The sequence below is a fragment of the Anaerotignum faecicola genome (assembly GCF_003865035.1).
GTDB classification, from domain to species: Bacteria; Bacillota; Clostridia; order Lachnospirales; family Anaerotignaceae; genus Anaerotignum_A; species Anaerotignum_A faecicola.
Map to the genome: position 1 here is coordinate 1 of NZ_BHVZ01000002.1, position 56741 is coordinate 56741.

General features: G+C 44.4%; 66 protein-coding genes and 1 pseudogene (1 of these 67 running past the window's edge). 53 read left to right on the forward strand and 14 right to left on the reverse strand.

Annotation, left to right across the window (positions count from 1 at the left end):
- The 5 genes and pseudogenes from EJE48_RS05705 to EJE48_RS05725 all read left to right on the forward strand — a co-directional run.
- A pseudogene (locus EJE48_RS05705) lies at positions 1-180 on the forward strand (hypothetical protein); the annotation flags it as partial.
- A 357-nt stretch (positions 181-537) separates the two neighbouring features.
- A complete protein-coding gene (locus tag EJE48_RS05710; protein WP_124984455.1) occupies positions 538-1677 on the forward strand; it encodes a plasmid recombination protein in 1140 nt (379 codons plus the stop codon).
- Between the two features lie 26 nt (positions 1678-1703).
- A complete protein-coding gene (locus tag EJE48_RS05715; RefSeq protein ID WP_009247523.1) occupies positions 1704-2081 on the forward strand; it encodes a TnpV protein in 378 nt (125 codons plus the stop codon).
- Between the two features lie 453 nt (positions 2082-2534).
- A complete protein-coding gene (locus tag EJE48_RS05720; RefSeq protein ID WP_009247522.1) occupies positions 2535-4079 on the forward strand; it encodes an ATP-binding cassette domain-containing protein in 1545 nt (514 codons plus the stop codon).
- Between the two features lie 84 nt (positions 4080-4163).
- Positions 4164-4661 carry a nucleotidyltransferase domain-containing protein gene (locus EJE48_RS05725; protein ID WP_009247521.1) on the forward strand — a complete coding sequence of 166 codons (498 nt, stop codon included), beginning with the start codon at positions 4164-4166 and terminating at the stop codon, positions 4659-4661.
- A 312-nt stretch (positions 4662-4973) separates the two neighbouring features.
- Here the strand turns inward: EJE48_RS05725 and EJE48_RS05730 are convergent, their stop codons facing one another.
- The 13 genes from EJE48_RS05730 to EJE48_RS05790 form a co-directional block, all read right to left on the reverse strand.
- Positions 4974-5441, reverse strand: a complete 468-nt coding sequence (locus EJE48_RS05730; RefSeq protein ID WP_279221701.1) for a zinc ribbon domain-containing protein — start codon at positions 5439-5441, stop codon at positions 4974-4976.
- 80 nt (positions 5442-5521) lie between these two features.
- Complete coding sequence (locus EJE48_RS05735) at positions 5522-6313, reverse strand: ATP-binding protein (RefSeq protein ID WP_118578888.1); 792 nt, start codon at positions 6311-6313, stop codon at positions 5522-5524.
- On the reverse strand, positions 6255-6965 hold the full coding sequence (locus EJE48_RS05740; protein ID WP_118578890.1) for a DUF6291 domain-containing protein: 711 nt from the start codon (positions 6963-6965) through the stop codon (positions 6255-6257). The genes EJE48_RS05735 and EJE48_RS05740 overlap by 59 nt, the downstream gene beginning before the upstream one ends.
- Positions 6966-7715: 750 nt before the next feature.
- A complete protein-coding gene (locus tag EJE48_RS05745; RefSeq protein WP_118578892.1) occupies positions 7716-8981 on the reverse strand; it encodes a PIN domain-containing protein in 1266 nt (421 codons plus the stop codon).
- A 47-nt stretch (positions 8982-9028) separates the two neighbouring features.
- Positions 9029-10348: a hypothetical protein gene (locus EJE48_RS05750; protein WP_118578894.1), complete on the reverse strand. Its 1320-nt coding sequence runs from the start codon at positions 10346-10348 to the stop codon at positions 9029-9031.
- Positions 10349-10486: 138 nt separating this feature from the next.
- On the reverse strand, positions 10487-11401 hold the full coding sequence (locus EJE48_RS05755; RefSeq protein ID WP_118578896.1) for a DNA methyltransferase: 915 nt from the start codon (positions 11399-11401) through the stop codon (positions 10487-10489).
- Positions 11401-12267: a DNA-methyltransferase gene (locus EJE48_RS05760; protein ID WP_118578898.1), complete on the reverse strand. Its 867-nt coding sequence runs from the start codon at positions 12265-12267 to the stop codon at positions 11401-11403. The genes EJE48_RS05755 and EJE48_RS05760 overlap by 1 nt, the downstream gene beginning before the upstream one ends.
- The gene (locus EJE48_RS05765) at positions 12264-12452 is read right to left on the reverse strand and encodes a sucrose-6-phosphate hydrolase (RefSeq protein WP_118578900.1); all 189 of its coding nucleotides are present in this window, start codon (positions 12450-12452) and stop codon (positions 12264-12266) included. Before EJE48_RS05765 ends, EJE48_RS05760 begins: the two co-directional genes overlap by 4 nt.
- 106 nt (positions 12453-12558) lie before the next feature.
- Positions 12559-13341 carry an MvaI/BcnI family restriction endonuclease gene (locus EJE48_RS05770; RefSeq protein ID WP_124984373.1) on the reverse strand — a complete coding sequence of 261 codons (783 nt, stop codon included), beginning with the start codon at positions 13339-13341 and terminating at the stop codon, positions 12559-12561.
- 11 nt (positions 13342-13352) lie between these two features.
- A complete protein-coding gene (locus EJE48_RS05775) occupies positions 13353-14078 on the reverse strand; it encodes an MvaI/BcnI family restriction endonuclease (protein ID WP_118578904.1) in 726 nt (241 codons plus the stop codon).
- 54 nt (positions 14079-14132) lie between these two features.
- Positions 14133-16739, reverse strand: coding sequence for a DEAD/DEAH box helicase (locus EJE48_RS05780; protein WP_118578906.1), 2607 nt, complete (start codon positions 16737-16739; stop codon positions 14133-14135).
- Positions 16740-18203 carry a HamA C-terminal domain-containing protein gene (locus tag EJE48_RS05785; protein ID WP_160117320.1) on the reverse strand — a complete coding sequence of 488 codons (1464 nt, stop codon included), beginning with the start codon at positions 18201-18203 and terminating at the stop codon, positions 16740-16742.
- A gap of 22 nt (positions 18204-18225) precedes the next feature.
- Positions 18226-18435, reverse strand: coding sequence for a helix-turn-helix domain-containing protein (locus tag EJE48_RS05790; RefSeq protein ID WP_124984375.1), 210 nt, complete (start codon positions 18433-18435; stop codon positions 18226-18228).
- A 329-nt stretch (positions 18436-18764) separates the two neighbouring features.
- On the opposite strand from EJE48_RS05790, the gene EJE48_RS05795 reads away from it, so the two are divergent.
- From EJE48_RS05795 to EJE48_RS06025, 48 genes are all read left to right on the forward strand, one after another.
- Positions 18765-18959 carry a hypothetical protein gene (locus tag EJE48_RS05795; protein ID WP_124984376.1) on the forward strand — a complete coding sequence of 65 codons (195 nt, stop codon included), beginning with the start codon at positions 18765-18767 and terminating at the stop codon, positions 18957-18959.
- A 239-nt stretch (positions 18960-19198) separates the two neighbouring features.
- Entirely contained in the window at positions 19199-19717 is a 519-nt protein-coding gene (locus tag EJE48_RS05800; RefSeq protein ID WP_124984377.1) for a sigma-70 family RNA polymerase sigma factor, read from the forward strand.
- A 155-nt stretch (positions 19718-19872) separates the two neighbouring features.
- Positions 19873-20082 carry a hypothetical protein gene (locus EJE48_RS05805; protein ID WP_148095974.1) on the forward strand — a complete coding sequence of 70 codons (210 nt, stop codon included), beginning with the start codon at positions 19873-19875 and terminating at the stop codon, positions 20080-20082.
- A complete protein-coding gene (locus tag EJE48_RS05810; RefSeq protein ID WP_124984379.1) occupies positions 20018-20332 on the forward strand; it encodes a DNA ligase in 315 nt (104 codons plus the stop codon). Before EJE48_RS05805 ends, EJE48_RS05810 begins: the two co-directional genes overlap by 65 nt.
- 1 nt (position 20333) lies before the next feature.
- Positions 20334-21473 carry a DUF2800 domain-containing protein gene (locus EJE48_RS05815; RefSeq protein WP_124984380.1) on the forward strand — a complete coding sequence of 380 codons (1140 nt, stop codon included), beginning with the start codon at positions 20334-20336 and terminating at the stop codon, positions 21471-21473.
- Positions 21466-22038 carry a DUF2815 family protein gene (locus EJE48_RS05820; protein ID WP_124984381.1) on the forward strand — a complete coding sequence of 191 codons (573 nt, stop codon included), beginning with the start codon at positions 21466-21468 and terminating at the stop codon, positions 22036-22038. The genes EJE48_RS05815 and EJE48_RS05820 overlap by 8 nt, the downstream gene beginning before the upstream one ends.
- A gap of 15 nt (positions 22039-22053) precedes the next feature.
- On the forward strand, positions 22054-22242 hold the full coding sequence (locus EJE48_RS05825; RefSeq protein WP_124984382.1) for a hypothetical protein: 189 nt from the start codon (positions 22054-22056) through the stop codon (positions 22240-22242).
- Between the two features lie 67 nt (positions 22243-22309).
- On the forward strand, positions 22310-22495 hold the full coding sequence (locus EJE48_RS05830) for a hypothetical protein (RefSeq protein WP_109771078.1): 186 nt from the start codon (positions 22310-22312) through the stop codon (positions 22493-22495).
- Between the two features lie 54 nt (positions 22496-22549).
- Positions 22550-24490: a DNA polymerase gene (locus tag EJE48_RS05835; RefSeq protein ID WP_124984383.1), complete on the forward strand. Its 1941-nt coding sequence runs from the start codon at positions 22550-22552 to the stop codon at positions 24488-24490.
- A 150-nt stretch (positions 24491-24640) separates the two neighbouring features.
- Positions 24641-25060 carry a DUF7768 domain-containing protein gene (locus tag EJE48_RS05840; RefSeq protein WP_124984384.1) on the forward strand — a complete coding sequence of 140 codons (420 nt, stop codon included), beginning with the start codon at positions 24641-24643 and terminating at the stop codon, positions 25058-25060.
- 3 nt (positions 25061-25063) lie between these two features.
- Positions 25064-25393, forward strand: a complete 330-nt coding sequence (locus EJE48_RS05845; protein ID WP_124984385.1) for a hypothetical protein — start codon at positions 25064-25066, stop codon at positions 25391-25393.
- Positions 25393-27666: a phage/plasmid primase, P4 family gene (locus tag EJE48_RS05850; protein ID WP_124984386.1), complete on the forward strand. Its 2274-nt coding sequence runs from the start codon at positions 25393-25395 to the stop codon at positions 27664-27666. The genes EJE48_RS05845 and EJE48_RS05850 overlap by 1 nt, the downstream gene beginning before the upstream one ends.
- 139 nt (positions 27667-27805) lie before the next feature.
- Positions 27806-28087 carry a VRR-NUC domain-containing protein gene (locus EJE48_RS05855; protein WP_074748517.1) on the forward strand — a complete coding sequence of 94 codons (282 nt, stop codon included), beginning with the start codon at positions 27806-27808 and terminating at the stop codon, positions 28085-28087.
- On the forward strand, positions 28068-29411 hold the full coding sequence (locus tag EJE48_RS05860; protein WP_124984387.1) for a DEAD/DEAH box helicase: 1344 nt from the start codon (positions 28068-28070) through the stop codon (positions 29409-29411). Before EJE48_RS05855 ends, EJE48_RS05860 begins: the two co-directional genes overlap by 20 nt.
- 222 nt (positions 29412-29633) lie before the next feature.
- Positions 29634-29915, forward strand: coding sequence for a DUF1492 domain-containing protein (locus tag EJE48_RS12755; RefSeq protein ID WP_330548479.1), 282 nt, complete (start codon positions 29634-29636; stop codon positions 29913-29915).
- A gap of 114 nt (positions 29916-30029) precedes the next feature.
- Positions 30030-30389 (forward strand): HNH endonuclease, encoded by a 360-nt coding sequence (locus EJE48_RS05870; protein WP_124984389.1) that lies wholly within the window; start codon positions 30030-30032, stop codon positions 30387-30389.
- Between the two features lie 111 nt (positions 30390-30500).
- Complete coding sequence (locus EJE48_RS05875) at positions 30501-31055, forward strand: P27 family phage terminase small subunit (protein ID WP_109771071.1); 555 nt, start codon at positions 30501-30503, stop codon at positions 31053-31055.
- Between the two features lie 2 nt (positions 31056-31057).
- Positions 31058-31840 (forward strand): S-adenosylmethionine synthetase N-terminal domain-containing protein, encoded by a 783-nt coding sequence (locus tag EJE48_RS05880; protein WP_124984390.1) that lies wholly within the window; start codon positions 31058-31060, stop codon positions 31838-31840.
- A gap of 11 nt (positions 31841-31851) precedes the next feature.
- On the forward strand, positions 31852-33102 hold the full coding sequence (locus EJE48_RS05885) for a site-specific DNA-methyltransferase (RefSeq protein WP_124984391.1): 1251 nt from the start codon (positions 31852-31854) through the stop codon (positions 33100-33102).
- A gap of 118 nt (positions 33103-33220) precedes the next feature.
- Positions 33221-33901: a virulence gene (locus EJE48_RS05890; protein WP_124984392.1), complete on the forward strand. Its 681-nt coding sequence runs from the start codon at positions 33221-33223 to the stop codon at positions 33899-33901.
- The gene (locus EJE48_RS05895) at positions 33885-34115 is read left to right on the forward strand and encodes a DUF4314 domain-containing protein (RefSeq protein WP_124984393.1); all 231 of its coding nucleotides are present in this window, start codon (positions 33885-33887) and stop codon (positions 34113-34115) included. The genes EJE48_RS05890 and EJE48_RS05895 overlap by 17 nt, the downstream gene beginning before the upstream one ends.
- 124 nt (positions 34116-34239) lie before the next feature.
- Positions 34240-34602 (forward strand): DUF7698 family protein, encoded by a 363-nt coding sequence (locus tag EJE48_RS05900; protein WP_118578908.1) that lies wholly within the window; start codon positions 34240-34242, stop codon positions 34600-34602.
- A gap of 176 nt (positions 34603-34778) precedes the next feature.
- Complete coding sequence (locus EJE48_RS05905) at positions 34779-35021, forward strand: DUF7678 domain-containing protein (protein WP_118578910.1); 243 nt, start codon at positions 34779-34781, stop codon at positions 35019-35021.
- A 102-nt stretch (positions 35022-35123) separates the two neighbouring features.
- On the forward strand, positions 35124-36731 hold the full coding sequence (locus tag EJE48_RS05910; RefSeq protein WP_118578912.1) for a terminase large subunit: 1608 nt from the start codon (positions 35124-35126) through the stop codon (positions 36729-36731).
- 115 nt (positions 36732-36846) lie between these two features.
- Positions 36847-37893 (forward strand): Fic family protein, encoded by a 1047-nt coding sequence (locus tag EJE48_RS05915; protein WP_118578914.1) that lies wholly within the window; start codon positions 36847-36849, stop codon positions 37891-37893.
- Between the two features lie 130 nt (positions 37894-38023).
- Positions 38024-39394 carry a phage portal protein gene (locus EJE48_RS05920; protein WP_118578916.1) on the forward strand — a complete coding sequence of 457 codons (1371 nt, stop codon included), beginning with the start codon at positions 38024-38026 and terminating at the stop codon, positions 39392-39394.
- A complete protein-coding gene (locus tag EJE48_RS05925) occupies positions 39279-40022 on the forward strand; it encodes a head maturation protease, ClpP-related (RefSeq protein WP_118578918.1) in 744 nt (247 codons plus the stop codon). Before EJE48_RS05920 ends, EJE48_RS05925 begins: the two co-directional genes overlap by 116 nt.
- Positions 40023-40037: 15 nt before the next feature.
- Positions 40038-41228, forward strand: coding sequence for a phage major capsid protein (locus tag EJE48_RS05930; protein WP_118578920.1), 1191 nt, complete (start codon positions 40038-40040; stop codon positions 41226-41228).
- 130 nt (positions 41229-41358) lie between these two features.
- Positions 41359-41631 carry a head-tail connector protein gene (locus EJE48_RS05935; protein ID WP_118578922.1) on the forward strand — a complete coding sequence of 91 codons (273 nt, stop codon included), beginning with the start codon at positions 41359-41361 and terminating at the stop codon, positions 41629-41631.
- Positions 41631-41990, forward strand: coding sequence for a phage head closure protein (locus EJE48_RS05940; RefSeq protein WP_118578924.1), 360 nt, complete (start codon positions 41631-41633; stop codon positions 41988-41990). The genes EJE48_RS05935 and EJE48_RS05940 overlap by 1 nt, the downstream gene beginning before the upstream one ends.
- Positions 41959-42381: an HK97 gp10 family phage protein gene (locus EJE48_RS05945; protein WP_118578927.1), complete on the forward strand. Its 423-nt coding sequence runs from the start codon at positions 41959-41961 to the stop codon at positions 42379-42381. Before EJE48_RS05940 ends, EJE48_RS05945 begins: the two co-directional genes overlap by 32 nt.
- Positions 42374-42700, forward strand: a complete 327-nt coding sequence (locus tag EJE48_RS05950) for a hypothetical protein (protein ID WP_118578930.1) — start codon at positions 42374-42376, stop codon at positions 42698-42700. Before EJE48_RS05945 ends, EJE48_RS05950 begins: the two co-directional genes overlap by 8 nt.
- Positions 42701-42705: 5 nt before the next feature.
- Entirely contained in the window at positions 42706-43284 is a 579-nt protein-coding gene (locus EJE48_RS05955) for a hypothetical protein (protein ID WP_118578933.1), read from the forward strand.
- A gap of 12 nt (positions 43285-43296) precedes the next feature.
- A complete protein-coding gene (locus tag EJE48_RS05960) occupies positions 43297-43599 on the forward strand; it encodes a hypothetical protein (protein WP_118578936.1) in 303 nt (100 codons plus the stop codon).
- Entirely contained in the window at positions 43599-43862 is a 264-nt protein-coding gene (locus tag EJE48_RS12260; protein ID WP_118578939.1) for a hypothetical protein, read from the forward strand. Before EJE48_RS05960 ends, EJE48_RS12260 begins: the two co-directional genes overlap by 1 nt.
- 63 nt (positions 43863-43925) lie before the next feature.
- On the forward strand, positions 43926-46415 hold the full coding sequence (locus EJE48_RS05970; protein WP_118578942.1) for a phage tail tape measure protein: 2490 nt from the start codon (positions 43926-43928) through the stop codon (positions 46413-46415).
- 4 nt (positions 46416-46419) lie between these two features.
- Complete coding sequence (locus EJE48_RS05975; protein WP_118578945.1) at positions 46420-47265, forward strand: phage distal tail protein; 846 nt, start codon at positions 46420-46422, stop codon at positions 47263-47265.
- A gap of 9 nt (positions 47266-47274) precedes the next feature.
- Complete coding sequence (locus EJE48_RS05980) at positions 47275-48276, forward strand: Gp37-like protein (RefSeq protein ID WP_118578948.1); 1002 nt, start codon at positions 47275-47277, stop codon at positions 48274-48276.
- A 9-nt stretch (positions 48277-48285) separates the two neighbouring features.
- Positions 48286-49239: a hypothetical protein gene (locus tag EJE48_RS05985; protein WP_118578951.1), complete on the forward strand. Its 954-nt coding sequence runs from the start codon at positions 48286-48288 to the stop codon at positions 49237-49239.
- 13 nt (positions 49240-49252) lie between these two features.
- Positions 49253-50155, forward strand: coding sequence for a hypothetical protein (locus EJE48_RS05990; RefSeq protein WP_118578954.1), 903 nt, complete (start codon positions 49253-49255; stop codon positions 50153-50155).
- A 4-nt stretch (positions 50156-50159) separates the two neighbouring features.
- On the forward strand, positions 50160-50540 hold the full coding sequence (locus EJE48_RS05995; protein WP_118578957.1) for a hypothetical protein: 381 nt from the start codon (positions 50160-50162) through the stop codon (positions 50538-50540).
- 1 nt (position 50541) lies between these two features.
- The gene (locus tag EJE48_RS12265; RefSeq protein WP_160117321.1) at positions 50542-50697 is read left to right on the forward strand and encodes a hypothetical protein; all 156 of its coding nucleotides are present in this window, start codon (positions 50542-50544) and stop codon (positions 50695-50697) included.
- Positions 50698-50725: 28 nt separating this feature from the next.
- Entirely contained in the window at positions 50726-51139 is a 414-nt protein-coding gene (locus EJE48_RS06000) for a phage holin family protein (RefSeq protein WP_118578960.1), read from the forward strand.
- A 1-nt stretch (position 51140) separates the two neighbouring features.
- Positions 51141-52097, forward strand: a complete 957-nt coding sequence (locus EJE48_RS06005; protein WP_118578963.1) for an N-acetylmuramoyl-L-alanine amidase — start codon at positions 51141-51143, stop codon at positions 52095-52097.
- Between the two features lie 185 nt (positions 52098-52282).
- A complete protein-coding gene (locus EJE48_RS06010) occupies positions 52283-52504 on the forward strand; it encodes an SHOCT domain-containing protein (protein ID WP_118578966.1) in 222 nt (73 codons plus the stop codon).
- A gap of 54 nt (positions 52505-52558) precedes the next feature.
- On the forward strand, positions 52559-54124 hold the full coding sequence (locus tag EJE48_RS06015) for a recombinase family protein (protein ID WP_118578969.1): 1566 nt from the start codon (positions 52559-52561) through the stop codon (positions 54122-54124).
- Positions 54125-54541, forward strand: coding sequence for a serine integrase family protein (locus tag EJE48_RS06020; protein ID WP_118578972.1), 417 nt, complete (start codon positions 54125-54127; stop codon positions 54539-54541).
- Positions 54541-56109, forward strand: a complete 1569-nt coding sequence (locus EJE48_RS06025) for a recombinase family protein (protein ID WP_118578975.1) — start codon at positions 54541-54543, stop codon at positions 56107-56109. Before EJE48_RS06020 ends, EJE48_RS06025 begins: the two co-directional genes overlap by 1 nt.
- A gap of 53 nt (positions 56110-56162) precedes the next feature.
- Here EJE48_RS06025 and EJE48_RS06030 read toward each other — a convergent pair whose 3' ends face one another.
- Positions 56163-56741: the 3' portion of a DUF4238 domain-containing protein gene (locus tag EJE48_RS06030; RefSeq protein ID WP_118578978.1), read on the reverse strand. 432 nt of this gene lie beyond the right edge of the window; 579 of the gene's 1011 nt are visible here — the last part of the coding sequence; its start codon lies beyond the right edge, outside the window; its stop codon occupies positions 56163-56165.

The following is a 56741-nucleotide window of genomic DNA, read 5'->3' on the forward strand; positions in this document are numbered from 1 at the left end:
GGAACTGCTTCGGAACTTTGCGAAAGGCTTGCGGTGGATATAAAGCCGAATGTACTTTCTTTAAGGCTCAGTATCAACGCAAGCAGGCTGTTTCGTGATTACGGTATCCGTTATCAGAACAGCCGCACACACGACGGAAGAAAGGTTTCACTTTGGAAAGAAACCGAGCAGACGGCGTGACAAACGGTGTCAAAGGTGTCAATGTTTTTGAGAGCAGCACGCGCTGTGAAAAACATTGTCACCATCGTCACACTTTGACACCGGATAAAGTTTAGGGGAGTGTGCAGAGAGTGCCTTTTCAAAGGCGGCTCTTTGGTCTCGCCTGCTGGCTCGGTCGGTTCGCAGGCGTGTGTGCCACCGGCACACGCTCACCCCTCGGAGAGCCTTCGGAGAACGCAAAACCTGTTTACAGGTCGCATTTTTGATGGGTGTACCCGTCAAAAGTGCTTTTGCGTTACTTTTGACAAAAGTAACAAAACCTGAGAATGTTGAAATTTACAGATGGGAGATGAAAAAATGCAGAGAACGATAAGTGCAATGGTCGGTAAAGGCTCGGTCAATCACAATAGCCGAAAGTTCCGAGCAGAAAATGTAGACGGAACTCGTACTCATCTCAATATCGACTACTGCAATGAAAATATAAAGACAGTTTATCACGAATTGTTTGATGAAGCATTGGAAAGATACAATGCCAAGCAGATAAGGTCAGACCGAAAGATAAAAGATTATTATGAAAAAATCCGAAGTTCCAAGCAGGAAAAACCGTTCCACGAAATCATTTTACAGGTGGGCGGTAAGGGAAATATGAACGCCGATACGGAAAACGGAGAACTGGCAAAGCAGATTTTAGATGAATACTATCAGGGTTTTCAGGAGCGAAATCCACAGCTTCGGGTGTTCTCGGCTCATCTGCATATGGATGAAGCTACACCACATCTGCACATAGATTTTGTACCTTTTACCACAGGCAGCAAGCGTGGACTTGATACAAGAGTGTCACTAAAGCAGGCTCTTGCAACGCAAGGTTTTAAGGGCGGCAGTCGTGGCGATACGGAGTGGTCGCAATGGATACAGTCCGAAAAAGAACAGCTTGCGGCGGTGATGGAACGTTATGGGATTGAGTGGGAACATTTAGGCACACACGAAAAACATCTTTCTGTTTTGGATTATAAAAAGCAGGAAAGAAAAAAAGAAGTGGCGGCATTAGGTGCGAAAATCGAGCAGAAACAGATTGAATTTGATGTGTTGTCGGAACGAGTATTGAACTATGATAAGGCAAAAGACGAGCTGTCAAATCTTGAAATAGAGCTTGATACTGCACCGAAATATCAGTTGCCAGAACCAGAGAAATTTATGACTGCAAAGGCATATAAAACCAAAATGGCAGAGCCGGTTGTAAGGAAATTGAAGCAACTTGTCAAAACGGTGCTTGCCCGCTGCTTTGAGGGGTGGGACAACTATCATAGGCTGAATACAGCGAATGCACAGTTATACCGCACCAATCAGCGTTTGGAGAAAGTCAATGAAAGATTGACCGAAGAAAACAAAATCCTAAAAGCAGAAAATAAAGATTACAGCCTGCTCCGTAAGGTTTTTGGTCGCAAACAGATAGATGATTTGTTGGAGCAGGCAAGAACAGTTAAAGGTCGCAAGCGTGATAATACACGATCACGATAGACAAAAATCACAGGAGGAAAAGGAAAATGACAAAGACAATTTTTGAAGAAATGGGCGGAACTTATAGACAGGTGGGTGATTATTTATTGCCGAACATCACAGTACCAGCCGAAGAAGAAATAGAGCCGATTGGTTTATGGGGGAAACGACATGCAAGGCATTTAAAGGAACACTATAAAGTGTTATATATGAACCTGCTGACAAGCGGAAAGCTGCATAGTTATCTTGCAGAAGTCGATAAGCAAGCAGAGGATATGTTTCTTCGACTGGTAAAGGAATATGCCGACAGACAAGATGTGACGGAACAATTAAAGAAAGATAATCCCTACGAATGGATTGGAAGAATGAATAATATTCAGGCTTGTGTGAGGGAAGTTGTAGGAACGGAGTTGATTTACACATAAGCGTTTTACGGTATGGTGCTCCTGCGTTTGCTGGAGTGCTGTGGTTGTGGTTGTAAAGAGGTTGTGAAAGATTGAATTTCGTAATGGTTGGATGTATAATTAGGAAGTGAAAATTTTAATTTGCACTTCCATAAGGTGAAATGTATTGACACAAAAAATACAGTATGATAGTATTGCCATTAGAAGAAAGAAAGGCACATTTTGTGTAAGGTGAGGAAATGATTAATAGATAATTTGATTTAAGTAAGACACATATAGTTATTGAGCCTGTAGAGAATAGGTTTGTTTTGTGTACGCTTAAGTTGGATTATCGCAAGAGGCATTTCCTTTGTTTTCCTTTTGGAAAAGAAATAAGGGTCTATTTAGCGAGTCTATTTTTGCGTATGCAAAAAAGACTCGTTTTTGTGTGTTCAAAATAATAATTGGCTCAGACTTCGAAAAGGAGAAACTTTAATGTTGCAGATAAAAAAATTAAATTTAACACATAAAAAAGACCTGAGAATAATTCTTAATGATTTCAACCTTGTGCTAAATGATGGAGATAAGGCAGTTATTATTGGAGAAGAGGGAAATGGGAAATCGACATTAATGAAGTGGATATACAATCCGTCGCTTGTAGAAAACTATATAGAAGCAGATGGGGAAAGGATAATGGGACACGAACGTCTTGGTTATCTTCCGCAGGAGATGCTCGATGAAGATAAGGAAAAAACAATATACGAATATTTTTCTGAAGAGGAAATATTCTGGGAGAAAACGCCTAAAGAATTGTCTGTTATTGCGGGAAAATTTGGAATGAAAAATGATTTTTTCTACAGTAACCAGACAATGGGTAGTCTTTCAGGAGGCGAAAAAGTCAAGACACAACTTATGAGGCTTTTCATTCGCGATGTTTCTGTGCTGTTGTTGGACGAACCTTCCAATGACATCGACATTGCGACGCTTACATTACTGGAAAAAATCATAAATGACTGGAAGCACATTGTGCTTTTTATTTCACACGATGAAACGCTGATAGAGCGTACTGCCAACATGGTGATACATATCGAGCAGATTATACGAAAAACAAAGGCGAGATATACCGTGGCAAAGCTTCCCTATAGACGCTATGTGGAAGAACGGCTTCATAAATTTGAAATCCAAAAACAGCGGGCACTGAGTGACCGTAGGGAGAAAAAGATTCGCGATGAAAAATATCAAAGAGTTATGCAGAGTGTACAAGGTGCATTAAGAAGTTGTACCAGACAAGCACCGTCTGTTGCCAAAAACTTAAAGGACAAAATGCATACGGTTAAGGCAATGGAACGAAGATTTGAAAAAGAAGATGAAAATATGACTCAGATGCCGGAACAGGAAGAAGCAATCTTTGTCAAATTAGGGGATGAAAACTCACACATTCCCGCAGGAAAAACGGTCATAGAATATGAACTTTCAAAGCTTGTGACTCCGGATGGCAAAAGAATTTTAGCAGAAGGAATTCATTTAAAAATAAAAGGTTCAGAAAAAATCTGTATGATAGGAGCCAACGGGGCAGGAAAAACGACTCTTCTAAAAAAGATAGCGGAAGAACTCCTAAATCGGAATGACATTAAAGCAGAATATATGCCTCAAACTTATGAAGACCTGCTGGATTTGGATGTTACACCGGTTGATTACCTTGATAAAACAGGAGATAAAGAAGAGCGTACAAGAATTAGAACATACCTTGGTTCACTTAAATACACACCAGATGAAATGGAGCATCCGATTCGGGAGTTATCAGGCGGACAAAAGGCGAAAGTGCTTCTCTTGAGGATGAGCTTAAGTGGTGCAAATGTTCTTATTCTGGATGAACCGACAAGAAATTTTTCACCATTGTCCGGTCCGGTAATAAGAAAAATGCTCCGAGAATTTCCGGGGGCTGTCATTAGCATTTCTCACGATAGAAAGTATATTGAAGAGGTGTGCGATAAAATATATCAGCTAAATCCTAATGGATTACAGCTAATTGGTGATTGATAACAAAAAGGATGAAAGACTGACAAATTTCAGGCTTTTAGTGAGTTGGAAAGCATACAAAGATTTGAATTTGGAGGATAGATTATGGTACGTACAGAAGATGCATGTGAAATTATAAAATATGCTTTGCAAAACGAAATTAAAGTATATTTAGATGGCGGATGGGGTGTTGATGCACTTCTTAAAAGAGAATCAAGAATACACAATGATATTGATTTGTTTGTTGAACTGAAACATTATCATGATTATATTTATGTGATTAAGCAGCATGGATTTGAGGAAGTAAATACTGATTATACAACGGATGGTCATACTGTCTGGAAAGATGATAAACAAAGAATCATTGATTTACATTGTTTTGAATTTACAGATGACGGAATTGTTTATGAGGGAGATATATTTCCATCAAAAACTTTTTCCGGTATTGGAAAAGTTGGAGATATAACTGTTTCTTGTATTGAACCATTGAGTCAGGTAATGCTTCATTTGGGATATGAACACGATAAAAATGATGTGCATGATGTGATGCTGTTGTGTGAAACATTTCAAATAGCAATACCAGATGAATATAAGGAAAAGTAAAATTTCAGTTTTGTGTTGAATCTCTAAGCAAAATAGCTTATAATTTGACATGCTACATATAGTTATTATCCACAGTTATCGAGTAGGTGTTATCAATGCCGATAACAAAATGATAACATTAGCTCGTATAGGCAGGATAATATGGATATATCAAATAATCAAAAGAACGAGAAACATTACAGAGAATAATTCCTAAACAAAAAGCGTTAGTCTTTGTAGAATGGGAATAATCTGAACAATTTCCGGAAACCCATTGAAACTTAAAAAGGCCTTGCTCATCTGCTTGGATGAGCAAAGTCTTTTTTTATGTCCTTATTTTTCTCCTGCCCTTTTCCAATACTCCAGCTGAGGCAGCAGCTGCCGCAGATAGGCGCGCACCTCCTCCTCTGTGTATGTATCCTGTGGCATATTTTTCACGCACACCTCAATCAAATCCTCCATATCGCTGTACAGATGCACCCCATCGGCGTAGCACCATTTGCAGTAATCCTCATTCAGAAAGCCGTCCTTTTCCCTGCTGATGCTGTCATCCGCAAGCGGCATGCCGCAGCATTGGCAAATCAGCTCTCTCGGCGAGCCAAGCAATGTGTTGATGGACACATCGAACAGCTTGGATAATCGCTTTAATGTCTCGGTATTCGGAATCGTATCTCCCCTTTCCCAACGGGATACCGCCTGTCTGGTCACGAACATCCTTTCCGCCAGCTCATCCTGCGAAAGCCCTGCCTTTGTGCGCAGCTGCAATAAAATATCCTTTGTTTCCATACTTTTTGTTTCCATATCCTTCACCGCCTTTTCTCCAGTATACTCGAACCGCCGCCTTGGCGCAAGCAACGCGCAGTTGCCGCGGAGGGATTGCCCTACACCACGCCCTCCTCTCTCGTTCTGTAGTTCCGCCCTTCGCCCCATCCGATTTTCAGCTTATATTTGCCGCACCGCTGATAAATTCTGCTGCCCATGGCTTCGTCAAGCTCCATGATTTCATTCAGCCCTCTTTCCCCCGAAAAAATCGTCCGCAAGGTGCGATTATTATACCGCGCGTTGATGATTTCAAACGCAAGATTGATGTCCCCATCGGTCGGCAGTACGCCGTTTCTGGTTTTCAGAAAATCGTCGATATACAGCACCTCTGCCGTTTTCCATTTGTTGATTTCGCGCTCGTAGCCTTCATCATCCGTCTTGAGCGCCTTCAGCTTGGTGGCTTCCTCCGTCCAAATCATGTAGCGCACGCCCTTGCCCTGGAGCATCAACCGATTCGCAATGGCGGTGCAGATGTGCGTTTTCCCTGCCCCGACCTGTCCGCCGATATAAAACCAACCCTCCCCTTCCTCACAGAAGCACTCCGCCGCCGCAAGGATGGATTTCTGCCAGCTTGTTTTCGCCTCGTAGGTCTCGAAGCGATACCGCTCCGCCATGTCCTGCAAGCCGCTTTTTTGCAGCCGCCACTTGCCCCTGCGCTTCTCCATGCACTCGCACTCCATGGTGTATTCATACCCATCCTTCATCAAAAACACAAACCCCTTGTTGCGGCAAATCGGGCAGTCATACCCCATCAGGTCGCCCCTTCTGCTGTTGTATAACGCCATCCTCTCCTCACAGGACAGTGCCGTCGTATTTTTCGCTGCCTGCATCAGCGCCTTCACATCTACCATACCCCTTCACTCCTTTTCCGCTCTCCTGACGGCAATATCCACTCACATTCTCCGTCTGCTTCGCTTCCTGTCTCTCCCAGTTTCGCACCACTGCCTTCCAGTCCTTCATCTCGGACTTACCAAGCCGCCAGCCGTTGGCGGTGTAATAATCCATGAACCGCTCCGGACTGATACGATAGCCCTTGCTTTCGCAGTACGCCCGTACCTCCTCCACAGAAGGGGGATGAAAGGGGTGTGGTTGTCCGTCCTGCGAAGCATTCTCATTCCCCTCTCCATTACCCTTCTCATTGCCATTACCATTACCATTCTCATTTACATTACCATTACCATTTACATTAGGTTTTGCATCCCGTAACCTATGGTTTTCCGTCTCAGAACCATCGGTTTTCCTATCGGATACCGCCTGCTCCTGTGCGGAGAGGCTTGCTTTTGGTCTGCCGCCCTTTGCGCCGTTTGCTCGTCGTTGGTTATTCGCATCTATCTGCGGCTTCGCCATCTTCAAAACCACCTCCGCCAGTGTGCCGCCTGTCTGCTCCGCTCCATTCAGCCCATATTCGCACAGAAAACGCATACATTCCGCAAATTCCGCATCCCCTAAGCCCTTGATGGAATCGTAAAAGCTGCGGTAGAAGATAAAGCTTTCTCTCTCCATTTTTCTCCCCCCTTTCGTTGCTTCTCTTTCTGTATACCATTTCTGTAGTCTCACATAGTCTCGATGTGAAGAAAAGCGCAAAAAAGGCAATAAAAAAATCCCCCTTCTTCTGTAAAAAGAAAGAGGATTGGATTTAGTTTTCCCGCGTCAGCAGGCAGACGTTTTCGATATGGCTCGATTGGCCCTGATTGATAACAACATAATCGGGATATTTCGGAATAGTCCGTTTGTCTACGGAAACATATCAACTCGTATCTGTAGTAGAAATATGGCTGTTTCTGTTGCTATCAATATCACAGCCTAGACCTCAGCTGTTTATGGGAACAGGTCTGAAATTCCCTTTATATTTCCTATTATAATGCCAAAGTCAATAGTTGCAGACTTCCCATTGTCTCGACCCTGCCTGTTCGCAGTACAAGGGATAGGTCAACGACTATTTTCCAGTCAATCTGGAATCACAATTCCCATGCACTCGACCTTAATAGTCAAGAATTCACACGATAAATACACCAGTACTGTTTGCCTAGTCTAACAAGACGCTATCTTTGATACAAAGGGAAAATTCTTCTCCGGTGTGAAAACACCGAAAAAGGCTTGATTTCTGGGCTTTTACGACCGTTTGCCGTCTGTAGAAGCCCAGTTTTTTTATTCTATTGTCCTCATTTTACTCGAAGCAGACGGTGCCGGAAGTCGTCCCGACAGGTCCAGAATAGGTGAAGTTAAAAGTTATGCCAAAATTTAAATTGTTAGTTAGTCTTGATTTCTAAAGCAGTCGATACAAAAACCTGAATTCATTAACTCATGTGGGACCTTTCTGCCACAGGTCGGGCAAATATCACCTTTCTCATTAGTAACCATACAGTCTCCACACAAAGGGTTATCGTCATAATCGGTATACTCTGCTGTATATCCCATAACCTTTCCGCATTCGCTACAATAAACCAAATCAGGCTCTTCATGGTATTCCGTTTCCAATTCGTCCCAATTTTGCAAAGTATCTTCGTCCAAATCAAGAGTACGGAATTTTCTATCATCAACGATAGTGCTCTCTAAAATAACGTATTCATCGTCTATTTTATCAACAGTACAGTCAATAATAATATTTGTTTCAATCCGATGTGTCTCACGCCATGTAACATAATTTTCAATTAAATATCGTTGCTCTTCCTTATCAAAGTAGGATGTATCCTCATCTCTATGAGTGATTTCCGCAACAACCCACAGAACAACATCTATGTGCGCCAAACATCTACCGTCAACAAATTCAACATAGGCAAATTCAGCCTCAATTGAATCTATTTGTTTTTCATCACATTTCCACTCACCATAATAACCTCTATCTATATCGAAATCCGAAAAATATTCGTGCATGCAATCATAGAAATCATCGTTCTCTACTGCACTAATAATACATGCCTCAATATTTTTATATTCTTCTTTTTGCTGATTGCACATTTTTATAAGATCGCCAAGATACTGTATCGTGACGAAGTTATCGTCTCCCTCAAAGGCCTTTCTAAAACCGGAGTCATCTGAAACGATGACTATCTGATCATGCACCTTTTTCTGGTATTGCTTTACAGCATTAATCATAATCGCATCTTTAAATTCATGTGGTTTTTTCGTTTCAAACGGTGCTTCTAAAGCAAAGTACGACTGCATCAAACGCTCCGCATCTAACGGATTAAGGTCAATTTTAGTGACTCCGTCCAATGAAAGGAAATCAGCAAAAGCATCTTTAATAGAAGCCACAACATGAGCTTCGTCAATTTTGTTCAACGCAAAATCTTCTGTACACATCAGTGCAGAAAGTTCCTTGCGAAGTACCCTGTTATATTTCGTCACAGCAGTTCTGATATCATCATTGATATGCTGTTCAACTTCACCTTGTGTCGCTGAAGAGTAAATTATGCTCACATCTCCGTTGGCTATCAAGGAACGTAATGTGGCAAACTTTTCACTTGAAAATTTATATCCAGCACCTATATATACATTTGTATCCAAATAGGCTATCATTTCTCCTCGTCACCTCTATCATCCACTTCCCATGATTCTATATTGGTTTAGTCCATACTGCCGCTGCCTCGATTACCACCGAACTCACAGCCATGTACATGGTCGTGTCCGTAATACCAGCGGCCATATCGATATCCGTAATGTGGAGGACAATGGGCACAGTCACCGTTGCATCTCCCATTATGATGGGACCCATTTACATGCTTATCATAAAGTGACGCCATTCCAAGCCCTGCCAGAATTGCGGTGAATAATCCCGGTCCCTTCTGCTTCGGCATCTGTATCTGTATTTCAGACGGAAGCGTATACGGTACCTTTTCTTCTTTTGCGATGTACTTGATGATTTTGTCTTCAACTAAGCCGTAGAAATAATCGAAATCATCTTCAGTGTATTTTGTTGAGTTGGCTCTCATCAAATCACGATGAAGCGAGCTATCAACACAACATACCAATTCTCTGATTTCAGCTACCGGAAACTCTACTCCACCTTTAAGCGCAAGTTTCGTAAAAGCTATAGCACACTCTTTATCTAAAAAACACTGAATAACTTCTGAGACCTCTTCAGCAGAGCCAAAATCGGTAATATCGCCAGCTCTGCGAACTTGCGTTTTTTCATCCCACTCATCGTAATATTGGTAGAAATCTTCCCACTGGCTGAATCGAATATTAGATTCATCTATTACGTTTTCTATCTCATCTTCCGGAAGAGACTTTGCTAAATATTCCAATGCTTCTGCAATGAACGGGGAAGCATTATGTTTGACAAGCTCCGGTACATAGTCCTGCTCAACGGCATAAGAGATTTCTATGATTTCATCAGGAGTAAAACGCACTCCAGCGGCCACAGCCTGTTTTATAAACGCAGTAACTTCATCCGGCTTGACAAACTCATTGGAAACCTTGAACGCCTCGTCGGATGGGCCAAAGGTCTTTAGCTTTTTCACACGCTCACTGAAAACTTCTGTTGTCCATGATGGGTAGGCTTCGTAAAAGTCCTTCCAATCAGTGTATTCAATACCTCTGGCTCCTTCAAGTCGGTGCAGCAAATCGTCGGATACATAGCCTGCCACATATTCCAGTTCATCTCTTGTATAGGGAACGGAATTGCTCATGACAAGTGCAGGAATAAATTCCTCCGTCACATTGTCGATCATATTCACGATTTCGTCACCAGTGAATTTAACACCAGCTTTTATCGCTTTCTTTAAAAAGCGAGTTGCAATCTTTGGATCAGCATACTCTGTTGCAACATCAAAAACCTCAGAGGAAGGACCAAAGTCTGTCAGGCCGGACATCCTGCTGATCTGAGTGCTTTCAGACCAATCATAAAATTTATCGTAGAACTCCTCCCACGTATATTGTGCCAAAACAAACTGCCTCCTCTCTTAGAGATTTTCAATCCACTGCATCGTCTCCGAAGACTGTGGAACATTGACAGTAATATGAAGCTCAACTGCTATTATAAATAAATACGGTTTTTGTGCGTTTATCTGCTCAAAATTACATCACGCATTAGATTTCTTTTCTTTTGCTTGTGTTTTCTTCGCAGGAGCAGGGAGCGTAAAGTCGAGAATATATTCAAAAGTCGTGCCCATAGTGATATAACTGCTCGGCCAACCAAATATACCGATTTTATTAACCAAGTTGCGACGATCCCATATAATCGTATTTCTAAATTCATATCCTGCTGCACGCATTGCATTAATAATGTTTATGTGCAAAGGCACTCGCTTCCCATCAATCCATGCATCCGTTATATTTATGAGAATATGTGCCTTTTCTTGAAAAACGGGCATCATCTCACGGAAAATCTCGGATATTTCTCTCTCAAATGCATCCGCATCCAGCGTTCCTAAATCACGAGGATCTTGACTATATTGCTCAATCTTGCCAAACTGCTCATTTTCACGCAAGTCACCACGACGACTTTTATTTTTACGTTCTCTGTTCAATATATTGGCATATGGAGGTGATGTAAAAGCCAGCTTAACCGTGCCCGGCGCAATACGGTTCACAATATTTCTTGCATCATCACAAACTGCAATTTGCTTACAATGGCAGTTATCAGGTACTTCTGCAACACGTGAATTTGAGAGATCAACATATTCTTGCTTCAAATCAAATCCTACTGCATTTCGATCCAAATCTTGTGCGGCGAGAAGAGTTGTTCCAGACCCAACAAAAGGGTCCAACACAAGTTCTCCTTTGTGAGTAAACTGTTCAATGACTCTTTTAGCCATAGCAATAGGAAATACGGCAGGATGGACTGACTTGTCCCTTATGTCTCTCGGCTCATATGTAAACTGCCATACACCTATTTGATTTTTCATCCAATCTTTGGCTTCGATGCAAGAAAGAAAGCCCTTCTTGCAATCACAAAGCCTTGCGTTATCTATATTTATGAAATCGGTAGTTGACATTATTCAGATACCCTGCTTTCCTTAAACCTACTTTGTGCAAAATCAAAAAATTCTTGATTGATCTCAAATCCTATACAATTTCTTCCAAGTCGGTCACTTACAATCCAAGTTGTGCCCGTCCCCAAAAATGGATCAAACACTATGCCATCTTTCGGACTTCCGCACAGCACAATCTGTTCAACAAGTTGCTCTGGAAATGTAGCTGTATGATTACCGGTTAAAGGTTGAGTGTTAATAGCCCAAACGTCACCCGGATTTTTCATGCGACCATTAGCGCCAAGAACTTTGATAGCATCTAAGTCAAAGAAATACTTCTTGTTTAGAACAAAATGGAATACATGTTCATACGTATTGTTCAAGCGATCAGTTACGCTGGCTGGAATCCTGTTTGGCTTTTGCCAAATAATATCATCACGCAACAACCAACCTCGTTCTTGCATTTCAATTGCAAATCGAGAAGGAATGAGAAGAAGTTGCTTATTCTGATAAAGTTTCCCGTTTTGTTTGATTTTCGGCTGAAGAGGTTTCGTTGTAAAATACTTTTCTTTACGGTCCTTTTGAGCCTGTGTAACATTTCCATCGTTATCTAAATATTTGCTCCAAGCACCTGCACCAGATCCGAAGTAAGTATCGCCAACATTAATGAAAACGTTAGCTGTTGGTTTCAAATACGGACGCAGTTCATCAAAAAAATCGGCAAGCCTTGACACGTAGGCTTCTGGGGTTTCTTCGGAACCTATCTCTCCATCTCCGTTGTAGACGCGTTTAGCCCAATATGGTGGTGATGTTACCAACAGATCAATTGAAGCAGGCTCGATCTGCTTTATTAACTCAAGCGTATCGCCACAAGCGATTGTGTGTTTCATTTCGCATCCTCCTTTAAAGATTCTGCAATGCGTAATATTAGCTCATTTTTCTCCTGATCTAAATAGATTGAAAATTTTGTCGTTCCTTTTTCTACTGGAAGATTATTCAGAATAGATTTCGGTAAGCGGATACGCATATCTTGCTGCAGAGCGTATGTATCAAGATAAATTAGTTCTTTAGCCATGTCAGTCTCCTTTTGTCCTGATTTTAGGACTATTATAGCACTAAATCAGTCTAAAATCAACCCACGCAAACAGGATTGATTGTGAACTTTCCTGCCAATGAACTACTTAAACGATAATATGCTGCTGATATAAATCATTTTTTGCAGCTGGTCTAATTCGGAATTTCGTTCCGTGATTGTGTCCTGTGCGAGCATCGAAATCGACATAAATTGCTCCCGATTCAACAAGAGCCAAGAACCTCTCTAATGTAGGGTCAACGTAAGCTTCAATCTCATTATACTTGAAACACTCATAACCGGAGATATGCTTCGTTTCAGCTTTTACATACATTAGATTGTTGAGCTTTGTGCTCAGTTTTTGAGAAATATCTCCAAATGTCCAATAGGGATTTGGATCAATATCTCCTTTTCCAACGCCTTCACTTATGAAACTACGCCACTCAGCATGACGATCATCAATCATTCGATAGTCAAAGGAAACATAAATACATTCCGCATTCCAGTCAATATTAACCTTGAATCCACGGTCGCTACACGATGTGGCATTTATGGTTTGACGGAAACTTCTTTCGTTTATCGGATAAAGAGTTCCTGCATCTTGATGCGGCCACCCATAAAGCGGAAGCAGGATCTTTGGAACTATCCGTGCATTTCGAGGTTTTGGCTCGCAATGAAATAGTGTTAATAGTGAGCCTGTTTCAGCCCTTTGGCTTTTAAGTTCCCAATCGCCAAAATCAGGTAACTGAAGATTATTTTCAGCTACATCAAGAAGGTCTTCCAGAGTATTCCCTACACCACCAGCGTTGCCGGGGCGTTGATTCCGGATCCATCCCATTTCTTTTATTTCCTGTAACCTAATTCTAAGCAAATCTAAATCGCGTTCTCTCATTTTATAACCTCCTACATAATTTTCTCGACGTTTTCAAACAAGCTGGTTAGCTTTCTTAAAGGTATTCTTATGTGTGGTCCTCGATCATGAGGAGCCCTTTTCCTGAAGTCTGACGCTGGCTGGTCAATACACAGGTCCATTACAACAGCACCAGATTCGATTGCATCGTAGATGTTTTTTGGCGAACTTAGAATATACGCTTCTACAAAATGGAATTCTTCGTTTTTGGAATTAGCAGTTCCTCTGGTTTCAGCCAATGCAAGCAAAACTTGTTTGATTTTCCCGTTTCCACTTGTCAAATCCCATGTTGCCAAATACTCATCTCTGTAATACAAATCAATACTTGCATCTCCATTTCCTCGTAGAATAAATCCAAGGCTATTAACTTTATTTCCATATATGGTGGTAAAAAGTTTTCGTTTCAACGAACCATCTCTTTGAGAAGGCTTTTCATAGCTAAACCTATCAAATATTTGATTCGGCGTTAATCCTGCTGTTGATGTTTGGTGAAACAGAGTCAATGTACTTGCCTTATTTTTCTTTTTTCTCATTCCTTTGAGCTCGTATGTGCCCAAATCTGCAAGATGAAGATTATTCTCAGCGACACCAAATTCTCGTTCTAATATCTGGCCAACAATCCCATCATCTTTTCTAAACATACCTTCTGGTACAGAAATAAAACCTTTATCTCTAAGTTCCTCCATCTTTTTGATGACTTCATCCTTAGTCCACTCCATAAAATCATTCCTCCTATAAAAGAGATATAGCCTGCTGTTCTTCCGACAGGTTTATTATTCGTCAAACAACTCCGGCATATTGTTGTGCACCGTCCTTGTCTCTTCTCTGACAGATATCCGCTCACATTGAAGCAAAGAAAGCGACACTTTCACACCTTCGTCAGTTCTAACAATGTATATGTCCTCGTGCTTCTGTATGTAAGTCGCTGTTTCTGGTGAAAAGCCATTTTTCTGAAGTAGGATACACACCTTATTTGTGGTCCCATATTCCACATATTCATACCAATCATTTGTCAAGAAATCACGATGGTGATATTTCTTAAGCTCCGTCGAAAAGCGCATAAAGTAATTCGATAACCGGAACAAAATGATATCATTTACATTATTAAGCGTATCCTCGATCACCTTGTTTCTGTGTTCTTCTCCATCATCGAATAGCTTTGATTCTCCATTGACATAAATATTCTTCCCTTGCTTATACGATATGGCCTGATCAATCATGTACTTGATACCATTACCGGTAAGCCACTGAGTCAGAAGCGTAGCATAGAATCTGAGATTCGAGTGCTTTCCTTCCTTATTCACTCGTCCCAGTGTGCTGCTCTCGTAGGTTTCCCAGTCGAATGCATCACATAGTCCCTCAAGAAACTCCAATGTTGGCTGAAATCCCACATAGCCGTATATATTCACTTTCGGATAATCCAGCCCACCCTCAATAGCCGACACAACTTTATCAATCTGATCTACGGAAACATTAATGTCGTCATCCGGTTCATTTTTCCTGCCAGTAAACATCTCCTTTATCAATACAGGATCGTTTTCTGTCATGTTTTCCTCGAATTCCCTGCGGACCCTGCCACGGCGATCAAGCATAATCTCTCTTAGAAGGATATTAGCCGCTTTGCGCATTAACGAAAATTGCTCGATAGTCTGACCGTTCAATTTCTCAAGTTTCGTCTTGCCTTGGCGCAGGCACTCAAGAACATATTCCTTTTCTTTATCACTTATCGAAACAATCGAAAGCGTCTGTGGCTCGACATCCTTCCTCAATAGCGTTACATAATTTTCCGGCTTGGTCTTGTTGTCATCTTCCAGACAAACCAGAAAGACATTTCCATAAAGTGTGTACTGAATCCTTCCAACTCGTCCAATCAAGTTACGAAACTCGACCGCAGACATCGGATACGATCCGTTTTTGTGATCGGTAATGAACAAATTATCTGCAGGAAGATTTACGCCTTCCAGCAGGGTACTTGTACAAAAAATGGTATGAATACCGCCATCGCGTTTGCGAAAGAGTTCCTCTATACGCAATCGGATACTTGTCGGAAGATAACCGACATGATAAGCGACTCCTTTTTCAACTGTACCCGCAAGATAATAGTCCTCATGCACCTGTTCCCGTATTTCATCCGCAAGGGCAATCAAATCAGGATCATCCAGCGGCTGGAGCTTCTCAGCATATTCTCGTGCAAATTTTACGACCTTTGCCTTTGCATTGCAGTATATCAGATTTTTCTTTCCTTCACCCAATTCGGAAAGGAAGGATTGAAAATCTCGGTCTGGTTCAAAAGAATGAATTGCATGCAGTTCTTCCGTAAGCCCGTTATAGTAACCCAGTTTTCTCTCCTGTAAATCTATTAAAAACTTCTCCTGACTAACCGGAGTAAACAGCGATGTCATTTCCGACCGGCCACCCTGAACATCTCTCGGAATTAGCTCCAAATAAATATCAGGATTAGGAATGTGCGGCGACGCAAATATCATATGTGGCCGTTCTTCTGATCGATTTAACATTCCGACCACTTGATAATAGAATGCGCTGCGGCCTTCCTTCTCCGAAATATTCTGTGCTTCATCTATAAATAGATAGTGAATCGGGATGTCCTTAAAACCAATCAGCTGATACATCATACGTTCAGGCGTCATAACAAACACATATCTGTGCTCATTCTTTTCCTGTAGAATCATTGCTCCGGCTGAAGTAATAATCCTATAATCGTGCTGCCGCAGGAGTTCTCCAAGATTGTCAGCTATTTCCTTTGACACCTCGTTTATAAGAGCCTTTGTAGGCACAAGAATAGCAAAATTGCAGTCTGGGCTTATTTTGATACGCTCCCTGATGAATGTCCTCATTACAAAAGACTTACCCATAGACGTAGGGCCGGAATAGCTGAAATAATCATCTTCAGTCATGTGGTCATATACAGCCTTTTGTGATCTAAGAAAATACCCATCCTGTTGTGACGGAATCCGCAGATAATCTCTGTTGATTTCATCTGACAAACGGTCGAGAACATTATTCTCCTGAAAATCTGGGACGCTGTGCTGAAGGCCAAGGTAATTACTCGTGCTTGAAAGAACCGCCCCCATAACATACTGAATTTCTTCATCATCAGGATTCAGCGCATTTAATAGAGTAATAATCTCTTGCGCCAGAGAACGATGCCTCTCTGACTGCTCAGTGTTGACAGACTTTGAGAGCAGGTCAGCAAACCTTAGTGCGTCCTCCGTGTCAACCTCCTTCTGTGCTATATCGTCGATGCGAAATAGCCGGAGGAAATCATTATGCAACAGAGCATCATATATTTCATTTAAGTATTCGTTCTTCTCTAAGCCAGTAAATATCGCATGTCCAAGTGTACCAGTAGTGTCATTCATTTAATCAACACCTCCCAGCAACAGCTCATCCATAATCAGTTTTTTATCTACCTCTGCGTTATTGAACGGCAGGAAGTAGAAATAATACGAATGCATGCCAAGATTAAGGTCAGAAACCTTTTGCTCAATGTATGGAATAGCCGCTTTAATATCAGATTCCATCCGTTTTATGCATTCTGTTCTAAAGGCATCATTGTCATCGGCTTCAACGTCAATCGAATAACCAACGAAAACGCCAAAAGCCATATCAGGTGCGGCCTGCCTTGTTTTACTTGGTACCAGTATCTGATGAAGCCACTTTGTAGTATCATCATCGTATGTGTGATTAAATAGAGTGCTATCAACCATTTGACGTTCTCTTACCCGCCTGTTTTTTATAGCAGCAAGTACTTCAAATGCGCTGTCAATTGCACTTTCAAAATTACCGTTTATGCACGATGCGCCAAAAACCAGCTGATAGCTAATCTCTCCATTTACTTTTCTCTTGAGCAAATGAACACAATCACTTTTGCTGCTGAACTGTCTGGCCGTCGTGCTTATTTCAACCTTACTTAGCAATTTAGGTGCGTGTAATCCATCTTCCAGAAATGCAAACAGCAGCATTTCACCGAGTTCATTTCCGGTACCCTTTTCATCAGGCTTTCCATTAGCCTTCATCAGTCGCAGGGCTTTTGCACCCATGTTCCGGACCTTTTTCTTGTCTTCAAACTCTTTCATTTGCGTCCGGGAATAGACATACATACCAACACTATCAAAAAGGTATTCATTTAGTGCCATGTAATCAAATGCGGAATCTGAAATATCCAAATAGTATAGATTTAAGCCACTCTTATTTTTCAAATTAAGATCATCATCGCACTGCACTTTGCGGAATACGGCATCAAAATCACTGTCTTTTAACGTGCGGTCAAGTTCTACCGGCTCAATTATCGCATCCGCTTCCAACCGAATCGATGCACGTTGAGCTTCAAACCCTTCTACAAAGGATTGATCCACAAGGTTAATTGTATCTTTGCCAGATTTGTTTTCCACAGCAACTGCCGTATAAAGAAAGATATTTGCAAGAAAATCCGCCGGATCGAATACAGATATCGCTTCCAATGTAGACCGCTTCATCTGACCGATTACAGCGTCGGATTCAGTTACGCTGGACAACGCCATGCTGCGCAGCGCAAGAATCCCAAGAGGAAGTTTGTCTGTGTCAAGCAACGGAAGCACATATGTCGTCATCCCCTTCGATATTTTTGAAAAAGCAATTGTCTTGGCTGGTTCTACAATATTCTCAGGAGAAAGATTATAATCACAAGAAAGTAGATGGCTTATCGTGCCATCATCAGCTTCTAATATATTCCCATAATATTCATCAATTGTTTTTGCTACTGCTCCGCAGAGGGTCTTGTTGTAGACTTTCGGCTTGGAGCATATTTTTAATACTTTGATGAGTGCTGCAAAACAAAGCGTCATAAACAAATCCCTCCTCTCGGAATTATTTTTCTTCATTCACATAATCGACGATATCTCCGATGTTGCATTCCAACTCTGCGCAGATTCGTCCAAGAACATCCATGCTCACAGCTTCTCCTCTTCCCATTTTTGCCATTGTAGAAGATGTAATCTTTGTCTTAGCCATGAGGTCTTTTTTTAGCATGCCCTTATCTATCAATAGTTTCCATAGCTTGTTATAGCTGTAGCTCATGCTTTTTCCTCCTAACAGCACCTCTTTATGAGGTAATGTGTACCTGTAATTTAGAAACGATATTTTATTATATCACAGATTTGTGTATTTTTTAATCCCACCTACGACTTTTCCGCATTTGAACTTGGAGAAGTCGTAGGTGGGATTTTTTATTTGAGTCGTACAAGTCATCTACAAGTTTTCTACAAGTCCGCTCCATGTAATCCCAATTTGAAATCAGCGATAATAAAGACAGGCTGATAAATCCACCGGCCACGGATTTTCCAGTGAAGCCTGAATGACCCACCAGCACCTACTGGAAAGGGAGCTGTGAGGAAGGAGGCAAAAAAATGACAATCAACGAAAAAGACAGCTACATCATCAGCATTGAAGAATCAGCGTCTATCATAAGCTCCCAAGTTGGATCGGCTGTTGTCAACTCTGTTTTTCAAAGATACGGTGCTCATAGCATCGAGGAATTGAATCCCTGTGATCTACCTGACGTATTCAGCGAATTATACGCCATCGAAGCAGATCTAAAATAAAAATCATCTATAGTCCTGAGTATGACAAAAAACTGCTCACTACAATAACCGGCATCAACTGATCAATGATGGCTCAACCAGATATTGTAGGCAATTTAATATCTACAGCTGCCTTGTGAGCAGGCCGCTGCAATCCGAAACGGAGCAATTCCGTCAGGACTGCGGTTCTATCATTGCGCCTTTTGCAGCTGTACCAGAGTTCCTCCGTTTCGAGACATCGACAAACGGAGGAACTTATTATGTCAAAGAATGAAAATCGAAGCAAAGAAACCCATCGAATCTACATCCGCAGCCAGCGCCGCTGGCAGGAAGTACCCGAAGAAGTCTATCAGGAACATACCCGCTTCCATGACACCTACCGTCACAGAATGCAGGGCCGTGGCCTTTGCTGCTGTCCTCGTAATAAATGGTGGGTCTGCGATGCCGACTGTCTGACCTGCGAATACCGCAACGCTGACGTCATCGCTTCATTGGATGCGCCGATTGGCGAGGAAAATGATGACCTTGTTCTGATGGATACCATCGCTGACGAAAGCGTGGCCGTGTCTGAACTCGTTTCCGACCGTATCGTGTTGGAGCAGCTGTTCAAGCGTCTCGCTGACCTGATGCCAGAGGCTGAAAACATCGGCAAGCTGCGTATGCAGGGCCTTTCCGATGAAGCCATCGCCAAGGAAATCGGTATTCCTCGCACCACGTTCCTGTCCCGCATCAAGGCAGCAAAGAAGCTGCTGGCTCAGGAATACCCAGACTTCTTTTAATAGGTAGACAAGCACTCTGGCCGTTGGCAAAACCGGCGGTCAGAAATTTTTCAAAAAATTCTTCCTTCCCTTCGTCAAAAGCCATCGCTCATCTCCAAAAGGGAGTGTAAGGAGCAGAAAACAAGCTGCTCCACCACGAACAGGAGGTGAACGACATGACTCAGGCCCACAGCCGCGCCCTGGATACCGAAGCCGAGGCGATTGCTACTCTCACTGCAATCAGTCAAGTATCCGCAAGAATGGCGAAGAATCTCAGAATCATCGCCGCACACAGACAATCCGAGGAAGGAGGAACAGAAAATGTCAAAAATGAGCGATATGGCTATGACCATCGAAGAGCTGAGAAATGCTGCCGTTGCTATTAACGATGTAGCAAACTGGCTCGCACAGCAGTTTGGAGGAGCATCCGAAGCTACCGAAAAAGCAGAAGCCCCTGCTGCTCCTGCAAAAACTGCATTGACCCTTGAGGAAGTTCGAGCTGTTCTGGCTGATAAATCTCGTGCCGGGCATACAGCTGAAATTCGAGAGCTTCTTAAAAAGTACGGTGCAAGCAAGTTGTCACTCGTAGACCCGAAACATTATGAAGCCCTGCTTAGGGAAGTGGAGGTGCTCTAATATGCCACCTAAAGGACATGCAATCCTCTCCGCATCCTCTTCTGACCGCTGGCTCCACTGCCCACCGTCAGCAAGACTCTGCGAAACCTATGAGGATAAAGGCAGCAACTATGCTGCAGAAGGCACAGATGCCCACTCCCTTTGTGAGTACAAGCTCCGCAAGGCTCTCGGAATGGAATCTACAGACCCTACCGAGAATCTCGACTGGTACAACGCTGAGATGGAGGATTGTGCCACCGGCTATGCCAGCTTCATCATGGAGCTTTTGGAAGAGACCAAACAGACCTGCTCCGACCCTGTTGTTCTGATTGAACAGCGAGTGGACTTCTCTCGCTGGGTGGAACAAGGCTTCGGAACCTCGGATGCCATTCTCATCAGCGACGGTACCATGCACGTGATTGACTATAAACACGGTCTTGGAATTCTCGTATCCGCTGAGAACAATTCGCAGATGAAGTGCTACGCCCTTGGCGCACTGGAACTCTTCGATGACATCTACGACATCGATACGGTTAGTATGACCATCTACCAGCCTAGACGTCAGAACGTTTCCACCTACGAGGTCAGCAAGGATGACTTGTATCAGTGGGCCGATGAAGTTCTGAAGCCTACCGCAGACCTTGCCTTTGCCGGGGACGGAAACTTCCTGTGTGGTGAATGGTGCGGATTCTGTAAAGCAAAGCATGAATGCCGAGCCAGAGTTGAAGCCAATCTTCTACTCGCACAGCACGATTTCAAGCTGCCGCCACTGCTCACGGATTCGGAAATTGAAGTCATCCTCTCCCGTATCGACGAGCTGGTCTCTTGGGCAGGTGACATCAAGGAGTATGCACTCCAACAGGCAATCAGCGGTAAAGAATGGACCGGCTGGAAACTGGTCGAGGGTCGCTCCAACCGCAGATATACCAGTGAAGACGCCGTGTCGAACGCTGTCGAAGCTGCTGGTTTTGACCCTTACGAAAAGAAACTGCTTGGTATCACAGCCATGCAAAAGCTGCTCGGTAAGTCTCGCTTCGAGGAGCTCCTTGCAGCCTATATCGAAAAGCCACAAGGCAAACCCACTCTTGTGCCGGAGAGCGATAAGCGCCCGGCAATGAATACAGCAAAAAATGATTTTATGGAGGAATACGACAATGAGTAAGAATGTAAAAATGACAAATCCCATGAAGGTTATCACTGGTCCTAACACACGCTGGAGCTACGCCAACGTCTGGGAACCAAAATCCATCAACGGCGGCACTCCGAAGTACAGTGTCAGCCTGATTATCCCGAAGTCTGACACCAAGACTGTCGCTAAGATTGAAGCGGCTATCGAAGCAGCCTACCGTGAAGGCGAATCCAAGCTCAAGGGCAACGGCAAGTCCGTACCGGCGCTTTCCGTACTTAAGACTCCTCTTCGTGACGGAGACCTTGAGAGACCGGATGACCCCGCATACGCTGGCAGCTACTTTGTAAATGCCAACGCCACTTCTGCTCCGGGCATCGTGGATGCAGACCGCAATCCTATCCTCACTCGTTCTGAGGTTTACTCCGGAGTCTACGGTCGTGCCAGCATCAGCTTCTATGCTTTCAACAGCTCTGGTAATAAGGGCATCGCCTGCGGCCTTAACAATCTGCAAAAGATTCGTGATGGCGAGCCTCTTGGTGGTAAGGCATCTGCTGAATCCGACTTCGCAACTGATGACGATGATGATTTCCTTGATTAATGGAGGTGACAAACTATGGAGGCAATCATGATTAGTACGATTCTTGTAAACATCTGTATCGGCTGCTTCGCTTGTGTGGGACTTGCTACTGCGGTCTCTATCATTCAAAGCATCATCAATAACCACAAGCGTGAAAAGCGTGAACAGGAAAAGGACAAGCGTGACCTCGAATACCATGAGAAGCGCATGAAGGACTTTAAGTAATCTATCAACCCGATGGCGGTGACCCTCACTGCCGCCATCGATATTTTTCGACAAAAGGAGACCATCTATGAATGAATTTGTAGAAACATTGAATCTCTTTATTGGCAATGTCATCGCCTATACCTTTTTGGTAGCGGTATATGGTTTCATCATCTACAACGTAGGGAAAGTCATTCTCTACCTTATCCGCTATGCGGTATACCATATCCGCCGTGACATCAATAAATACAAATCCAATAAAGATAAACAGTAACACGGCAGGCGGCAGGGATTTCTCTGCTGCCTGTTTTGTAGAAAGGACAACCTCATGAAAACACTCAGTATTGATATCGAGACCTACAGCGATGTACCTCTTCAGAAGACCGGTGTCTATCGTTATGTAGAGTCTCCCAATTTTGAAATCTTACTCTTTGCCTACAGTGTAGACAGCCAGCCCGTTCAGGTTATCGACCTTGCCTGTGGTGAACAGATTCCAAAAGAAATCCTTCTTGCCTTGGAGGATGAAACTGTCATCAAATGGGCCTTCAATGCCACCTTTGAACATATCTGCCTCTCTCGCTTCTTAGGTTATCCGACTGGAGAATATCTGGAACCGGAAAGCTGGCGTTGCTCCATGATATGGGCCGCCACGATGGGACTCCCACTCTCCTTGGAAGGTGTCGGCGCTGTTCTGGGTCTGGAAAAGCAGAAGCTCTCAGAAGGAAAAGACCTCATCAAATACTTCTGCCAGCCTTGTGCTCCCACGAAAACCAATGGGCAGCGTACAAGGAATCGCCCCTTCCATGCTCCGAACAAATGGGCCATGTTCAAAAAATATAATATCCGTGATGTGGAGACCGAAATGGGCATCCAGCAGAGGCTTGCAAAGTTTCCGGTACCAGCTCAGGTGTGGGATGAATACCACATGGACCAAGAAATCAACGACCGTGGTGTACGTTTGGACATGGAGCTTGTTGCTGCTGCCATCGAAATGGATACTCGCTCCAGAACGGAATTAACTGAATCCATGAAGGAAATTACAGAGCTTGAGAATCCTAACTCCGTCCAGCAGATGAAGGCTTGGCTTTCTGACAATGGTTTGGAAACAGATACCCTTGGCAAGAAGGCTGTAGCAGAGCTCCTAAAGTCTGCTCCTCCGAAGCTCTCGCAGGTTCTCACCTTAAGGCAGCAGCTGGCCAAGTCATCTGTCCGCAAATATCAGGCGATGGAAAAAACCGTTTGCGCTGATGGTCGTGCCCGTGGCATGTTCCAGTTTTATGGTGCCAATCGAACCGGCAGATTCTCCGGTCGCAATATCCAGCTGCAGAACCTACCGCAAAACCATCTTTCGGACCTTGCAGAGGCTCGCTCTCTGGTGCACTCCGGTAACTTTGAAGCTGTGGAGCTTCTCTACGAAGATGTGCCGGATACACTTTCCCAGCTCATCCGTACAGCTTTCATTCCAAGAGAAGGAACGCAATTTCTGGTAGCGGACTTTTCTGCTATCGAAGCCCGTGTCATCGCATGGTTTGCCGGTGAGAAGTGGCGTCAAGAGGTCTTTGCCAAAGGCGGAGATATCTACTGTGCCTCTGCCAGCCAGATGTTCAAGGTCCCTGTTGAAAAGCATGGCATCAATGGCCACCTCAGACAAAAAGGCAAAATCGCTGAACTTGCCCTCGGCTACGGAGGTTCGGTCGGGGCCTTAAAAGCTATGGGCGCACTGGATATGGGGCTCACTGAAGAGGAACTCCCACCACTGGTCGATGCATGGAGGCAGTCCAACCCAAACATCGTCAAATTCTGGTGGGATGTGGACCGAGCTGTCATGGAAGCCGTAAAGTTCAAGCACACCACGTCCGACTATGGTCTGACCTTCTCCTGCAGGAGTGGCATGCTCTTTATTACTCTCCCATCGGGAAGAAAGCTGGCGTATGTGAAACCGAAGATTGGAACGAATAAGTTCGGTGGTCAGTGCATCACCTATGAAGGTGTCGGCGCCGCTAAGAAATGGGAGCGTCTCGATTCCTATGGCCCGAAATTTGTCGAGAACATCGTGCAGGCAACGGCCCGTGATATTCTCTGCTATGCCATGCAGACACTCCGCTGCTGCTCCATTGTCATGCACATTCACGATGAAGTGGTCATTGAAGCGGACCATCGCATGTCCTTGGATGCAGTCTGTGAACAAATGGGGCGTACTCCACCTTGGGCCAAGGGACTACTTTTAAGAGCTGATGGCTATGCGACACCTTTTTATAAAAAAGATTAGATTTTTTCGGCCAAACGGCAAACTCATCTCCATTTAGTAGTGGAGATAGAAAATTTCATTTCTGTTTTTCGTCAAAATGGGACGTTCATCTCCAGTGGATATTAGAGATGGGCGTCCTTTTTATGTCCATCCGGAAAGGAGGAACCTGACGTGTCAATCAGCAAATACAACAGCGAAGGCTATCCTGACCCTACTGCTTACAGTGCACTTTCTTCTATCGAAAGTGAGACCCGTGCACTGCGTGCTTTCAGACCAATCGTATATATCTGCTCTCCCTTTTCCGGAGACATCGAAAAGAACGTAGCTGCCGCCAGAGCCTACAGCCGCTTTGCAGTGGAACAAGGATATATCCCCATCGCACCACACCTGCTGTTTCCACAGTTTTTGAATGATAGCGACCAGAAGGAGCGTGAACTCGGTCTTTTCTTCGGAAATGCCATCATGAGCAAGTGTTCTGAGGTCTGGGTCTTTGGAAGTCATATCTCTTCCGGCATGGAAGCAGAAATCAAACGAGCCAAGCGGAAGAATTACCGCCTGCGCTATTTCACTGAGAATCTTGAGGAGGTTTAACACATGTACGAAGTAAAAGAAAATTCAAGAATATTAAAAGACGGAACCGAAATCACGACCTATAGCAGAGATGTCGTCAGCTGCAACATTTTAGAAGTCGAGGCAGGAACCACCGGCTATCGTGGTGGCGATACCGGTCATGGTGGCCGCACCTATTTCCGTATTCAGGATGCAGCCTGCACGGACATGGAAATTCATAGCTATACCACTCGCTGCGGCAGTAACGGTTTTGAAGTCTGCCTCGGTGGTGACTGTGAGCTGGAGACCATGATTCGAGCTTTGAAATTTATCACCAAGGTTCTGGAAGACGAATCCAAGGAGGTGTATGACTAATGTTCACCATTTATTCTGCGGACGTTACCGGCAATCCCGGTAACTGCTCCTATCCGCATAAGCATGTCATTTTAGATGAGGACAGTCTGAAAGCTGCCATCTGCCACGACTATGTCTGCGCCGAATATAAAAACAGCTACCGCAACGGCGATAACTTCATCGGCAGCGACTGCCTTCCTGTGGATTGCGATAACGACCACTCCGAGAATCCGGATGACTGGGTCACCCCTGACGATATCATGCAAGCCTTTCCGGATGTCAGCTTTGCTATCCACTATAGCCGCTACAACAATCGTGAGAAAAACGGTAAAGCAGCAAGGCCGAAGTTCCATGTCCTGTTTCCAATCGAATATGTATCGGACGCCTCTCTTTACAGCGATATGAAGAAGCTGGTCAATTCTATCTTCCCGTATTTCGATACACAGGCACTGGATGCCGCACGATTCTTCTTTGGAACGACCACTGCAGATGTTGCCCTTTATCCGGGCCGCATGAATCTAACTGAGTTCTTGGATGAGGACCTGTTCGATGAAGATTTACCGGACGGTCAATACGACGGCGCTACTATTCCTGAAGGAAGCCGCAATGCCACCATGTCCCGTTTTGCCGGTCGTGTCATCAAAAAATACGGAGACAGCGACAAGGCTTATCAGGCATTCATTGAAGAATCAGCAAAATGCGTACCTCCACTGGAGGCATCCGAGCTTGCTACCATCTGGCACAGTGCCCAACGCTTTTATGCAAGACTCTCCCAGCAGGACGGCTACATTGCACCGGAAGTATATAACGACCCTTCCTGTTACAAACCGGGAGACTTCTCCGATGTTGGACAGGCTGAGGTGTTAGCAAAATACTTCTCTGGCGAGCTCCGCTATTCTCCAGCCACCCACTTCATCCGATACTCTGACCATTACTGGCAGGAATCCGAACCGGGTGCGCAGGCTGTGGCTCACGAGCTTACCAGAAGGCAGCTGAAGGAAGCTGGTAACGATATGCTCGAAGCACTCGATAAGTTAAAGAACTCCGGCGCACAGTCTCTGCTTGACTCCATGTCTAAAAACAAAGCAGAACAGCTGATGAACGAAAATCAGATGGAAGCCTATCAGGAATTTCTGGCTGCAAAGGCATACCAGCAGTTTGCTGTAAAGCGCAGAGACTCCAAGAACATTACTTCTACTCTTAAGGAGTCTCGTCCAATGCTGGAAATCTCGACTCGTGACCTTGATGCCGACTGCTTCGCCATGTGTACGCCAGAAGCAACCTATGACCTGCGTAAAGGAATGGCCGGTGCCAGAGAGCATTCGCCGGAGGACTTTATCACCAAGATTACCAGCGTTTCACCAAACCAGAAAGGCATGCAGATTTGGCTGGACTGCCTTGACCTCATCTTTCAGGGCAATCAGGAACTCATCGATTACGTTCAGATGATTTGTGGTCTGGCCGCCATCGGCAAGGTTTACGTGGAGGCACTTATCATCGCCTACGGTGATGGACGCAATGGTAAGTCCACCTTCTGGAATGCTATCTCCAGAGTACTTGGTCTTTACTCCGGTAACATTTCTGCAGATACACTCACTGTTGGATGCCGTAGAAACATCAAACCAGAAATGGCTGAGGTCAAGGGTAAAAGGCTCCTCATTGCTGCCGAAATGCAGGAAGGTGCTCGTCTGAATGATTCTACCGTCAAACAGCTCTGCTCCACCGATGATGTCTTTGCAGAGAAGAAATACAAGGACCCGTTCTCCTTCAAGCCCTGCCACACGCTGGTGCTTTACACCAACCATCTGCCTCGTGTCTCTGCATCCGATGATGGCATCTGGAGACGATTGATTGTCATCCCGTTCAATGCAAAGATTACCGGCAGCAGCGATATCAAGAATTATAGCGAGTACCTTTACGACAACGCAGGTGGCAGCATTTTAGCTTGGATACTCGAAGGCTCCAAAAAAGTCATCGAAAGCGACTACCAGATTCCCGTGCCGGAATGCGTGCAGAAAGCCATTGATGAATACCGCAGTCAGAACGATTGGTTCGGTCATTTTCTCACCGATAAGTGTGAGGTCGACCCATCCTATAAAGAAAGTTCATCTTCTCTTTATCAGGCATACCGTAATTATTCTTTGGACTATAACGAATACGTGCGCAGTACAGCTGACTTCTATTTTGCTCTGGAAAAGGCAGGTTTTGAGCGAATTACTGTGAGCAGAAAGCGTTTCTTTAAGGGATTGCGTTTGCGCGAGGACACTGGCGCAGATGAGGATTTTATGAATTAAGGCCATTTATGACAAGGTGTATCAATGTGTTATATAAAACTTTTCTTAGTCCTATAAAAATATCAATAAGAAAAAGTATGGAAAATACCATTGATACACCTTGCACATCTTCAAATTAACGCCCTGATGGAGGACAAGTATGTTAGAAAAAACGATAGAAAAGAAATTGACAACCGCAGTAAAAAAGGCTGGTGGTATCGCACCGAAGTTCGTGTCTCCCTCTTTCGCAGGGATGCCTGACCGCCTTATCTTATTACCTGATGGAAAGTTTGCCTTTGCAGAATTAAAGGCGCCGGGAGAATCCCCACGTCCATTGCAAAAAGCACGTCACAGGCTCCTTCGCTCTCTGGGCTTTCGTGTGTATGTGATTGATAGCATCGAGCAGATTGGAGGGATGATTGATGAACTTCGAACCTCATGATTATCAGGCCTACGCCATCGATTATATTGAGACACATCCCATAGCTGCAGTGCTACTCGATATGGGTCTTGGAAAAACGGTCATCTCCCTGACTGCCATCGCTGACCTTCTGTTTGATAGCTTCGAGGCTCATCGCATTTTGGTGGTCGCCCCACTTCGCGTCGCAAGAGATACATGGCCAGCGGAAATTGAAAAATGGCAGCATTTAAAATTTCTGACTTATGCAGTCTGTGTTGGAACACCCAAGGAGCGAAAAGCAGCTTTGATGGCAGGCGCTGACATCACCATCATCAATCGTGAAAACCTCGGATGGCTCATTGAGTCCAGCGGCTTTCCGTTTGATTACGATATGGTGGTAATCGATGAACTCTCTTCCTTCAAAAATCATAATTCCAAAAGGTTCAAGTCTCTGCTGAAGGTAAGACCAGGCGTTAAGAGAATCATTGGATTAACCGGTACACCAAGCAGTAACGGCCTCATGGATTTATGGGCTGAGTTCCGACTGCTGGATTTAGGAAAACGTCTCGGACGCTTCATTACCGAGTACCGAAACAACTACTTCGTGCCGGACAAGAGGAATGGTCAGATTATCTATTCCTATAAGCCGCAACCCTATGCAGAGGAACGCATCTACGGCCAGATTTCTGATATCACTATCTCCATGAAATCAACAGACCACCTGAAGATGCCAGAACTCATCTCCTCCGAATACGAGGTCCATTTATCCGATGATGAAGTGACCCGATACGAGGAATTGAAGCAGGAGCTGGTGTTGGAGCTCCCTGATGGAGAAATCACTGCCGCCAATGCTGCTTCTCTCACCGGAAAGCTATCCCAGCTTGCCAACGGAGCTATTTATTCGGATACCGGTGACACCATCGAGTTCCATGATAGAAAACTGGATGCTCTGGAAGATATCATCGAATCTGCAAACGGCAAACCGGTCCTTGTGGCTTACTGGTTTAAGCACGACCTCTCCCGTATCAAGAAACGCTTCGATGTGAGAGAAATAAAATCCAGTAAGGACATCACCGACTGGAATGCCGGAAAGATACCGATCGCAGTCATCCACCCGGCCTCTGCCGGTCATGGACTCAACCTACAGGCTGGTGGTTCCACTCTCATCTGGTTCGGGCTGACATGGTCACTGGAATTATATCAGCAGACCAACGCCCGTCTCTGGAGACAGGGCCAGACTTCCGGAACCGTGGTGATAGAACACATCATCACAAAAGGAACCATCGATGAGCGCATCTTAAAGGCTCTCTCCAAAAAGGAACTGACCCAGAATGCCCTTATCGATGCGGTAAAAGCAAACCTATGACAATCTTCGACAAAATACGACAATTCGTGCCAATCCGAGGGAAATCTATTTTTTCGGAGGTACCAATCAATGACTGCAAAAGAATACTTATCTCAAGCACGCTACTTGGATAATAGAATCAAAAGCAAACTGTTACAGATAGATTCCTTAAATGAATTAGCTACCCGTTGCACACCGTCCTACTTCGATATGCCAAAGAGCCCTAACCGTGAAGGCTCTCGAATGGAATCCGCCATTCTTGACATCATCGAGCTGGAGGATGAAATCAGCAAAGACGTCGTGGAGCTGGTGGCGTTAAAGAAGGAAATCGTAGAGGTTATCAAACAGGTCGGCAATACCGAATACCAGACCCTATTGGAGGAACGCTACCTCTGCTTTATCACATGGGAACAGATTGCTGTTGATATGGGATATGAGCTTCGTTACATTCACAAACTTCATGGAAAGGCCCTGGAAGAAGTAAAAGTTCCGGCTTCCTATGAAGGTGGACATGAAATGACATAGAAAGACACTAAGCTCTTCTGATATTATTATACTAGCGAAAGTGAGAATCGCAGAAAGCCTTGTGGGACGAGTCCTGCAGGGCTTTTCTTATACCCAAACGGAAGGAGGAATACGATGCCAAGAAAACCAAAACGTCCCTGCTCCTACCCCGGATGCCCTAATCTGACAGACGGACGCTTCTGTCCGGAGCATGAAAAGAAGGAAGCCAAACGCTACGAGAAGTACGACCGAGACCCAAATACCAAACGTCGCTACGGACGTGCATGGAAACGTATCCGTGACAGCTATGCTGCTGCCCACCCTCTTTGTGAGAGGTGCCTTGAGAATGGTGTCTACACACCAACCGAGCAGATACACCATGTGAAGCCCCTCTCCCAAGGCGGCACGCATGATAGAGAGAACTTGATGGCTCTTTGCAAATCCTGCCATGCCAAGATTCATGCGGAACACGGCGACCGTTGGCACAACCGGTAGGGGCGGTCCACTTCTCTACGGTGAAGTCACCGGGGAACGGGCGTGGGGTCTCACGCACAAAGTCGCAATTTCAAACGGGGTATATAGGCCCCTGAACTGGAGGTGTAAAAAATGGCTAAGGACGGTACCAACCGTGGCGGCGCTCGTATCGGCGCTGGAGCCAAGAAAAAGCCATTAGCTGAAAGAATCGCTGAGGGAAATCCGGGCAAACGTGAGTTGACTGTCATCGACTTTACAGACAGCACCGTCGATTTAGAAGGTCAGCCGATGCCCAAACCATCCAAGATGTTATCTGCTAAGCAAAAGAACGGCAAAAAGCTCGTTGCTGCAGATGTCTACAAGAAAACATGGAACTGGCTGCATGAACGTGGCTGCGCTGCTCTCGTCTCTCCGGAGCTTTTGGAGCGCTACGCCATGAGTGTTGCTCGTTGGATTCAATGTGAGGAAGCTATCACAGAGTTTGGATTCCTTGCAAAACATCCGACGACCGGCAATGCTATCCAGTCTCCCTATGTGGCCATGAGTCAGAACTTCATGAGCCAGACCAATCGTCTCTGGATGGAGATATACCAAATTGTAAAAGAGAATTGTGCCACCGAATATAATGGCGCTACTCCACAGGATGATGTGATGGAGCGCCTCCTACTGGCACGGAAAGGAAATTAACTATGATTGAAAAAGTAAATCCAGCGCATCCGGATAAGATTGCAGACAGGATTGCCGGAGCCATTGTCGACCTTGCTTATAAAACAGATGATGCTCCCAAAATCGCTGTCGAGGTTCTCATCGGACATGGCTACGGTCATGTCGTTATCGAAACCTCTGCTCCAATCGATAAGACGGATGTCGCTTTTATCGTAGAGCGTCTTACTCCCGGCATTCGTGTGTTCATTCAGATTGTTCCGCAGGATGTCCACCTTGCTGAGAATCAGGCCAAGGACATCCGCTGCGGTGATAACAGCATCTTCAAAGGCATGCCGCTTACAGAGGAACAGAAGGAAATCTCGAAGATTGCCAGAGAAATCTACAGTGCCTATCCCTTTGATGGAAAGTACATTCTCGATGAAGCAAGACTCATCCTCTGTCAGAGCCACGCAGCTACTTCGGAACTAAAACAGAAATATCCGCATGCTGAGGTCAATCCGCTCGGTGACTGGACCGGCGGCATTGATGTAGACAGCGGTGCTACCAACAGAAAGCTCGGAAGTGATATGGCTGACTCCGTTACTGGCGGTGGCCTTCACGGGAAGGACCTGTCAAAGGCAGATGTCACGCTCAACATCTACGCTTTCCTAAAAGCTCAGGAAACTGGTGAGCCGGTAACCATCTGCTGCGCTATCGGTGATAACACCATTGATGGTCATCCCTACAGTGAGCTGGTGGCTATCGCTGCGGAATATATAAAATCCATCGGCGGATTTGAAAAGTTCGCTGAATGGGGATTGTTCTAAGGAGGGATACCATGCAGATTGAAAAGAAAAACGTCTCGCAGCTTCTTCCTGCGGATTATAATCCTCGTAAGGATTTGAAGCCCGGTGACAAAGAATATGAAAAACTGAAACGCTCCATCGAGCAGTTCGGATATGTGGAGCCGGTCATCTGGAACGCCACCACTTCTCGTGTCGTTGGTGGTCATCAGAGACTGAAGGTTCTCATCGATATGGGTATCACCGAAGTGGAATGCGTCATCGTCGAAATGGATGAAGAGAAAGAAAAAGCTCTGAATGTTGCACTTAACAAAATCAGTGGTGAATGGGATAACGACAAGTTGGCCCTCCTCATTGCTGACCTGCAGGGTACAGACTTCGATGTCTCCCTTACCGGTTTTGAGCCGGAAGAACTGGAGGACCTGTTTAGAGAAGATACGAAGAAAGGTGTTCAGGATGATGACTTCGATGTAGATGCTGAGCTTGCAAAACCTACCTTCTCCAAGGCTGGTGACCTGTGGCTTCTTGGTGACCACCGTCTGGTCTGTGGTGATTCCACAAGGCCTGAGACCTATGAGCTTCTGATGAATGGTAAGCTGGCAAATCTGGTCGTGACGGACCCTCCGTACAATGTCAATTACGAAGGAAGCGCCGGTAAGATTAAGAACGACAATATGGAAAACAGTGCTTTCTATCAGTTCCTACTGGATGCCTACACTCGCATGTACGAGTCAATGGCAGATGACGCTTCTATCTACGTCTTTCATGCAGACACCGAGGGCCTTAACTTCCGCAGAGCATTTGCTGATGCTGGTTTCTACCTTTCTGGCTGCTGCATCTGGAAAAAGCAGTCCCTTGTCCTCGGACGTAGCCCTTACCAGTGGATGCATGAACCTTGCCTCTTCGGGTGGAAGAAATCCGGCAAGCATCAGTGGTATACCGGACGCAAGGAAACGACTATCTGGGAATTTGATAAGCCTAAGAAGAACGGCGACCATCCGACCATGAAGCCTATCCCTCTTCTGGCTTATCCGATTATGAATTCCAGCATGACCAATTCTCTGGTCCTTGACCCATTTGGTGGTTCCGGCAGCACGCTTATCGCCTGTGAACAGACCGGCCGTATCTGCCATACCATCGAGCTGGATGAAAAGTTCTGCGATGTCATCGTCAAGCGCTACATTGAGCAGGTCGGTTCCTCTGCAAAGGTCTCCGTCATCCGTGATTGCTTGACCTATTCCTATGATGAAATCGCACCGAAAGCTGAGGATGCCACTCTTTTGTAAGTAGGTAGAGTACACAATTCAGAAGGCACATATTTGTCGATATTTTTCTCCGATATTGCTTGCTATTATGTGCCTTCAGAGTGATATATGTACTACCAAAACAAAGGAGGATACCTACATGAATATCATCTTAAACGTAACCGAAAGAAAGCCGCTGGCAGCCCTGCTTGGCGAGCACAAGAACACCAAACCGAAATACCTGAGAGCCCCTTCCTATGGCTACCAGATTGGTGACCTTCTTCTGACACGAGAAGGAAACATTGAAAGCCCGGACACAATGACCAAGGAAGAATTCGACGAGCTTCTCACCCTCTTGGATGCAGGCGGCTATCGTCCAGAAGAGACAGACTTCCACCCGGCTGAGGTACAGGAAGCGGCACCTACGGAAGAAACCGGCCTTACCATTACTATTCCGCTAGATAAGGTCAAAGTTGGAAACCTCACCAACCTTCTGGATGCCAAAGGCTCTCTCATCAAGCATGCTCTTCACATTGAGGACCTGCAATTTGAATTGAACGAGGACAGAATTTCCTTCCCTTGGTTCAAAGAACTTCCTGAACCGGATGAAGTCCACGCCTACAGTGCACTGATTGCAGCCCTTTGCAAAATGAGCAAGGAGCAGAAACGAATAAGCGCTACTGAAAAGCCGGTGGACAATGAGCGCTACGCTTTCCGCTGCTTCCTTCTCCGCCTCGGCTTCATTGGTGACGAGTACAAAACAGACCGCAAAATCCTAATGAGATACCTTCCAGGCAACAGCGCATTCAAAGGAGGTGAAGGCCATGCGATTTCCAAGTAAGGAACAGGTGGTCAGACAGCGCCGCCTTTATCCAGCAGGCACCCGTGTAGAGCTGGTCCAGATGGACGACGCACAGGCCCCTCCGGTGGGCACACGTGGCACCGTCATTGGTGTCGACGATACTGGAAGCATCATGGTAGCTTGGGACAATGGCTCAGGACTCAACGTCATTTACGGCGTTGACTGCTGCAAAAAGGTTCCAATCGACGACTAAAATACACAGATTTTCCTACAGATATTTGTGTACTATATGGCTCGAATTGACTTGCTATTATGTGCCTTTAGAGTGATATATAGTACTACCAAAAGGGAAAACACATTTTTAGGAGGAACCTACCATGAAAGAAATCAGAACATTTGAAGAAGCCATCGAGCAGAACGCAAGAAGCCTGAAGGAACTTGGAATCAACGGAACCTTATTCTGGGCTTACAGAACTAGCAAGGAAACCGGAAACGAGCTCATCGACTTCAACGAGGTCATTTGGGATTACGACATCGAAGAAATCGCCCAGACCTTGAGAGCCAACGACATCACCGAATTCACCATCAGCTCCACCTTCTCAAGCCTCATCGAAACCCTCGCAGCCTTCGAAAAACAAGGAATCAGCATGGCAGGCCTTACCACGGTAAAAGCACGCTACACTGATTGGAAGACCGGCGAACACGCCCTCATTCCTGCAATTAAGATGACGGTAAAATAACAACGCCTTCTGCCGAAGGAAGCAGGTCTCAGGACCTGTTTTCCTCGTTATAAATTACACAGTTTTTTCCTCAGATATTTGTGTACTATATGCCCCGAATTAGCTTGCTATTATGTGCTTTTAGAGTGATATATAGTACTACCAAAAGGAAAGAAACACACAAGGAGGACAAACATATGTGGAAAGAAGGAATCATCGGAATCCCAACAAAGAACGGAGAATACAAGAAGGTTAAATACTGGGTCAAGCACTTTGATGAGCCAAGTGAAGACTACGGCATCAATGGCGGTAAGATTTCCAAGCTCAGCCTGAAGATGGACGGCAAGTGGATTGCCAACTACGACAGAGGCTGGGACATCAAACCAACCTGCAAAGAAGCAGAAATGGCGCTTTGCATTCTTCTGAACGAACACAACTAACCACCTGAAAAGAATATCAGGCAGGACGGTCCCGGATGGGGCTGTTTCTCGTTATAGACGTCGCCACCAGGCGGCTATTTTCATTTCTACGAAAGGAGGCGCATACATTTGCGTAAACTTGAAAACTACACACCGACACGCTTCATGGCTGCGGACTCCACCTATAGTAAACAGATGGCGGATTACGCAGTCAATTTTATTGAGTGTCTCTGCCATACCAAAGGCACATGGGCCGGTAAACCCTTTGAGCTCATAGACTGGCAGGAACAGATTATCAGAGATATCTTCGGAACCTTAAAGCCAAATGGCTATCGCCAGTTCAATACTGCCTATGTAGAAATTCCTAAGAAAATGGGAAAGTCCGAGCTTGCTGCTGCCGTCGCCCTGCTCCTTACCTGTGGTGATGGTGAAGAACGAGCTGAGGTTTATGGATGTGCAGCTGACCGCCAGCAGGCAACTATCGTTTTTGACGTAGCTGCTGATGTGGTGCGTATGTGTCCTGCACTGAATAGGCGAATCAAAATCCTCGCTTCCCAGAAGCGTATCGTCTACCAACCGACCAACAGCTTCTATCAGGTACTATCCGCAGAAGCCTACTCCAAACACGGCTTCAACATTCACGGAGTTGTTTTTGATGAGCTGCACACTCAGCCGAATCGAAAACTCTTTGATGTTATGACCAAGGGCTCTGGTGATGCCAGAACGCAGCCACTCTACTTCCTTATTACGACTGCCGGAACAGACACCAACAGCATCTGCTATGAAACTCACCAGAAAGCTAAGGATATCCTAGAAGGCAGAAAGATTGACCCGACCTTCTATCCTGTCATCTACGGTGCCGATGAAACCGATGACTGGACGGACCCAGAGGTCTGGAAGAAAGCAAACCCTTCTCTCGGTATTACAGTCGGTATCGATAAAGTCGAAGCTGCCTGTGAATCTGCCAAGCAGAATCCCGGTGAGGAGAACTCCTTTAGACAGCTCAGGCTCAATCAATGGGTCAAGCAGGCTGTCCGCTGGATGCCAATGGAGAAATGGGATGCTTGCTCCTTCAAGGTTGATGAAGACGCGCTGGAAGGCCGTGTTTGTTACGGTGGTCTGGACCTTTCTTCCACAACGGATATCACTGCTTTTGTTTTGGTGTTTCCTCCACTGGATGAAGATGACAAGTTCTGCATTCTTCCGTATTTTTGGATACCGGAAGATACGCTGGAGCTTCGAGTCCGACGAGACCATGTCCCTTACGACGTCTGGGAACGACAAGGCTTTCTGGAGACCACCGAAGGAAATGTCGTCCATTACGGTTACATTGAGAAATTCATCGAGCGACTTGGAGAACGCTTCAATATTCGAGAAATTGCCTTTGACCGCTGGGGAGCTGTCCAGATGGTACAGAACCTTGAGGGTATGGGCTTTACTGTTGTCCCTTTCGGTCAGGGCTTTAAGGACATGTCTCCTCCGACAAAAGAACTCATGAAACTGACACTGGAACAAAGGCTGGCCCACGGCGGTCATCCAGTACTCCGCTGGATGATGGACAACATTTATATCCGCACTGATCCGGCTGGTAATGTAAAAGCAGACAAAGAAAAATCCACAGAAAAAATCGACGGTGCAGTTGCCACGATTATGGGGCTTGATCGTGCGATCCGCTGTGGAAATAATACCGGTGCTTCTGTCTATGATGACAGAGGAATCTTATTCCTATAACCCCTGCATACTTTACCTTATAATACGCATACTATTAAGGGAAAATTCCCTTAATGTGTTGCTGTTTCCCTTATTTAGTGGTAATATTTAAGGGAAATAATCGGAGGTGAAGGAAATGAGAACTTTTAATTACTCTGAAATCAAGAAGCAAAAGTGGGATTCAGATGTTCTTAGCTTAATTGCAGCAATTTATAAAGAGACCGGTAAACAGGAAATGTACCTGAAACAACGTCCTGAAGAATTAGAAAAACTGGTTGAGATTGCTAAAATACAAAGTACCGAGGCATCAAACGCAATTGAGGGAATTGTTACAACAAGCACTCGTATCAAGCAGATTGTAGAAGAAAAAACAACACCAAAGAACCGTGATGAGCAGGAAATTGCAGGGTATCGCGATGTTCTTAATATTATTCACGAAAGCTTTGATGCAATTCCTATCACACAGAATTATATTTTACAGCTTCACAAAGTATTGTATAGCCACATGAATAATCCTATGGCCGGAAGAACTAAAAGTGTACAAAACTATATTAGTGCCACCTATCCAGATGGCCATGTAGAAACTCTGTTCACTCCACTTGCTCCATACGATACTCCACAGGCTTTAGATAGAATATGTGAGGAATATAATCGTGTCATTGGAAATATGGAAGTTGAACCCCTGATTGCAATTCCAATCTTCATTCATGACTTTCTTTGCATCCATCCGTTCAATGATGGAAATGGACGAATGAGCCGTTTGCTTACAACACTTCTGTTATACAGAAATGGCTTTTATGTTGGCAAGTATATTTCATTGGAAGCTAAGATTGCCAAGAACAAGGACCTGTATTACGACACACTTGGTCAGGCACAGATTGGCTGGCATGAAGGGACAGAGGACTCAGTGCCATTTATCAAGTATTTGCTTGGTACTGTTCTTGCTGCATACAAAGATTTCGAAGAACGTTTTGAACTTGTTGAAACAAAGTTGCCAGCTCTCGAAACAGTCAGACGAGCAACCTTACACAAAATAGGTCGCTTCACAAAGCAGGATATTCGTGAGCTTTGCCCTTCGCTTAGCGTCAGCTCTATAGAGGGCTCACTAAGAAAATTAGTCGCATCTGGTGAACTAAAACGTGAAGGCTCAGGAAAGAACACTTGCTATTTTAGAATGAAATAATACCATTAAGTATTTTATATTTCCCTTAAATATTTCCATTTTTTAAGGGCAAGTCACCGTGATTAAGGTTAAGCATCTGCAAATGCAGGTGCTTTTCTTTTGCTCAAATTTAGGAAGGAGTGTGATTATTATGAGCATTTTAAGCGGACTATTCCGTTCAAGAGACAAGCCCACCAACAGCACTAACGGCAGCGCTTACCGCTTCCTGTTTGGTGGCAGTAATTCCGGTAAAGCGGTGAATGAGCGAAGTGCCATGCAGATGACTGCCGTCTACGCTTGCGTCAGAATTCTTTCCGAGTCTATTGCTGGCCTGCCGATTCATGTTTATCAATACACCGACTCCGGCAGCAAGGAAAAAGCTATCAAGCATCCGCTGTATCGACTGATTCACGATGAGCCAAATCCGGAAATGACCTCCTTTGTCTTCCGAGAGACCTTGATGACACACCTGCTCCTTTACGGAAATGCCTATGCGCAGATTATCCGAAATGGCAAGGGTGAAGTCGTCGCTCTCTATCCGCTGATGGCCAATCGAATGAGCGTAGACCGTGACGATAAAGGTCACCTCTACTACCAATATCAGATGCAGGAATCCGATGCACCTACCATGAAAAATGGAACCGTAATCTTGAAACCGTCGGATGTGCTCCATGTTCCGGGCCTCGGCTTTGATGGTCTGGTCGGTTACTCTCCCATCGCTATGGCGAAGAACGCTATCGGTCTTGCCATTGCTACGGAGGAATATGGTGCTAAGTTCTTTGCAAACGGAGCCACACCGGGAGGCATTCTAGAGTATCCCGGAACAGTAAAAAATCCGGAAGCTGTCAGAGAAAGCTGGACCAAAGGCTTCTCTGGGAACAATTCTCATAAGGTAGCAGTTTTGGAAGAAGGCATGAAATATACGCCTATCTCCATCTCCCCGAATGAAGCACAGTTTTTGGAGACCAGAAAATTTCAGATTGATGAAATAGCTCGAATCTTTAGAGTACCGCCCCACATGGTCGGTGACCTAGAGAAATCAAGCTTTTCTAATATTGAGCAGCAATCTCTCGAATTTGTGAAGTACACCTTGGAACCTTGGATTGTCCGTTGGGAACAGTCCATCAATCGTGCCCTTCTATCCGAATCGGAGAAGGCTGCTTATTTTGTAAAGTTCAATGTCGACGGCCTCTTACGTGGCGATTATCAAAGCCGTATGAACGGTTACGCTACGGCAAGACAGAACGGCTGGATGTCCGCAAATGATATCCGTGAACTTGAAAACCTAGACCTCATCCCACCGGAACTTGGTGGTGACTTATATCTCATCAATGGAAACATGACCAAGCTGGATGATGCAGGAATATTCGCAGCGACCACTGCTGCCGGAAAGGAGGACGAAAACGATGAAGAAGTTCTGGAAGTGGAAGAATCAGACGGTGACCAATCAGGAGACGCAGGAGCAGACACTGGAGAGGACGCTGTTTCTAAACGGCACCATCGCAGAGGAAAGCTGGTTTGACGATGATGTCACACCTAAGCTCTTTCGAGATGAACTGTTTGCCGAAAAGGGAGACATCACCATTTGGATTAACTCTCCGGGAGGCGACTGTGTGGCCGCAGCCCAGATTTACAACATGATGATGGAGTATCCCGGCAATGTCACCGTAAAGATTGATGGTATCGCAGCCTCTGCTGCATCCGTCATCGCTATGGCAGGTACAAAGGTGCTGGTATCTCCGGTATCCATGCTCATGATTCATAACCCGATGACTGCAGCTATGGGCGACTCCACTGAGATGCAGAAGGCTATCGCCATGCTGGATGAAGTCAAGGAATCCATCATCAATGCCTACGAAATCAAAACTGGTATGAGTCGTGCCAAGCTCTCCCATCTCATGGATGCAGAGACTTGGATGGATGCACATACGGCCATTGATATGGGCTTTGCGGATGAAATCCTGACAAGACCAGCGGAAACACCGGTAGAAAATAACGCTGCTGGTCCGATGCTCTTTTCTCGTGCGGCAGTGACCAACTCTCTTATGGATAAGCTGGCTGCCAAGTGCCGCATCAAGAAACCTGAAACACCGGAACGCTCCGTAGATACACTCATGGAGCGTCTTGACCTAATCAAACAACACATTTAATGGAGGTATTCGATTATGACTATTTTAGAACTGCGTGAAAAGCGCAACACTGCATGGAATGCTGCAAAGGCATTTCTTGATTCTCACCGTACCGAGAAAGGTACTCTTACTGCCGAGGACGATGCGACCTACTCCAGAATGGAACAGGAAATCGCTGACCTTGGCAAGGAAATCACTCGTCTGGAAAGACAGGAAGCATTGGAGGCAGAGCTTAACAAGCCGGTAAACAAGCCTCTCACTTCTAAGCCTGTTACTGCTGCTGAAAAGCCTGCAAAGACTGGTCGTGCTTCTGATGCATACAAGGATGCGATGCTTTCTGCAATGCGTTCTAATTTCCGTAATGTAAGCAATGTACTTCAGGAAGGTGTAGATGCCGATGGTGGCTACCTTGTTCCGGAAGAGTATGACCGCAGACTTATCGATGTGCTTGATGGTGAGAACATCATGCGCAGCCTTGCTACAAAGATTACTACTGCAGGTCAGCACAAAATCAACATCGCAGCTACCAAGCCTGCAACAGCATGGATTGAGGAAGGTGGAGCATTATCTTTTGGTGATGCAACATTTGACCAGATCTATCTTGATGCCTACAAGCTTCATGTAGCAATCAAGGTTACTGAAGAATTGCTTTATGACAATGCCTTCGGTCTTGAAAACTACATCATCACTCAGTTCGGTAAGGCTTTAGCAAATGCCGAAGAGGATGCCTTCCTTAACGGAGATGGTAAGGGCAAGCCGACTGGCATTTTTGCTAAGACCGGTGGCGGTCAGATTGCTGGAACACTTACAGCCGCAATCAAGTCTGATGACCTTATCGACCTTGTATATGGACTCAAGAGACCTTATCGTAAAAAAGCTTCTTTCATCATGAATGATGCAACACTTGCTTCTCTTAGAAAGCTTAAGGATAACAACGGAGCATATATCTGGCAGCCTTCATACAAGGAAGGAGAACCTGACAGAGTTCTTGGCTATGCTGTTCACACTTCTGCTTTCGCACCTACAAATGCGATTGCATTCGGTGATTATAGCTACTACAACATTGGTGATCGTGGTTCTCGTTCTTTTGCAGAACTGCGTGAACTTTTCGCTGGTAACGGCATGGTCGGTTATGTAGCCAAGGAAAGAGTTGATGGTAAGCTTATCCTTCCTGAAGCAGTAAAAATCTTAAAGCTTAAGGAAGAAACTGCAAGTGCTAAGGGTTAAGAATAATTAAGTGTGACACCCTATGACGGCTATCTACTATCCTTTTCTATAGGGATAAAAAATAAAGCCTATATATAGATATAGGGAATGCCAGTCATAAGGTGTCACAGATTATTAGGTGGTGATAGAAATGATTGTAAATCTTGATGAGATGAAGGGTTACCTTCGTGTGGACTTTGATGATGATGATGCACTTATCGAGAACTTCATCACAACCGGGCAGAATCTCTGTGCAGATATAGCCAGATTATCTGTGGATGAACTTGGTGCGATTCCATCTTCTAAGATAGCCGTCATGTATGCCGTTGCGTATCTGTATGAACACAGAGAAAATGCCAACTACAAGGAACTGACACTTTCTCTGCGTTCCCTGCTTTTCGGCATCAGAAAGGAAGGATTCTGATGGATATTTCAAAGCTAAATCAGCGGATTTTAATTCAAAAAGGAAATACACAAACAGACGATGTGGGAAATGTACTTCGGCAGTGGCAGGATTTTTATTCCTGCTTTGCGTCTATTAAGACTACAGGCGGAAAGGAACGACAGAAAGGTGATACGGAGGAACAGCAGACAGTATCTTTTACTGTACGTTTTTGCAAAAAGCTTTCAGAACTTTCCGCTGTGGATTACCGTATTATGTTCCGAGGAAAAAACTACAACATAGTGCAAGTTGACTTTGCGGACTATGACAGCAAAACGGTAAAAATAAAAGCGGAATCGGAGGACTCTTATGACAGTAACGGTACAGGAAATGACAAATGAAATCCTAAACTGCATAAAGCAATACACCGAGGAGGCATCAGAGAAAATAGCCGAGGTCTGCAAGGAAGAAAGTGAAACACTGAAAGAAAATCTGAAAAAAGACAGTCCAAAAGGCAAGCGAATGGGAAATAAAAAATACTCTCGTGGCTGGAAAATAAAGAAAACATCTCGCAGTGGCTATGTGCAGTACGAGGTTTATAACACACAGGGTTATCTGACACATCTTCTGGAAAAAGGGCATCAAAATTTTGTCGGCACAACAAAAGGCAGACAAAAACAGGTGCATACCAAAGGCGGAAGAACGCCTGCTTATCCCCATATCAAGCCGAATGAGGAAAAAGCAAAGGAAAACGTGGAACGGCGAATTAGGGAGGTTCTGCAAAATGGATGAAAAAGAAATGAAAGCATTTTTGGATAAAACAGGACTTCCCATTGCCTACAGCCATTTTCCCGATAACCAAAAACCGCCTTTTCTCTGTTTTCTCAGCAATAAAAAAGCGGAAGGCTGTGACAACAAAAACAACCTGTACCGCTATGATTACAGCATAGAACTTTATACGGAAAAGAAGGATATAACTTCAGAAGAAAAACTGGAAGGCTTGCTAAATTCAGCAGGCATCTCTTTTTCCTCGGAAACTATATGGATTGATGATGCAGACTTGTTTGTAACCTACTATACCATCAGCATTTATAAAAAGATTGGAGCGTGAAAAATATGAAAATACCCGAAACAGCACAAAAACAGACGGAGGACATTGCCATTGGCTCCGGATATATGTATATCAAGGAGTACGAAAAAGGCAGTGCCATTCCAAAAATATCGGAGATTGCCATTGAAGAAAACCGAAAAGGCTATCTTTCCGGCGGTGCATCTATTTATTATACGCCTACCATTGATACCTATAAGGACGATATGGAAGAAATCACAAGAAAGATTTTATCCGGTGAGGACATTGGTATCAAAGGCAGTATCGGTACATTTATGCCGGATACCTTCGGTATCATGGCGCCCAACTCTGAAATTTCCACAGACAGTACCGACAGCAGCTCTAATATTTATATTGGCGGCATTAAAAACTTTAAGGATAAATACTACGCAGTTGTATTTGCTGCTGCAGATGAAAGTATGTCTGCCATGATTATCGGTCAGTTGGAAGGCGGCTTTACTCTTGAGAGAAAGAAGGACAGCATGACTGTCTGTGACCTTGATTTTAAGGCAACGGAAAAGCTTGACAGTAAAGGTCATAAGCTTTTAATCAACTGGGGTGTCGGTGCAGAAGTAACAGCGGAGTAAAGGAGAATTGCTATGTATGATTTTACAAAACCAAAGCAGAAAACACTGCCTGTAAAGCTGAAAAACGGAAAGGTGATTGTTCTCCTTCCGCCAAACGGATATGTGTTGGAGGCTATTTCCGAAATGCAGTCGGCTGATGAAGCAGAGGCAGTTAAAAACATCTATTCTGTATTTCAGCAGCTTTTAAACCAAAATAAAAGCGGCTTTAAAATAAGCCGAAATGATATTTTAAGCTATGATGTGGAGGAAATTCAAGACTTTATTGCTAATGAATATATGGACTTTGTGCTTTCCATTCAAAAAGACCCAAACTAATGCTGCCCTATTATCCCATAGAGGATAATGGGGCATTTCACTGGGAGATTTACAGCTACAGCAACAAAATGATAGCAGATTACTGCAATATTCCAATTACTAAAGTGAAAGCACTCCCGCTTGATGAATGGCTGATATACCGTAGAGATTCCTTTATATTCAACTGTGAGCAAAGCGAAAAAGGACGAAGGTATTTGAAAAACGCTTATCTGATGACACAGACCAAGCCGGATATAAAAAGATTGAAGGAAGTATTTGGATAAAACTTTGTTTTTCAGCACTTGTTGCCGCAGGTGCTTTTTTCATACCATAAAGGAGGTGAACGCATGGCCAATGACATAAAAGGAATTATTGTAAGAATCGGTGCAGATACAACGGATTTAAGCAAGGCCATGAGCAGTGCCAACCGTTCCATCAGCACAACACAGAAACAGCTGAATGAGGTGCAGAAAGCATTAAAGCTTGACCCGTCCAATACGGACCTATTGGCACAAAAATACAGACTGCTTACTGAAAAGGCAGACGAAACAAGAAAAAAACTCCAGACATTAAAGGACGCACAGGAACAGGTTGAGGAGCAGTACCGAAACGGTGAAATCGACCAAGGAAAGTATGATGCCTTCCGCAGAGAACTGATTTCAACGGAAAATCAGCTGAAGAAACTTGAAAAAGAAGCAGCAAAATCCAATGCCGCTATCAATTCATTTGGCGAGAAAATGAAGGACATAGGCGGAAAGCTGACAGCCGCAGGCAAAACAATTATGCCCCTTTCCGCCGCTGTTGTGGGAATCGGCACTGCGGCGGCTGTATCGGCTGTGGATTTCGAGGATGCCATGGCAAAGGTCAGCACCATTGCCGACACTACGGAAGTTCCCCTTGATGAACTGCGTTCACAGATACTTTCTCTATCTTCTCAGACAGGCATTTCTGCCAGTGAAATCGCAGACAATGTATACAATGCCATTTCTGCCGGACAGAAAACAGGAGATGCGGTTAATTTCGTAACCAATTCCACCAAGCTTGCAAAGGCAGGCTTTGCCGATGCAGGTGCGGCTTTGGATGTACTGACAACCATTTTGAATGCTTACGGTATGGAGGCATCAGAGGTTACCAATGTTTCCGATATGCTGATACAGACACAGAACCTCGGCAAAACCACCGTTGCAGAGCTATCCTCCTCAATGGGTAAGGTAATTCCTACTGCCAATGCCTGCAATGTTCAGTTAGACCAGCTTTGTGCGGGCTATGCCAAAATGACGGCAAATGGTGTTGCCACAGCGGAAAGTACCACCTACATGAACTCTATGCTGAATGAACTTGGGAAAAGCGGTACAACCGTATCCGATATTTTGAAAGAGAGAACAGGCAAAAGCTTTGCAGAACTGATGGAAAATGGAGAAAGTCTTGCAGATGTGCTTTCCGTTTTGAAGGAATCCGCAGATGAACAGAACCTTTCCTTCGGTGATTTATGGAGCAGTGCCGAGGCAGGCAAGGCAGGCTTAATTCTTTTAGGTGAAAGTGCTGATGATTTTAATACTACCCTTACACAGATGCGAGAGAGTTCGGGTGCAACGGACAGCGCCTTTGAAAAACTGCAAACCAACAGTTTTAAAATCAACAAAGCAGTCAATGCGGTGAAAAATACATTTATTGTTTTAGGCGGTGTGATTTTGGATACCTTTTCCCCTGCCATAGAAGCAGTCACTGGCGGTATACAAAAGCTGTGTAACTGGATTTCTTCTTTACCTATGGGAATACAGACAATAATTGTGGTTATCGGTACACTTATAGCCTCCGCAGGGCCTTTGCTTGTTGTTCTGGGTACGCTGATGACAAGCATTGGTTCTCTTGCACCAATGTTCAGTACGGCGGTGACGGCTGTTTCTGCCTTCTCCGCAGGTCTTGCTTTGCCCATTGCCCCAATCGCCGCCATAGCCGCCGCAGTAACGGCTTTGATACTGATTATTGCCGATTTATATAAAAACAACGAGGATTTTCGCAACAACATTCAAATCATCTGGAACAGCATAAAGGAAATTTTAAGTACCGTATTAACGGAGATACAGACGAATTTCTCCTTTGTATGGGACGCCGTGAAGGTCATTGTGGAAACAGCACTGAACTTAATTGTTGTAGCAACACAGTTCTTTGCGGATGTTCTCAGCGGAAACTGGAAAAACATCAGCAGTGATATTACAAATATCGTTACTGTTCTGAAAAATGGAATTTTAAGTCTGTTTACCGTTTTAAAGGACGGTATCCTGAATCTCATCACAAATGTTCTTTATCCTAAGCTTGTTTCTGTCTGGAACACCATTAAAACAGCGGTTTTGCAGAAGGTAACGGAAATCAAAACAAATGCCGTAAACAAGTTCAATGAACTGGTAACCTCTCTCGTAAACATGGGTTCTTCCTTTTACAATGCAGGCGTTAATGCTTTCAGCAGTCTTTGGAACGGCATGAAGGAAATCTGGAGAAGTCTGAGGGACTGGGTGACGGATACCATCAACTGGCTGAAGGATAAGCTTGCTTTCTGGCGGTCGGCAAATGATGAAATGAATGACGGTGCAGACGGCTCTCATGCAGGCGGTCTGGACTATGTTCCCTTTGACGGCTACAAAGCGATACTTCATAAGGGCGAACGAGTACTGACGGCACAGGAAAACAAGACCTATAAGAATAATACTACAAATAAAAGCGGAGATACCAATGTTTCCGTAACGCAGAATTTTTACAATTCCTCGGAAAACACCGCACGGAAGGAACAGAAGGAACTGCAAAGAACCTTCAGAAAGCTTGGCTTTACGGGAGTGTGATGAAATGAAAGCCACCGAAACCTTAATCTATACCAATACGGCAACAAACCAAAGCATAAGCATCTCATTTTTATCAAATCTGATACCGACAGCATTTGAGGAGGATGTGGATGCTTCTTTTTATACTGACAAAAACAGCGGACAGGACGGAGAAACTCTGCAAAACCTTGACCTTGAACCGAGAGAAATCACCATAAAGGCGGTGTTTCAGGCTGACAGCAACTACCGCCTTTTTGAAAAGCATATCAAAAGTGTATTCAATCCCAAAACGGAAGGCTTATTGAAATATTCTGACGGAGAATATACAAAGTCTATTTCCTGTTATCCGAAAAGCATACCTACATTTTCATATACAAACGGCAAAGGCAGTCTGGAAACGGAACTGATCTGCTACGGCACTTATTGGAAGGAGCAGACGGTTACCGACAACCTTGCCAGTATGAAACCGTCTTTTGTTTTTCCTCAGCACTTTACACCATACACACTTTTTGGTGTAAAGGCGGCACAGCTTGTGACGAAAATCAATAACACAGGTGATGCCGACAGCGGTTGGACGGTACGGTTTGTATCCTCCTTCGGTTCTGTAAAAAATCCGTATATCATCAACCGAAAAACAGGAGAAGGTGTGTATTTTACAGAGGAAATGACTAAGGGTGATGAGCTGCTTATTGATTTTACAAAACAACAGCCTGTTATCTATAAAAACGGCAAAAAGGATTTTTCTGTTTTAAACGCACTCAAAAGTAGTTTTTTCAAGTTCTTTGTAGGAGAAAATGAGATTGAATACGGTGCGGAGGAAAATGTAACCAATCTGGAAGTTTATTTTAACTACAATCCGTTGGTACTGTAAGGAGGATTTATGAGAGTTGACATTTATTCTGATTTTACGCTGAAGGACATACTCCAGTCCTACAGCAGTATCCAGTTTTCGGAATGTATCCGAGATGTGGGAGATATTCAGTTATCTTTTACAGATAACGAGGTTTATAAAAACATAAAGGTTACGGAGGATGTTCTTGTAGTTGGAAATAACGCTTACTTGGCAGAAAACAAGCATAAAACCGACAGCAAGGATTTAAGGAAATACGAAATCACAGGCAGACATATTACTTCTGTACTTTCTTGGCGGTGCGTCAAAGGCTTTGAAGTGCCAGTGGGTGAAACCTATGAGGACGCCTGTATCCGACTTGTGCAGGAAAATTTTATTTCTCCACCAGACAAGAAACGCACAATCCCAAATTTCACATTTAAAAGACTTGGACTGTCTCAAAAAAACACAGTAAAACGCATCTATGAGGCAAATGACTGCTTGAGTATTTTGAAATTCATCAGCAAGCTCGGCGGTTTCGGTTTCTGGCTTGAGTATGACATTCAAGAAAAAAAGCTTGTGTTTTGCTGTGTCCCTGTTTCCGACAGGAGCAGTACAGTGATTTTCGGGGATAAGTTCAACAACATTTCCGAAACAGATATTTATGAGGAAACCTCAGACTATAAAAATGTGGCATATCTTTATACCGAGCCAACGGAAACGGAGGAAGAAAGCTACACAGCTTACGGTGAAACAGATGCAGAAGGACTGCTTCGCAGAGAGTACGTGGAGAAAGGCAGTTTCGTTGAAGATTTACTGGAAGGACTGAAGGAGAAATCCAAAACAACAGGTGCGGAATTTGTAATTTTAAATTCCGAACAGTATCAGTATAACAAGGACTATTTTCTTGGGGATACGGTGCTTTTAACGGATACGGACAGCAGTCTTTCCTTGGCAAAGCCTATTGAGAAGGTGACGCATTTTTATGAAAAGACTTATGAAATGGAGATTACCTACGGTGATACTATTCCCACGATTTTTACAAAGAAATGAGGTGTTTTGATGAGTATAACCTATTTTCCTTTTGATGCCGTGGTGGACAGTGACGGAAACTATGACAGAACATACACCAGTGAGCAGTTTGCTCTGTATTTCAGCAAGCTGTTCTCAAATGGCGTTTATGGTGCGGACTCCACAGGCCTGCAAGTAACAGCCTTAAACGGAAATATGTATATCACCGTTGCGGCAGGTGCATTTTTCATTAACGGCAGATTTTATGCCAATGATGAGGACGAAAACATTCTGATTACGGCAGGAGATGTTCACTATGGCAGATATGACCGAGTGGTGGCAAGAGCGGACTTTGTAAACAGAATGTGCGGTGTTTATGTTTTGGAAGGAACGCCTTCCGCCAATCCGACCGAACCAAACCTCACACAGACCGCTGACCGTTTTGAAATTCCTCTTGCCACAATCTATGTTGCGTCCGGTGCCACAAGCCTTACTCAGTACAACATCACAGATGAAAGAATCGGTGTGTACTGTACCTTAACAGGCTTTACGGCAAGCGACTATTTCACTGCATACAGTAAAGCCTATCAGCAGTTCAGCGATGAAGTGCAGGAAAAAATGAATACCCAGTTTTCCGCACAGGAGAATAAAACAAATGCACAGCTTGCCAATCAGCAGGTGGAGTTTTCTCATCTGCAAAGTGCTGTCAATGAATGGTATCAAGGCGTTTTGAATGATATTTCGCAATTACAGACTTTTGACTTTGACAACATTGCCTCTCGTATTGGGGCAACGGTGACATCAAACATTACGGATACGGTAATTACGGAAACCATGGTGCTGAATAAAGTGAAAATTGCAGAACGAATCACTAATATCGGAGATACGGTTATCCGCTGTGTCACAAAGGCATGGGATTCTGACGGCAGTCATGTACTTTTAAACAGCACAACGGAAACAACCATTACAGATGATGTGATTACAAGCGTTGTCAGCCAAAACTGAAAGGAGGAAAAACATGGATACAGCAGTATTTGCAACATTAAAAAAGCTGATTGGAAAGAAAACTGATTCCACGGATGAAACAGTAAACGGAAAGCTAAATACAGTCATCAATAATACTTCTGCAAGCACTTCGGCAAATGCAAGCGGTACAATAAGCCAGAAACTAAGCTATCTCATCGGTACTTTAATTGGCTCATCTAACGCTACAGGCGGAAGTGCCACGGCAGGAACGGTTATGAGTAAGCTGAATGCACTGCTTTCCTCTTGGACAGCGGCAAGAGCAGGATACCTTGACAACATCCGTTCCTACACCATTACCAACAACAGTGCAAGCAGTACAGGTGTGTTGAGCCAAAAGCTGAGTTATCTCATTTCCCAACGGCAGGCAAGCCAAACAGGTACGGGGACAACTATATTCACCACATCTATTACGTCACCCACTTATTCCGACAGATATATCTGCATTGCAAAGTTTGTAGCACCTGTTAGTGGTATTTATAAAGTAACCGTAACAGCCAATGCACAAGGTTATTCCTCAAATATAGATGTTAAAAAAATTATTACTGCCACAGCATCTTATTGTTACAATGCAACCAATACCAACTACAGCTATGTCGGAGGCAGAACCATTGACCAGAATGCATCTTATGATGCCTCTTCTGTGAACAGTGTCAGTTATGTAAGCAAAACAGATTCTTCCTCCTTGGCTTGGAGTGATTATATTTCGGACCGAGGAAGTACTTTGTTTTCTCTTATGCCAAGCATCGGAACAATTCAAACGAGTACATCTGCGGCAGTAAGCAAAACCTTCAGTATGTATTGCACAGCCGGAGAACAGGTACAGCTTGTGGAGTATTGCTCCGGTTCAAGAAGCTATTATATTCATTCCGTAAATGTAACGTATCAAGGAAGGTGATTTGATGTTTGAAATAAGAAATGAAACAGAAATCTGGTATAAAACGAAGGAAATGCCGGACTGGGTTCATTATGGTTCTCTTTTGGTAATGGAACCTGTTGAAAAAGAGAAATTTGCGGTGAAACGATTTGATGTGGAAACAGGAGAATATGTACTCTCTACGGATTGTAAAACCTGTTTTTATAACGGCGTGGAGTATTCTGTATCAGACGGATATTTTACCGTTCCCGCAAAAAAGGAAGAATTGCCTGTTTATCAGCCGAATGATGCCGAACTTGCCATTATGGAAATGCAGGCGGATATATATGAACAGCAGGAACAGAATAATCTGATGTTGATGGAGTCCTTGGCAGACTTTTATGAAACATTGATGGGAGGAGATTAAAATGACAGAGATGTATTTTCAGCTTGTAATTAACCAAAGAAGAACCTGTGATGAGAAAAATAAAACCGTGAAGTCTGTGCCGAAAACACAGCTTTCGGCTGTAAAGGACTTGCTCAAAGAACGCGGATATGACTTGAACGGATATAAGGCGGAATAACCGCCTTTTTTAGTTGGGAGGAATGAAAATGAAGGATTTTTGGAATGTAATTCAGCTTGTGATTTCGGCACTGGGCGGATGGCTCGGATATTTTTTAGGCGGCTGTGACGGACTGCTTTATGCACTGATTGCCTTTGCTGCAATGGACTATGTGACAGGCGTTATGTGTGCCGTTAATGATCATACGCTTTCCAGTGAGGTCGGTTTTCGTGGCATCTGCCGCAAAGTGCTGATTTTTATGTTGGTGGGCATTGCAAATATACTGGATGCAGACATCATTGGGACAGGCAGTGCCTTGAGGACAGCGGTGATTTTTTTCTATATTTCCAATGAAGGCGTCAGCCTTTTGGAAAATGCCGCACATCTGGGACTGCCTGTGCCGGAGAAAATAAAGATGGTGTTGGAACAACTCCATGACAGAGCGAAAAAGGAGGAGAAGTAAAATGGCTTACACCAATAGTTCTCTGGTATCCTATACCAAACTTAGTCCGAACCATTCAGGACATAGAACACATTCCATCGACAGAATTACACCCCACTGCGTAGTGGGTCAGTGTTCTATGGAAACTTTAGGAAATATCTTTACACCGACTTCCAGACAAGCAAGCTGCAACTATGGCATCGGACCCGATGGAAGAGTCGGAATGTATGTTGAGGAGAAGAACCGCAGTTGGTGTTCGTCCTCCAATGCAAATGACCAAAGGGCCGTCACAATTGAGTGTGCATCCGATACGAAACATCCATATACTATGAACAGCACTGTGTATGCAATTCTTATTAAGCTTTGCGTAGATATCTGTAAACGTAATGGCAAGAAGAAACTTATCTGGCTTGGGGATAAAAATAAGACTCTGAATTACTCACCAAAATCTGATGAGATGGTACTTACAGTTCACAGATGGTTTGCCAATAAGTCCTGTCCGGGTGACTGGCTCTATGCCAGACTTGGAGATTTGGCTGCGAAGGTTACCGCAGAGCTTTCTGGAACTACTTCTGGTAGCGGCAGCACTGCTCCTACCACTCAGATGTACCGTGTACGCAAGTCTTGGTCTGATGCCAAGAGTCAGATTGGAGCTTATAAGGTACTGGACAATGCCAAGAAAAAGGCAGACGAGAATTCTGGCTACAAGGTTTTTGATGCCTCTGGAAATGTTGTCTACCCTGCAGCATCCACACCGGCGCTCACTCCTTCCAAGGATACTTCCTATAAGGTTCAGGTCAGCATCGCCAATCTGAATATCCGTAAGGGGCCGGGTACCAACTACGACAGAACCGGTCAGTTCACTGGCAAGGGCATCTTTACCATTGTTCAGGAGTCCAAGGGAGCAGGCGCTACCCTCTGGGGCAAGCTCAAATCCGGATCCGGATGGATTTCTCTTGATTTTGCAAAGAAGTTATAAGACACACCTTTTCACAGGGTCTGTGGGAATTATCTCCTACAGTCCCTCTTTTTTCATATTTTTTCGTCAAAACAGGCCTCTCTTCTCCAGTGGATAGTGGAGGCAAATAATTTTATCTTTTTTCGGCCAAACTGCTATCTCGCCTCCATTTAGTAGTGAGGAACTTCCTCAGATTGGAGGCAATTATGCAAGAGAATATCACAACATCAATTCCGGTTTCTGCTGCTCATAAGCCCATCCAGCAGGCCGATATCGAACAGGATTATAACTTCTTTCAGGCGCAGAAAGTGGCTGAAAACATGTTGGAGCTTGGACTTATTTCCTTGTCAGAGTTCAACAAATTATCGCTGAAAAATCGTGAGACATTCTCTCCATTTTGGGTGGAGATTATGCCCGAAATCCGTTGATATATAAGGCTTTCAGAGCTAATATGTGACACTAACGAAGGGAGGTGAACTACCGTGAAGAAGGTAACAAAAATCGAAGGTGCACAGAATAACATCACCATAAAAAAGAAACTCAGAGTTGCTGCCTACTGCCGTGTTTCGACAGGCAGTGATGCCCAGCTGGAAAGTCTGGAAGCACAGAAAACCCATTATGAGCGATACATCAATTCCCGTGAGGATTGGCAGTTCGCCGGTCTCTACTTCGATGAAGGTATCACAGGAACCAAGGCTGAAAAACGTCCGGAGTTACTTCGCTTGATATCAGATTGTGAAGCAAAGAAAATCGACTTTGTTATTACAAAATCTATCAGCCGCTTTTCTCGAAACACGACTGACTGCTTAGCACTCGTAAGAAAACTGCAGAGCTTGGATATTCCGCTTTTCTTTGAGAAGGAAAATATAAACACCGGCTCAATGGAAAGTGAGCTCTTCCTTGCCATTCTCAGTAGCATGGCTGAAGGCGAATCCACTTCCATTTCAGAAAACGCCAAGTGGTCCATTAAACGCCGCTTCCAAAACGGAACCTTCAAGCTCAGCTATACACCTTACGGCTACGATTGGAATGGCGAGAACATAGTCGTCAATCTAGAGCAGGCTAAAATTGTAAAAAGGATATTCGCTGATGTCCTTTCCGGCAAAGGAACTCAGGCTATTGCTGATGAATTGAATGCAGATGGTATTGCGTCCAAGAAAAACAGCAAATGGACCGCTACTACCATTCGAGCTATCCTTGCCAATGAGAAATATACCGGTGATGTTATTTTTCAGAAAACCTATACGGATGAAAACTTCAACCGCCATATCAATTATGGTGAGGTTGACCAGTACATGGCTCCAGACCACCATGAAGCGATTATCAGCCATGAGGATTTTGACGCTGCCAATGCACTGGTCGCACAAAGAGCTTCTGAGAAAGGTATCGAAAAAGGCAATGGTAAATATCAGCAGCGCTACGCATTCTCAGGAAAAATCATCTGCGGAGAATGTGGAGACACCTTTAAGCGCAGGATTCATCCTTGCACTACCTATAAATATGTAGCTTGGACCTGCAATACACATTTGAAGGACACAACTGCCTGTAGCATGAAGTACATCCGAGATGATGAGATAAAGGCCGCTTTCGTAACGATGCTGAACAAGCTAATCTACGGACATCGCCTGATACTTGCTCCTTATCTGAAAGCCCTTGAAAATTCCTCTGGCGACGAAGCTATCCAACGCATTCAACACTTGGAGCTTCTTCTGGCCCAGAATAGCGAGCAGCGAGAAACCCTGACAAAGCTGATGGCACAAGGCTATATTGACCAGATTTTATACAATCAAGAAACAAATGCCCTCCTCCTACAGGCAGAGACTTACCGCTCTGATATTGAAGCTATCACCATCTGCATGACCGGTGACTCGGCAAAGGTTACGGAAACAAACCTATTGCTCCACTTTGTGTCTCATGCCGATATGCTTACGGCCTACAGTGAGGAGCTTTTTGAAAGCTACGCAGACCACATCGAAGTAGCAAGCCGACATGAAATCCGATTTGTTATGAAATGTGGACTGACATTCACAGAAAGGATTGGTGATTAAATGGGGCACACACCCTTTGGCTATCGGATTGAAAACGGCACTGCCGTCATTGATAAACCTACTGCCACTAAGCTCCGACAGCTCTATAAGAATTATTTGAGTGGTATGTCCTTATCGAAGGCAGCTGCAGAAGCCGGAATTCCAACCTATCATGGAACCGCTAAGCGATTGATGGAAACAGCCCATTATCTTGGTGATGACTTCTACCCATCTATCATTGATAAGGACACTTACCAGAACGCGCAAGAAGAGCGTATACGCCGGGCCACTAAGCTCGGACGGAATAATAAGAAAACACAAATGAGGGAAATACAGATACCTACCCACTTTTATATGAAAGACGGTGTTGCCTTACATGATAACCCCGTCAGACAAGCGGAATACCTGTACAGCCTCATAGAAAGTGAGAGTCAATAATGGGAAATGTAATGCTGATTCCTGCGAGACGCCAAGTTGGAAGTAACGCTCGCAAGAAGGAAGAAGAAAAACCGAAGCTCCGAGTCGCAGCGTACTGCCGTGTCAGTACAGACAGCGATGAGCAGGCTACCAGCTATGAAGCTCAGGTAGAACACTATACAGAATATATTCAGAAGAACCCGGATTGGGAATTCACCGGAATCTATGCCGATGACGGCATCTCCGGCACCAACACAAAAAAGCGTGAAGAATTCAACCGCATGATTGATGACTGCAAGGCCGGTAAAATTGATATGATTATTACCAAATCCATCAGCCGATTTGCCCGAAACACTCTGGACTGTCTGAAATACATCAGAGAACTCAAGGACATGAATATTCCTGTCATATTCGAAAAGGAGTCCATAAACACGATGGATGCCAAAGGAGAAATCCTAATCACCATCATGGCATCACTGGCCCAACAGGAATCACAATCCTTGAGCCAGAACGTGAAGATGGGCATCCAGTTCCGCTATCAGCAAGGCAAAGTGCAAATCAACCACAACCGCTTCCTCGGTTACACAAAGGATGCGGACGGCAACCTTGTCATCGACCCGGAACAAGCGGAAATTGTAAAGCGCATTTATCGAGAATACTTGGAAGGCCTCAGCATGGATAAGATTGCAGCCGGTCTGGAGCGTGATGGCATTCTCACCGGAGCAGGCAAAGCTAAGTGGCATACCAGCACCATCAACAAGATTCTCCGAAATGAGAAATACATCGGTGATGCTCTTCTCCAGAAGACTTACACCACCGATTTCTTGAATAAAACCAGAGTCAAGAACAACGGCCTCATGCCTCAGTACTATGTGGAAGGTAACCACGAAGCTATTATTCCGAAGGAAATCTACCTGCAGGTTCAGGAAGAACTGGTCCGCAGGCGAGTAGTCAAGACCAGCGCCAACGGCAAGAAACGTAGCTACAGCTGCAACCACTGCTTCTCCCAAATTGTCATCTGCGGCGAATGTGGTGAAATGTTCCGCAGGCTCCACTGGAATAACCGAGGTGTCAAGTCCATCGTCTGGCGCTGCATCAGTAGGCTGGAATCCACCGGACTGGAATGCCACGCCCGAACCATCAATGAGCTGGTCCTTCAGGATGCCGTCGTCAAGGCAATCAACCAGATGCTTGGAGACAAAAGTAGCTATCAGGCACAGCTGCAGCTTAACATCGCTTCGGTTATCCGAGCTTCGCAGGCCACTTCCGTTGAGAACATTGACGAGAAGCTGATGGCCCTGCAACAAGAGCTCATCCAGAAAGCCCAGAGCAAAGAAGTCTACGACGAGATTGCTGATGAGATTTTCAGACTCCGAGAGCTCCGCCAGCAGACAATAGTCGATACTGCTACAAGGGATGAGCAAATAAAACGAATCAACGACCTGCAGGATTACATCTCCCAGCAGACCGCCCACCTCACCGAGTTCGACGAGTTACTGGTGCGACGCTGGGTCAAGCAGATAACCATCTGGGATGACCGCATCACAGTCGAACTAAAATCCGGCGTTAGCATCGATGTTGATGCATAACTCCATAGACGCACGAAACCCTCTCGACCATGCACTGGTCGGGAGGGTATTTTTTAGTTATTCAGCTGGACAACAAAATTCGCTGCATTTTTTTCAATTTCAATATTATATCTTTTTACTGCTTCATCCGTGATATGAGTAACATAAAAATTTTCATCATGTTCTGAATTTCTACCTTGCGCCATTAAAATTCTAGGCGACAAAGGTAGCACTCCTTGTAGCTTTCCATCCAGCCTTCTAAATACAAAAACAGGATTGTCACTGGTATTAAATGTCTCAGGTCCATCTGCAACAAGAAAATGAAAGGATGTATTGGATAAATTTGCCATCGCATGTGTATATATCACTCCAGAATCATTTAAATATTGACGATAAAATTTCAATAACAAATTATGTTTCATTTCTTCTGCAGCATTATCAAGCATAGGAAGTTCTCGTTCTTCTTCAGGAATGTCTATTTCATCTAAGCGAAGAACTTCCTTGCAAAGCCACTCCCATGCATCGTTAAACTGTATGTTAGATTTAATACTTCTCCAATCTAACGACGTATAAAATTTCATTAAATACTCTTTATTAGCATTGGAAATAATTCTGTCCGCCGAATTAAATATTGAATTTTCAAGTTCTGAACG

Excerpts from the sequence above, each read along its gene's own strand:
- EJE48_RS05760 (WP_118578898.1), bottom strand. The coding sequence starts at position 12,267 with ATGAAACACACAATCGCTTGTGGCGATACGCTTGAGTTAATAAAGCAG.
- EJE48_RS05795 (WP_124984376.1), top strand. The coding sequence starts at position 18,765 with ATGACAATCAACGAAAAAGACAGCTACATCATCAGCATTGAAGAATCA.
- EJE48_RS06025 (WP_118578975.1), top strand. The coding sequence starts at position 54,541 with ATGGGAAATGTAATGCTGATTCCTGCGAGACGCCAAGTTGGAAGTAAC.
- EJE48_RS05805 (WP_148095974.1), top strand. The coding sequence starts at position 19,873 with ATGACTCAGGCCCACAGCCGCGCCCTGGATACCGAAGCCGAGGCGATT.
- EJE48_RS05725 (WP_009247521.1), top strand. The coding sequence starts at position 4,164 with ATGGTACGTACAGAAGATGCATGTGAAATTATAAAATATGCTTTGCAA.
- EJE48_RS05920 (WP_118578916.1), top strand. The coding sequence starts at position 38,024 with ATGAGCATTTTAAGCGGACTATTCCGTTCAAGAGACAAGCCCACCAAC.
- EJE48_RS05860 (WP_124984387.1), top strand. The coding sequence starts at position 28,068 with ATGAACTTCGAACCTCATGATTATCAGGCCTACGCCATCGATTATATT.
- EJE48_RS05715 (WP_009247523.1), top strand. The coding sequence starts at position 1,704 with ATGACAAAGACAATTTTTGAAGAAATGGGCGGAACTTATAGACAGGTG.
- EJE48_RS05990 (WP_118578954.1), top strand. The coding sequence starts at position 49,253 with ATGGATACAGCAGTATTTGCAACATTAAAAAAGCTGATTGGAAAGAAA.
- EJE48_RS06000 (WP_118578960.1), top strand. The coding sequence starts at position 50,726 with ATGAAGGATTTTTGGAATGTAATTCAGCTTGTGATTTCGGCACTGGGC.
- EJE48_RS05710 (WP_124984455.1), top strand. The coding sequence starts at position 538 with ATGGTCGGTAAAGGCTCGGTCAATCACAATAGCCGAAAGTTCCGAGCA.
- EJE48_RS05800 (WP_124984377.1), top strand. The coding sequence starts at position 19,199 with ATGTCAAAGAATGAAAATCGAAGCAAAGAAACCCATCGAATCTACATC.
- EJE48_RS05960 (WP_118578936.1), top strand. The coding sequence starts at position 43,297 with ATGTATGATTTTACAAAACCAAAGCAGAAAACACTGCCTGTAAAGCTG.
- EJE48_RS05900 (WP_118578908.1), top strand. The coding sequence starts at position 34,240 with ATGAAAGAAATCAGAACATTTGAAGAAGCCATCGAGCAGAACGCAAGA.
- EJE48_RS05940 (WP_118578924.1), top strand. The coding sequence starts at position 41,631 with ATGGATATTTCAAAGCTAAATCAGCGGATTTTAATTCAAAAAGGAAAT.
- EJE48_RS05895 (WP_124984393.1), top strand. The coding sequence starts at position 33,885 with ATGCGATTTCCAAGTAAGGAACAGGTGGTCAGACAGCGCCGCCTTTAT.
- EJE48_RS05980 (WP_118578948.1), top strand. The coding sequence starts at position 47,275 with ATGAGAGTTGACATTTATTCTGATTTTACGCTGAAGGACATACTCCAG.
- EJE48_RS12260 (WP_118578939.1), top strand. The coding sequence starts at position 43,599 with ATGCTGCCCTATTATCCCATAGAGGATAATGGGGCATTTCACTGGGAG.
- EJE48_RS05845 (WP_124984385.1), top strand. The coding sequence starts at position 25,064 with ATGTACGAAGTAAAAGAAAATTCAAGAATATTAAAAGACGGAACCGAA.
- EJE48_RS05730 (WP_279221701.1), bottom strand. The coding sequence starts at position 5,441 with ATGGAAACAAAAAGTATGGAAACAAAGGATATTTTATTGCAGCTGCGC.
- EJE48_RS05755 (WP_118578896.1), bottom strand. The coding sequence starts at position 11,401 with ATGTCAACTACCGATTTCATAAATATAGATAACGCAAGGCTTTGTGAT.
- EJE48_RS12755 (WP_330548479.1), top strand. The coding sequence starts at position 29,634 with ATGGAATCCGCCATTCTTGACATCATCGAGCTGGAGGATGAAATCAGC.
- EJE48_RS05740 (WP_118578890.1), bottom strand. The coding sequence starts at position 6,965 with ATGGAGAGAGAAAGCTTTATCTTCTACCGCAGCTTTTACGATTCCATC.
- EJE48_RS05785 (WP_160117320.1), bottom strand. The coding sequence starts at position 18,203 with ATGACGCTTTGTTTTGCAGCACTCATCAAAGTATTAAAAATATGCTCC.
- EJE48_RS05850 (WP_124984386.1), top strand. The coding sequence starts at position 25,393 with ATGTTCACCATTTATTCTGCGGACGTTACCGGCAATCCCGGTAACTGC.
- EJE48_RS05955 (WP_118578933.1), top strand. The coding sequence starts at position 42,706 with ATGAAAATACCCGAAACAGCACAAAAACAGACGGAGGACATTGCCATT.
- EJE48_RS05775 (WP_118578904.1), bottom strand. The coding sequence starts at position 14,078 with ATGGAGTGGACTAAGGATGAAGTCATCAAAAAGATGGAGGAACTTAGA.
- EJE48_RS05885 (WP_124984391.1), top strand. The coding sequence starts at position 31,852 with ATGCAGATTGAAAAGAAAAACGTCTCGCAGCTTCTTCCTGCGGATTAT.
- EJE48_RS05765 (WP_118578900.1), bottom strand. The coding sequence starts at position 12,452 with ATGGCTAAAGAACTAATTTATCTTGATACATACGCTCTGCAGCAAGAT.
- EJE48_RS05935 (WP_118578922.1), top strand. The coding sequence starts at position 41,359 with ATGATTGTAAATCTTGATGAGATGAAGGGTTACCTTCGTGTGGACTTT.
- EJE48_RS05945 (WP_118578927.1), top strand. The coding sequence starts at position 41,959 with ATGACAGTAACGGTACAGGAAATGACAAATGAAATCCTAAACTGCATA.
- EJE48_RS05735 (WP_118578888.1), bottom strand. The coding sequence starts at position 6,313 with ATGGTAGATGTGAAGGCGCTGATGCAGGCAGCGAAAAATACGACGGCA.
- EJE48_RS05810 (WP_124984379.1), top strand. The coding sequence starts at position 20,018 with ATGTCAAAAATGAGCGATATGGCTATGACCATCGAAGAGCTGAGAAAT.
- EJE48_RS05790 (WP_124984375.1), bottom strand. The coding sequence starts at position 18,435 with ATGAGCTACAGCTATAACAAGCTATGGAAACTATTGATAGATAAGGGC.
- EJE48_RS05820 (WP_124984381.1), top strand. The coding sequence starts at position 21,466 with ATGAGTAAGAATGTAAAAATGACAAATCCCATGAAGGTTATCACTGGT.
- EJE48_RS05830 (WP_109771078.1), top strand. The coding sequence starts at position 22,310 with ATGAATGAATTTGTAGAAACATTGAATCTCTTTATTGGCAATGTCATC.
- EJE48_RS06020 (WP_118578972.1), top strand. The coding sequence starts at position 54,125 with ATGGGGCACACACCCTTTGGCTATCGGATTGAAAACGGCACTGCCGTC.
- EJE48_RS05930 (WP_118578920.1), top strand. The coding sequence starts at position 40,038 with ATGACTATTTTAGAACTGCGTGAAAAGCGCAACACTGCATGGAATGCT.
- EJE48_RS05950 (WP_118578930.1), top strand. The coding sequence starts at position 42,374 with ATGGATGAAAAAGAAATGAAAGCATTTTTGGATAAAACAGGACTTCCC.
- EJE48_RS05875 (WP_109771071.1), top strand. The coding sequence starts at position 30,501 with ATGGCTAAGGACGGTACCAACCGTGGCGGCGCTCGTATCGGCGCTGGA.
- EJE48_RS05905 (WP_118578910.1), top strand. The coding sequence starts at position 34,779 with ATGTGGAAAGAAGGAATCATCGGAATCCCAACAAAGAACGGAGAATAC.
- EJE48_RS05870 (WP_124984389.1), top strand. The coding sequence starts at position 30,030 with ATGCCAAGAAAACCAAAACGTCCCTGCTCCTACCCCGGATGCCCTAAT.
- EJE48_RS05985 (WP_118578951.1), top strand. The coding sequence starts at position 48,286 with ATGAGTATAACCTATTTTCCTTTTGATGCCGTGGTGGACAGTGACGGA.
- EJE48_RS06005 (WP_118578963.1), top strand. The coding sequence starts at position 51,141 with ATGGCTTACACCAATAGTTCTCTGGTATCCTATACCAAACTTAGTCCG.
- EJE48_RS05815 (WP_124984380.1), top strand. The coding sequence starts at position 20,334 with ATGCCACCTAAAGGACATGCAATCCTCTCCGCATCCTCTTCTGACCGC.
- EJE48_RS05880 (WP_124984390.1), top strand. The coding sequence starts at position 31,058 with ATGATTGAAAAAGTAAATCCAGCGCATCCGGATAAGATTGCAGACAGG.
- EJE48_RS12265 (WP_160117321.1), top strand. The coding sequence starts at position 50,542 with ATGACAGAGATGTATTTTCAGCTTGTAATTAACCAAAGAAGAACCTGT.
- EJE48_RS05970 (WP_118578942.1), top strand. The coding sequence starts at position 43,926 with ATGGCCAATGACATAAAAGGAATTATTGTAAGAATCGGTGCAGATACA.
- EJE48_RS05720 (WP_009247522.1), top strand. The coding sequence starts at position 2,535 with ATGTTGCAGATAAAAAAATTAAATTTAACACATAAAAAAGACCTGAGA.
- EJE48_RS05925 (WP_118578918.1), top strand. The coding sequence starts at position 39,279 with ATGAAGAAGTTCTGGAAGTGGAAGAATCAGACGGTGACCAATCAGGAG.
- EJE48_RS05835 (WP_124984383.1), top strand. The coding sequence starts at position 22,550 with ATGAAAACACTCAGTATTGATATCGAGACCTACAGCGATGTACCTCTT.
- EJE48_RS05825 (WP_124984382.1), top strand. The coding sequence starts at position 22,054 with ATGGAGGCAATCATGATTAGTACGATTCTTGTAAACATCTGTATCGGC.
- EJE48_RS05975 (WP_118578945.1), top strand. The coding sequence starts at position 46,420 with ATGAAAGCCACCGAAACCTTAATCTATACCAATACGGCAACAAACCAA.
- EJE48_RS05915 (WP_118578914.1), top strand. The coding sequence starts at position 36,847 with ATGAGAACTTTTAATTACTCTGAAATCAAGAAGCAAAAGTGGGATTCA.
- EJE48_RS05855 (WP_074748517.1), top strand. The coding sequence starts at position 27,806 with ATGTTAGAAAAAACGATAGAAAAGAAATTGACAACCGCAGTAAAAAAG.
- EJE48_RS06010 (WP_118578966.1), top strand. The coding sequence starts at position 52,283 with ATGCAAGAGAATATCACAACATCAATTCCGGTTTCTGCTGCTCATAAG.
- EJE48_RS05770 (WP_124984373.1), bottom strand. The coding sequence starts at position 13,341 with ATGAGAGAACGCGATTTAGATTTGCTTAGAATTAGGTTACAGGAAATA.
- EJE48_RS05745 (WP_118578892.1), bottom strand. The coding sequence starts at position 8,981 with ATGATAGCCTATTTGGATACAAATGTATATATAGGTGCTGGATATAAA.
- EJE48_RS05995 (WP_118578957.1), top strand. The coding sequence starts at position 50,160 with ATGTTTGAAATAAGAAATGAAACAGAAATCTGGTATAAAACGAAGGAA.
- EJE48_RS05780 (WP_118578906.1), bottom strand. The coding sequence starts at position 16,739 with ATGAATGACACTACTGGTACACTTGGACATGCGATATTTACTGGCTTA.
- EJE48_RS05890 (WP_124984392.1), top strand. The coding sequence starts at position 33,221 with ATGAATATCATCTTAAACGTAACCGAAAGAAAGCCGCTGGCAGCCCTG.